Source organism: Metapseudomonas resinovorans DSM 21078 (assembly GCF_000423545.1).
Lineage (GTDB): Bacteria > Pseudomonadota > Gammaproteobacteria > Pseudomonadales > Pseudomonadaceae > Metapseudomonas > Metapseudomonas resinovorans.
The window spans coordinates 286091-343761 of record NZ_KE384030.1 but is presented as its reverse complement, the minus strand read 5'-3'; the positions used below and the strand labels follow the sequence as shown (position 1 = coordinate 343761).

Below are 57671 nucleotides of genomic sequence, written 5' to 3'. Positions count from 1 at the left end.
CAGGTGACCGGTGAGGGCCGACTGCACGGCGATCTGCGCAGTGTCGGGGTCGCGGATTTCGCCGACCATGATCTTGTCCGGGTCGTGGCGCAGGATGGAGCGCAGGCCACGGGCGAAGGTCAGGCCCTTTTTCTCGTTCACCGGAATCTGCAGCACGCCGGGGAGCTGGTACTCCACCGGGTCTTCGATGGTGATGATCTTGTCCACGCCGTGGTTGATCTCGGTGATCATCGCGTACAGCGTGGTGGTCTTGCCGCTGCCGGTGGGGCCGGTGACCAGCACCATGCCGTAGGGTTCGGCAGCCAGCCGGCGCAGGCTGCGCAGGGTGCCTTCCTCGAAGCCCAGGGCTTCCAGGCGCACGCCGTTGACCTGGTCGGCCAGGTCTTGCTTGTCCAGCACCCGCAGCACGGCGTCCTCACCGAAGATGCTCGGCATGATGGACACGCGAAAATCGATCTGCCGGCCATTGATGCCGATCTTGAAGCGGCCGTCCTGGGGCACGCGCTTCTCGCCGATATCCAGCTCGGCCATCACCTTCACCCGCGAGATCACCTGCTCGGCCAGCTCCACACCCGGCACCCGGCTGGAGCCGCCGAGCACGCCGTCGATGCGGTATTTGATGGTCAGGCCATTGCCGGTCATGCCCAGGTGGATATCGCTGGCGTGCAGCTTGAGGGCGTCGTAGAGGGTGGAGTTGACCAGCTTGACCACCACGCTGGAGTCTTCGCTGATGCGTGCCAGGGACAGGGTTTCCAGGGCTTCGCTTTCCTGCACCGCGCCAGCACCGGCCTGCAGGGATTCGACGGCGTGGAAGCTCTCCTCGTGGCGTTCGAAGAAGGCCGCCAGTTCACGGGGATGCACCAGGTACAGCGGCGCGCCCTGGCGCTGCTCTTCGATCCAGGCCAGGCGAGACTCGTCGAAGGGGTCGGCGAACACGGCAAGGGTTTCGCCTTCCAGTTCCACCAGCACGAACTCGCGCTTGAGGGCGAGCGCCAGGGGAATCCGCTCGAAGCTGGGCGTCCCCCGGCTGAGGTCCTCGAAGGCCAGCACCGGGTAATGCAGGGTGTTGCCCAGGCGCCGGGCGAATGCATCGGGAGACAGGTTGGCCAACTCGTCCAGGGCATCCACCAGGCGATGCCCCAACTCGGCCGAACGCTTGCGCGCAGCGCGCATCAGTTCGGTGTCGAAGCGCTCCAGTTCCGGTGGTGCGAGAGGTTCGCTGTCCATGGTCGTGCCTCCAGGGGCCTGGCGATCCGGCATGGCCGGAATCCGCCTTCACCTGGACATACGCACGCATCGTGCCAGCCATTTTCTGTGCTGGAGATGTTTCTAAGTCGCTGATTTGCAATGGGGGTGGTTTACCCGCCACCGGGGGTTCCCCCAAAACCGGGGGAATGGCCGATGTTGGCCAGTGGCTATCCCCAGAAGTGGGGGATGGACTTTCACGGGAGCCCTGTGGGCTCCTTGGCGAATGAATTGGCTATGTCTGCGTTAGCTGTTGCGAGAGATTGACCATCGGGCGATGCAGGTGCTTGCAACACGTCATGCAGAAATAGCCATTGATATCGCCCCCACAGAAAAAGCTGGCCCAACCGCATTGCCGGCCTACAACGCCACCAGCACTTCTACCCGACTCTTCTCGCGCAGTTTCTCCAGCGCCAGCTCGCGCCCCTGGGCCATGCGTTGGCCAGTGAGGTACTGGCGCACCAGGGCCTTGGCGCGGGCCTCATCCATCGCCGGGTCGAGCTGTGGCTTCAGGCTTTCGAAGGCCGCCTGCACCTCCGACTCGGCGGGTGGGGTTGTCTCGGCCAGTGCATCGAGCACGCGGCTGGCGACCAGCTCGTGGCGCAGGTAGTCGCGGTAGCCGGCCTCGTCGAAGCCTGCCTCTTCCAAGGCACGGGAAAAGCCCTGGGTGTCGGGGAAAGCGGCCTTCATCTCGGCGAGGCTGCCCGCGATCTCCTCGTCCGACACCGTCACGCCCAGGCGGGCGGCCTCCTGCCAGAGCAGTTCCTTGTCGATCAGTTGCTGCAACGCCTCGCGCTTGAGGCGCTTGTAGGCCTGCGGGCTGCGGATGGCGCCCACCTGGCGGCCCTGGATCTTCAGGTAGTCGGCGAAATGCCGCTCCAGGCGGAAATTGCTGATATCGGTGCCGTTGACCCTCGCGGCGATGCCGGTTTCCCCGGCCAGCGCCAGGGGCGTGAGCAGGCCGATGACCAGGCCGAGCCAGGGGTTTGCTTTCATGACCTATAGCCTCGTGTCGACTTTTACGAAACGACCCAGCGGCCGAAAGCTCTGACCGTACAGGTCCACTGTGACGATATGCGCGCCAGCCAGGCCCACCCGCTGTCCGGGGCCGAACTCCAGCGCCGGGGTCAGGCCGGTGTGAAAGCCATGCAGGCCTTCCAGGGCGCTGACCAGCTTTTCGCGGCTCGCCTCTCGCCCCGCCCGTTTGAGCCCCTCGCTGAGCAAGGCGACCGCGCAGTAGGCGCCCACTTGCAGCACGGCGTGTTGGCCACCCAAACCCTGGCTGCGACGGATCGCCAGCAGCGCCGCCTCCCCCTCCGGGGTCCAGTCGGCGGGCATGAAGGGATAGGCAAGGAACAGCCGCCCGGAAAAGCGCTGTGGAATACGCAGGGCGCTACTGGCCACCTGAGCCGAAGCCGCGAACAGATAAGGCGAGAGGTCCGCCGCCTGGAGCTGGTCGGCCAGTTGCGCGAATGCCTCCGACTGGCCGAGGAAAAACACGCCCTGGGCGCCTTTGGCCGCATGGCCGAGCGGCGCATCCGTATGCGCCGCGTCATAGCCCAGCAGACGCACACGCGCCCAGCCCTGGTCCATCAGGCGCAGGGCCAGGGCCTCGGCCAAAGCCTGCTGGCGGGCGTCATCGGGATAGGCCACGACCGCCTCCGGCTGATGCAGGCCAAGATCGCTGGTGGCGTAGCCCGCCAGGGCGAACATCTGCTCGCGCAGCCCCGGCAGGGCGTTGAACACCAGGGGGTTGGAGGTAGTTTCGTCGAACAGCGCCAGCGGCCCCACCAGCGGCACGCCGGCCTTGCCGGTCAGTTCGGCGAGGTCGCCGTCCAGCGCCGGAACCAGGGGCGCCATCAGGGCGAAAACCTGGTCGTCGCCAAGCAACTGTTCAAGCGCCCGTTTCGTGCTCTGCCGGTCCATGCCGGGGTCGCGTACCACCAGCGACAGCTGCCGGCCATGGATGCCACCGGCCTCGTTGACCTGGGCCAGGGCGCCGCGCAACACCGCCTCCACGGTATGCCCCAGTTCGGCCAGGGGCCCCTGCGTGGGCAGCAGCGTGCCAAGGCGCAGTTCGGCGTCCTGCACGCCGGGGTCGTCATCGTCCTCCAGGCGCTTGAGGTAGGCAGTGAGGTTGGCCATGTCACGCAGGGACATGACGAAACGCGGCATGGCCGGATCGAGGCGGTTCCCGGCGGGGTCGCGGCCTTCACTCACCGCGCGCGCCAGGGCGCCTTCATCGTAGGGTCCGTGGCTGCGGCCGTTGGCCTGCACCTGGCCGTAGGGCCGGGAGAGGCGCCGCCAGGTGATATCCGGCGGGCGCACGCCGCCCTCCGGACGGCCGCGGCCGTCGGCGCCGTGGCAGTTGGCGCACGGCATCACCGTCGCCGGCACCAGGGTGTCGGCGGCACCGACCCGTGCACTGATCTCGCCATTGGCCGAACCCACGCCTTCCAGGTAGATGCGTCGGCCGGCCGCTTCGCCGGGGCTCAGCTCCAGCCCGGCGGCCACGGGTGCCTGTGTGAACAACGTGACCAGCAGCAGGGCTCGCCACATGACCGTGCCCTCAGCGTCCGGCCATGGGCATGGTCATCAGTTGCAGGCGCTGGGCGATGGCATTCACGGGCGCGTCGGGGCGGATCTTGCTCCAGCGCTTGTTCGGCACGTCGCCGGCGATCAGCAGGGTGGAGTGGGCTTCCGGGCTTTCCCCCAACTGGCCGAGGCGCGACAGCACCAGGTCCATGTCGGCCTTGTCGCCGGTGAGGAAGATCCAGTTGGGCGAGTCGACCCCGTGCTTGGCGGCGAAGGCCTTGAGCACCTCGGGGGTGTCGTTCTCGGCATCACTGGAGAGGGAGATGAAATAGACCTGCTTGGCCAGTTCCTCACCCATGGACTCGCGCACCTCCTTGAGCTTGCGGGTGATCAGCGGGCAGGCGTCTGTGCAGTGGGTGAAGATCACGTTGAGCATCACCAGCCGCCCCTTCAGCACGTCGCTGTAGAAGCGCACGGCCTGGCCGTTCTGGTCGCGCAGAACGGTGTCGGTGAAGTAGGCCTGGGCGTCCGTGGTGCCACCCGCGGCCAGGGGCCGGGAGGCGGGGGCGTTGGAGGGCGCGGCACCCTGCCCTTCATGGTCCTCGTGGCCTTCGTGGGCGGCGGCGCCGGTAGCAAGGCCCAGGGCCAGGACGAGCGGGATCAGGCGCTTCATGGGCGGATCTCCTGGAGCAAGGCGGTGTGGTCATGGCCGCCGTGTGCGCGGGCGGCGCGGAGTTCTTCGACCCGGGCCATGAGCACAGCGGGGTCGGTGAAGCCATAGAAGCGTGTCCACTGCTGGCTGCGACCGTCGCCGACCATGATCAGCGGCGGGTGCTCCTCGTAGTTGGCCGTCCAGGTGCCGAGCCCCTTGAGGGTTTCGCTGACGGCTTCGTTGCTGCCGGTGAGCCAGCGCCAGCCCTCACCCGCGCCGAAACGACCGGCGTACTCGTGCAGGCGTTCCGGGGTGTCGCGCAACGGGTCGATGCTCAGGGAGATCAGTTGCACCTCGGTGCCGGCGCGCTCACCCAGCTGGTTCTGCAGCTTCTGCATGATCGCCGAGATCACCGGGCAGACCGTGGTGCAGCTGGTGTAGACGAAGCCCATGACGACGATGCGGTCGCCCACCAGGTCGTCCTTCAGGCGCAGCTCGCGCCCGTCCTGGTCCAGCAGCGGGACATCGGCGAAGGTCACCTCTGCGCCCGGCTGCGCGCTGGTGTGCCCCTGATGCCCGGCATGGGGATCGGCGGCCTGGCTGGCCATGTGCGCGGCGTGTTCTTCCGGGCTATGGGAGTGCGCGGGAAGAGCGCCCAGACCCAGCCCGAGCAGGGCAATCGCGATACCTGACTTCAGAGCTTTCATGACGTGCTCCTTTACGGGTTGGTCCGCGCCTGGACCGCAACGGCGCGCAGGCTGGCGTAGGGTTGCGAGCCGAAGGGCATGCCCAGGGACGACGCCCCCACATGCAGGTAGTAGGCGCCAGCGGTCTTCAGCTCGATCGGCGCTTCGTAGATACCCTCGCCCACTTCCACGGCGGCCACTTCGCGGGGGCGCGAGGCCGGGGCCAGGAAGTAGCGCACGCGCACATCGGCGATACCGGTTCTCGGCTGGTCGCCGCTGCCCTGGAGGATGCGGAAGCGCGCTTTGGCCGGAGCGCCTGCAGCCACCCGCGGCTGGTCGATGAGGAACTCCACGCGCGGCTTGCTGCGCTGGGCGGCCAAGGCCTTGTTCGGCTGCACTTCAGTGCGGAAGCAGTGGGCGACGTTCGGCTGGTTGATGGCCACTGCCAGGTCGAACTTGCCCGGCGCCGGCAGCTTGATACGGGTGCTGAACAGACCCGGCTCCACCTCGCGCATGCTGCGATCGATCACCCGCGCGGCACGGGAGGTGTGGCCACGGTTGAGGTAGCCGGTCATGGGGGCGTTCATGCCTTCCATGTAGAAGTAGGTGGTGTTGTCCACCGGGTTGACCACGAACACCGCGCCTTCGTCGCGGGCCTGGCTGAGGCTGTCGGCCAGCGGCAGGTCGCCGGCCAGCTTGGGCGCGGCCGGGCCGGCGTCGAAGCCCTGGACGATCATCTGCTTGCCTTTGCCCAGGGACTCCAGGTTGATCATGGTCACCTTCGGCGACGCCAGGCCGCGCACGTAGGCGTAGTTGCGGGTGAACACCAGTTGGTAGGGCTCGGCGGTAACCTCGGCGCGCTGGACGATTTCGTCACTGCCGGCATCCAGCACCAGCACCTGGTCGTCGAGGCTGTTCAGGGCCAGGCCGAAGCGGCCGTCCTGGGTGAAGCGCAGCGGCCCCAGCCCATGGCCGGCGTCGATCACCTTGCGCACCTTGAGGCTGCGGGCGTCGATCACAGTGATGGTGCCCGCCTGGCCATCGCTGACGTAGAGCGCGCCGGAAAGCGCCGACAGCGCCAGGGACAAGGGGCTTGGGCCGGTCTCGATGTCCTTTACCCGCTTCAGGCTGGCGACATCCACCACGGTCACCCGGCCGGATTCGCGGCTGCTGACGAAGGCATGGCGCGAATCGGCGCTGAAGGCGATCTCATGATGGCCGTCGCCAGTCGCCAGGGTCGCCACGCTCTTGCGGGTCTGGGTATCGATCACCGTGACGCCGCCCTTCTCTCCGCGCTGGGCATTGTTGCCAACCCAGAGGTAGCGGCCATCGGGCTGCAGGGCCACGCGCACCGGCTCAGGACCGGCGGGCAGGCTCGCCAGTACCTTGAACTCGGCGGTGTCCACCACCGCCACTTCACCGGCACTGGGCATGGAGACGTAGAGCAGGCGGTCGTCGGTGCTGGCGGCCCAGTCCATGGGCGGTCGCTTCAGCGCAACGCGGGTGAGGGTGCTGGTGATGCCGCCTACGGAGGTCACCGGGTCGATCACGGTGAGGGCTGAATCCTTGTTCATCACCACCAGGTAGTAGCTGTTCAGGTCGACCATCGCACGGGCGCTGAGCACACCCTTGAGGTAGGTGCCGATGCGCACCTTGCACTGGTCGGCCTGACCTTCCGGCAGTGCCTGGTCGAGCCAGGCCCCCGGCACCTGTCCGGCCAGCGGCTGGCCGGTGGTGGCGTCGGTGAGGCGCAGGCGAATATCGGCGAACATCCCTTCGGTCAACACACCGTCGCTGCCCAGCGGCCGGGCCTCGAACTCGATGGCCACGCCGTCGCGCACCAGGCGCTCGGAAACGCCGACGGGCACCTCGGCAGCATGGGCCTGAACGGCCAGCAGACCGGTGAACAGCAACAGGCTGGAAGCGTTGTGCAGGGCTTTCATCTGGCGTCCTTCCCCTTCGTCTGGACCTCGCCCTGATGTGGGAGCAATGCCTGTGCCAGTCGTGAAAGGTTATTGGATTCAACAGGTTGCGGCAGACGACGGGCCGGCCTGGCGAATTTTCCCCACCCGTTTCCCCTTTTTTGGGGGTGATCCGGTGGAGCCAGGAAAAAGAAAATCGCAGGCCAGACCCGGCCTGCGATGTTCAGTGTTACGGTCGGCCCCGATCGATGGGTATCGCTTCGCTCCACACCATCCTACGGATCTGCTCACCGCAGGATGGGTTGCGCCTATGCGGTCGTCCTTGCCCTCACGGCTCGTCGGTCACCCGCAGCAGTCCCCAGACCCCACCGACGTTGCCGAAGGCGGCGTAGTCCCGGTACAGGTAGTCACCCGGCACCGCGTTGGCGCCGCCCGCACTCGGGATCGACAGGCTGAAGTGCGCTGCGGGCAGCACGCTTTCCTGGGCGCCGATGTAGAGCGCCGCCGGGTTGATGCCAAAGCGCAGCGAGCCGATTCCCGCGCTCTTCAGCGGATAGCCCCAGACATCCAGCTTCTCGGACAGGAAGGGATTGAACGCCCAGACATGGCCGTCGAGCTGGAAGGTCATGCCACGACTACCCCCAGACGGCATGGTCACGTGGGTGCGGAACGGCTGGCCGGGCTTGACCTTCATGATCGGCGTCTGCGGGTCGCCCCCCACCAGTTCATTGCTGTAGGCCATGTGGGCATTGGGCACGTCCCCCCAGCCCTGGCCCTGGGCGTGGCCGAAGGGTGCATCCGGGGCCTTGGCGAAGCGGTACCACAAGGGCTCGCTCTTGTAGTTCACGGCCATGCCGGAGTTGTCCTTGGGATCGGCCGGGATGCCGAAGCCCTCGGAGGCCATGTTTTCCACCGGTCGGCCGTCGGCCCAGCGCATGTTCAGCGACTTGTGCAGCACCAGCGAGAAGTCGCGGTACGGCGTGCCGGACAGCGGGGTCACGGTGGCGGCGGAACGCATGCTGGCGTCCTCGGTCCAGGTGGCGCCCTGGGGTGCGATGCTCATGGCGCCGGCCAGGCCTTTCTGGCCTTGCTTGACCGGGTCGGCCGGCAGCAGGTTGAAGCCGCCGAATTCCACCGGGGTGGCGGTGATGTTGTCGACGCTGCGGCCGAGCTGGGTCACCGGCTTGCCTTCCCGCTCCAGGTGACCGACGTAGAACTTGTAGCTCTTCGACGGCCAGGCCCCACCTGCCGCGCTGCGCGGCGCGACGGTCTGCACCGGGTTGATGCCGACGTTGAAGCCGTCAGCCTTGGTGATGTCGTAGGCCAGCAACTGGGTGTGCAGGCCGACGTGGCTGGAGGGCCGCATCATGTTGTTGTTGAAGGTGGTGGAGCCCTGGGCGCTGTTGCGGTCGCGCTTCACCAGGCCCTGCATCACCGCATAGGTCGGCAGGTCGGGCATCACCTGCGGCAGGCGGTTTTCCAGGTTGATATTCACGCAGTCGCCAGCGGCGGCACGCAGCACCAGGGGCTCGACGGGAACGCCGGGTTTCAGCTTGCCGGTGAGCGGGTCCAGGTCAGCCTTGCGCACGTAGAGGATGGCGGTCGGGTCATGCAGCGGGCCACTCTGGCCGCCGATGGTGAACACCTCGCCGTCTTCCTCGTCCACCACCGTGGCCTGCGGGATGGTCACCGGCCGCGAGTTGAACACCAGGGTGCCGCCCTGCGGGTTCAGCGGGCCGCCGGCATGCATGCCCGCCCCGGCCGGATCGCCGATGGTCAGGCCCAGGGGGTTGTCGAGCACGTCGTTGGCCAGCACGGCGACAATCTCGTAGTTGCGCTGCACGGTGCTGCGGGTGCCGATGCCGCTCGGGTTGGGGCTGGTGCGCGGGCATACGCCATCGAACTGGGTGGTGTTGCGCGACGACACCGGGCGCGGGTTGTTGGGCAGGGCGAACAGGTCGGCGCGCGGCTGGGTGTAGTTGCGCATCACGCCCCAGATGCCGTTCCAGTAGCCCTCGATGGAGGCGTCCATGTTGTACAGGTAGTCGGCGGCTTCATAGGTGGTGTTGCCGGACATCATGGTCACCGGGGCGACGAAGCCGAACTGCTCGGAGATGCCGACCATCTGCGAGGCCTTCCAGCCGGAGTTGCCGCTGCTGCCGAAGCCGGTGCCCGAGTGCAGCCACTTCACGCCGTGCAGGGTGACGTTGTGCTCTTCCTCATGGCCGCCGGCATGCATGCGCAGCCGCACGTTATCGCCGGAGTACGCCCGCAGCAGCGGAGTGAAGGGGTCGCCCGGCAGGTCGCCGGCCACGTTGATGTGCGGCGGGAAGGCCGTGCTGGCGCCGGTGGGTCCGGTGGCCGAGCTGATGGCGCTGGGCGCCAGGTTCAGTGCCGGAATGGCCCGGTCGGTGCGGGTCTGCAGGGCATAGGCGAGGTCGCCCGCCAGGCCATCGGCCTGCATGCCCGGCTTGCCGTCCGGCGCTACCTTGTTGGGGTCGAATATCCGCAGGCCCACCGGCTCGTTGCGGTAGTTCACGACGAACATGCCAGGGTCATCCACCGAGATGGCCTGGGGGCAGGGCCGGCTCGGGCAGCCGGGAATCTGGCCACTGGCAGCCTCGTGTACCGACTCGAAGAGGTTCGGACCGGACTGGCGCACGGGTGGGTTGATGGCGTAGCGGAAGCTGTCCATGGAGGTCGGGTAGGCCCCGGCATCCGGGATGCCGTCAGGCCCGGCGCCGACATAGACCCCTGCCTCGTAGGCATGCTGGAAGTCGCTGTACTCCATGAAGAACTCACGGAAGCTGTCGTTCTTGCCGTCGCCGTCCAGGTCACCGGTGGCGATCACCGCTTGCCAGGAAGTCGGGCCGCCGTCCTGGCGGGCGCCACTGTAGAGCGGCTGGCCGGTTTCGGCGTGGTACCAGCTGGAGCCTGCCGGTTCGGTGAGCACCGTGGCGTAGAGGCCGAGTTGCTGGTGGGTGGACGGGCCGAAGTGGTCGTGGGTGAAGATATTCCCCAGGCCACGGTCGACGTTGTAGGTGTTGATCAGCGGATCGGCGAACCAGCGCTGCAGGGTCGTGCGGGCACCCAGCCAGTCGGCACGGCCGAACTGCCCGAAGTACGGGTGCTGCCGGGCCACCGGGCATTCCAGGGTGCCGTCACGGGCGTCGCCTTCGGTGCAGTGGTTGTACTCGCGGATGGCGTGGATGCGCTCGACCACACTGGCCGGCGAAAGGGTGCCGTCCTCGTAGTTCCAGCCGTTGGCCGAGCCATCGGATGAGGTCAGGTCCCACTTCGGCAGGTGGATATGCTGGCCAACGATGTCGGTGGGGGTGCGCACCTGGTAGTCGTCCAGCTCGTACACCGCCGGGATCAGGTTGGTGTGCTGGTACATGGTGCAGTCGAAGGTGTTCATGCGCATCACCAGCGGCTCCGGCGGCTGCTGCTTGTTGATCACCGGCCAGGCGTCCTCCCAGAGGGCGATGATGCGGGTCTGCGGGAAGTGGTAGCCGACCTTGTTGAACACCGCATCGAACTGGATGTTGGCGCCCTTGTAGACGCGTGGGCGGTCGGCGGTGAACGCCGAGCTACCGGTGAACGACTGGCCGTTGAGGGTGTCGCCACTGTTGTAACGGCCAACGGCGGAGGCCTGGGTCAGGCGCTTGCCGGTGTCGTCCAGGCACGGCTCGTTATAGGGAGCGCCGGCTACTGGCAGGCCACCGTTGGTGCGGAAGTCCTTCGGTTGCACAGCACCGCCTGGCAACACGGCAAAGCTCGGGTGGCTGGGTTTGGCATGGAAGGCCATGACCGATTGCTCGACGTCGGTGCCCTCTTCCGGGAGGAATACGGCCTTGGCGCGATGGACCACCTTGGAGAAGTCCAGGGCGCTGGTGACCACTTCGGCCTCGCCGCCAGCAGAGACACCATCGAGGGTATGGCGCGGCAGACCGCCGTCCCAACCGCCGGACTGGGCCGGGTCGATATTGGCCCACAGTGGATTGCCGGAATCCTTCAGGGCCTGGGCCTTGGCGGCATCCAGCATGTCGAGCGGCGGGGTCGACAGACGTTGGCCGACGGTATTCTCGATGCCGCCGATCCAGAACGGGAAGCCGGGGTTCTTCAGGGTGCCGTCGGCGTTGCGGTTGGCCTCGCTGCGGTCCACCAGGGCCACGGAGCCCACCGGTTTGAGTTCGGGTTCGTGACCGGAGTCGTCATCACCCTCTTCGTGCTCGTCGTCATCGTCGTGATCGGCGATCAGTTCGTCGCCGTACTTGGGCACCACGGCCACTTTGCCCGGCATGGGCGGCAGGGCCTTGCCCGGCAGCGGGACGACGGCGGGAATCGGCGTGCCGGCAACGATTTCGCCATCCGGCAGGGCGCGGGCGCCCTGGGCAGGCAGGCCACTGCGGAGTTCGAAGGCTTTCTTGTGGAAGCCATCGTCGCCCTCTTCGGACACCGCCAGACGGGTGCCTTCCTCGAACACATCGTGAATGCGCCACATGGCCCACATGCCCTGGGCGAAGTGCGGATAGAAGTGGCAGTGGTAGATGGCGTCGCCGGAGGTGCGGTTACGGTTGCCGGACCCGCCGTTGGCGATTTCGTAGGTGTAGCCCGAGCCCGGGCCTATGCCCTGAGCGTCGATGTAGTCGGAGTTGTCGTCATTCGGGTTGAACAGCCACTGGTGGCCATGCAGGTGGAACACGTGCTGCTCGTAGCCATTGTGGCTATTGCGGAAACGCACGGCATCGCCGATGTAGCTGTGGGCCACGTTGGACGGCTCGGAGGGGAACAGGGCCATGGTCGCCTTGACCCCGGTGGTGCCTTCCGGCGGCACCTGGCCGGGGAGGATGCTTTCCAGGCCGACGTTGGCCGGCACGTCCACCTGCATGGCGATGTCACCCACCGTCGAGGCGCTGAGGAAAAACTCTTCGTAGGCGCAGGACAGGCAGTCGTGCATGGGACCAACGCCGAGACGGTTGGCCACCACTTCGGCGCCGATACCACCGGCGCCGTAGTTGATCATGAAGGAGTCGCGGGTCGGCTCCAGCACATGGCCGAATACCGGGTCGTTCCAGTAGCCGGGAAAGGCCTGGGCGACGGCGTTCTCGTCATGGAATACCGAGGAGAAGTCGCGGAAGGGCTCCAGGCGGTTGGGCAACGCCGGGTTGCGTTTGCCGTAGCTTTCCAGCGGGTAGGTGTTCTGCGGGAAGGTGCCGTCGGGGTTGGGCCCCATGACCACGGCATCGGTGTCGCTGGAGATGATCTCGCCATTGTCCATCATGGCGATCACCGGCAGCCCGGCCTTGCCTTCCTCGCTCCAGGGATCGTCCTGCGGGTAGCGGGCTTCGTAGTCGATGATCGGCTGGCCGGCCGGAGTACGGCCGGTAGTGGCCAGGCGCATCTCTTCTTCCGTGACCACGTTGCGGTAGGTGCGCGCGCCCTTGGGCAGTACCACCACCTGGCCGAACAGACCGTTGGCGGTGTTGCCGCCCGTGCCTTCGCCGCCGAAGGTAGCGCCGTAGCTGCTGGCGGCGAAGGCGCCTTCACGCTCGGCATACAGGGTGTAGCTGCGGCTGCCGCCGGGCGGGATCAGGGTGTTCTGGTTACGGCCGGCGTTGGTGGCAATGTCACCGATGTCGTTGACCGCCTGCATACCGTTGACCTGGAAGCCGACATGGCGGTCGGCGACCTGTTCGTCCTTCTTGAACAAGGGGTCGTCCGGGTTGTTGGGGTTGGCCTGGTGGGCCAGCAGGTTCTGCAGGTTGATGGTCAGGCAATCACCGGCGGCGACGCGCAATACCAGCGGACGCGGGCGCTTGTCCGGACGCAGCGCCACTTCGCCAGGCACTGCCGAGCCCCCCTGGGTGAGCGGCGTTTCATTCTTGTCCACCACATCGCGGCGCAGGGCGAACATCATGCCGTTGACGTTCTGCGCGCCGAGGCGATTGAACATCAGCGGCTGATCGAGGGCCACGACGTTGGCCACGATATTGCGCTCGCAGCGGATCGCCGCCGCGGCGTCTTCGCCGCCAAAGGTGGCGCCCAGCAACAGCAGAACGCCGCCCAGATATAGAAATGCCCCCTGGGCACCAAAGCGGAGGGGAGTTGCACTGCTCGAAGGGTTAGTCCGGTTCATCTTGGCTGACCTCGGTATCAGGTGCATGGATGCCAAATAGAGGGCAGGACGGTTCCAGCAATGCCTGTGCCATCACAGTAAATGCATATAATTCAATTACTTATGATGCTAAACCAAGAAATGGCCAGCATTTCCCCCACCCGATTCCCACCCAATTCCCCGGTTTTTTGGGGGCGGTAAGCGAGCGGGGAACGCCGAACCCTGTAGGAGAGAATTCATGTGCGAAGGGCCGCGTAACGGGCGTATGGGGTGGTCGGCGATTGGCCGTCCACCGGGCAGCGTCCAGCCTGGGACCCATGGTGGATGAAAGGCCGTTATCCCGTTACGCAGGGGCTGCCGCTGGTGGGCTGAAGCCCACCCTACGAGCTGGGTCGCGGAGGCGTTCTTACTTGGAAAAAACGCCCCCGCATCTGGGGAAATTCCCCACTAGCGGGGGCGTTTTGCGTCGGCCTGGAGGCGCTTGTAATGCCTCAGGACGCTGGGGACATAGCGCTGGGTTTCCGGGTAGGGAGGAATGGCGCGGTTGTAGGCGAGCACCGCGCCGGGACCCGCGTTGTAGGCCGCCAGGGCCAGGGAGAGGTCGTTGCCGAACAGCTTCATCATGCGCTTGAGGTAGCGCGCGCCACCCCGGACATTCGCCGTCGGGTCGAATACGTCGTGCACGCCCAGGTCCCGCGCGGTGCCGGGCATCAGCTGCATCAGGCCAGCGGCGCCCTTGGGTGAAACAGCCGTGGGGTCGTAGTTGGATTCGGTCGTGATCACCGCGTGCAGCAGCTCCGCCGGCAGGTCGTATTCGAAGGCCGCCTGGGCCACGATCAGTGAATAGCGCGGCGCCTTGAGCGGCCCCTTGCGTACCGGTTTGACCACGCTCGGCGCCTTGGCCTGCACAGGCCTCTCGCGGGCCACGCGAACCAGTTTGCGGTCGGTTCGGTGGATGTTGGTGAGCATTATGGCGCCATTGGCGGAGACCACCTGGTAGATATCGGCACGGGCCTCGACAGCGGTGGTCGCAAAGATGCTGAACAGCACCAGGGCGGGCACTTTCATCGTTTTTCTCCCCTGTGAGGGCCAATCCCCTTCGGGTTGTACGGTGCTGTACCGTCAGCAAAGCACGTGCCGGATAATCCGACCGGCGATGTGTCGCCCCCCTCGCCCGCTCGTCGTGCACAGCTCTTGCATAGCCGTCTGCAGTGACCTGCAGCGGAGGCTCCCATGAAGACGCATCGTCGACCCGAACAGGGTTTCACCCTCCTTGAACTCCTGGTGGTGCTGGTGGTGCTCGGCTTGTTGGCCGGCATTGTGGCGCCCAAGTATTTCAATCAGTTGGGCCGCTCCGAAACCAAGGTGGCCCGTGCACAGATCGAGGGGCTGGTGAAGGCCCTGGATATCTACCGTCTTGAGGTGGGGCGCTATCCCAGCACCGAGCAGGGCCTGACGGCGCTGGTCAGCGCGCCCTCGGATGAACCGCGCTGGGCCGGCCCCTATTTGCAGAAGGAAGTCCCCGAGGACCCCTGGGGTCGCGCCTATGTCTACCGCTCCCCCGGCGAGAACGGCGATTTCGAGCTGCTCACCCTGGGCAAGGATGGCCAACCCGGCGGCGACGGCGAGAACGCCGAAGTCACCAGTTGGCAGTGACCGTCATGCGCTTTCAGATCAAGGCGGTCCGCGCCCAGGCCGGGGTGGTTGCGCTGGTGGTGGAGGCGGCGAGCCAGGATGACGCCCGCCGCCAGGCCGAAGCCCAAGGGCTGCGGGTGCTCGCCCTGCAGCCCGAGCGTGGCTGGTCGTTGCGTGGCTGGCGTCGGCGCGAAGGCTTCCCGCTGCTGCTGTTCAGTCAGGAGCTGACCACGCTGCTGAATGCCGGGCTGGCACTGATCGATGCCCTGGAAAGCCTGGCCGAGAAAGAGGCCGACCCGCAGGCGCGCAAGGTGCTGGGTGGCCTGGTGCGCCTGCTCTACGAGGGCAAATCGCTGTCCCAGGCGCTGGCGCAATTCCCCGCGATATTCCCCGCGCTCTACGTGGCGTTGGTGCAGTCCAGCGAGAAGACCGGCGCGGTGGGCGATGCCCTGGGCCGCTACGTGGCCTACCGCACGCGGATGGACGAGGTGCGGCAGAAGATCATCAGCGCGTCGGTCTACCCGGCGCTGCTGTTCATGGTCGGCTGCGGGGTGTTGCTGTTCCTGGTGGGCTACGTGGTGCCGCGTTTTAGCCTGGTGTTCGAGGGGTTGGGTTCGAACCTGCCCTGGTTGTCCCGCGTGCTGCTGCACAGCGGGCTGTTCCTGCATTCGCACCAGACGGAAGTCTTCGGCTGTGCCGCGCTGACGCTGGTGGCACTGGTCCTGCTGCTGCGCCAGGAGAGCGTGCGGCGTGCGCTGGGACGCCAGGTCGAACGCTTGCCGACGATTCGCGAGCGCATCCGGATCTATGAGCTGGCGCGCTTCTACCGGTCCCTGGGCATCCTGCTGCAGGGCGGGATTACCATCCTCACCGCCATCGCCATGGTCCGTGGGCTGCTCGGTGCCGCCTCACGCCCGAGACTGGACCAGGCCGCCACGCGAATCCGCGAAGGCCAGGCGCTCTCCCGCGCGCTGGAGGAACATGGGCTGGCGACGCCGGTGTCGCTGCGCATGCTCAGGGCCGGTGAACAGTCCGGCAACCTTGGCGAAATGATGGAGCGCACGGCCGACTTCCATGACGAGGAAACCAGCCGCTGGATCGAATGGTTCGTGCGCCTGTTCGAGCCGCTGCTGATGACCTTCATCGGCCTGATCATCGGGGTGATTGTGATCCTGATGTACATCCCGATCTTCGAGCTGGCGTCGAGCATTCAGTGAGGGGCATCCCCTCTCCCCCGTCGCGGCTACGCGACGCCGTTTCAGGCATGACCATAGGCAAGCCAGGCAAGGCCACTCATGGCCATGGCCACGGCGAAGCTGAGGGTCTGGTGTTCCAGCAAGAGTTCGAGCGAGAGCATGGGGCAGTCCTCGTGTCCGGTTGGTGATCCACAGCCCGGACACTAATCCCGCCCGACCTCGTCGGTCGATCTGTCAACTTTTCGCCCTGTAAAGAAAAAGCGCAGGTCGATGCCTGCGCTTGTTTCGATCCGGCGACGTCACGCGCCTTTCTTGGCCTGCTTCAGAGGTTCGTCGGAGCTTGCCGCGGGACGGCGGCGGTCGGAGAGCACCCAGGCGCCGTCGTAGAGTTTCAGCGGGAAATTCACCTCGCCGCCACGGCGACGATCCATCTGGGCTGGCTGCTCGGCCGACGACTCGCGCAGGGCGCCGCCAGGCAGGCCGTGGAGCACGACGTTGCCCAGCTCATGCAGGGGGAAGGGTTTGAGGAGGATGATGTCGATGTTGCGCTCGATGGCGCGGTTGCACACTTCGATGCTGGGGTGCGCGGTCATCAACACCGCTTCGCAGCTGTGCAGCGTGCGCATGGCATCGAACACGTCGAAGCCGGTCATGTCCGGCAAACGATAGTCGAGCACCAGCAGGTCAGGCTTGAAGTTCTCCACGACCTCCAGAGCGATGGCACCACTGGCGGCGGTTCGCACTTCACAACCAAGCATTTCCAGGTAGGTCTGGAAGTTCCCGGCGAGGATTTCTTCGTCGTCGACTATCAGTACTTTCTTCGACACTGCGGCTGCTCCCCTGTCAGGAGATCGGACGGCGGCCAGGCTGACCGCTGATTGCATCCCTGCACGTTCCGAGCCAAGGCTGCATCGACCCGACCGGGTCGATGATTCGTAGAGTCTAGATTGGCCAGGAAGTTTCACCAGAACTCATTCCCCCGACCTTGGTCGGCGGATGCCCCGGAATCGGGGCCTGCTCAATGATGCTGGCGGTCGGGTCGCTCCAGGCCCAACTTGTCGATGCGGTAGCGCAGCATGTCGCGGGTCAGGCCGAGCATCCGGGCGGATTTGGAAATGTTCCAGTCGGTCTTGCCGAGCACCTTGACCACAAGGTCGCGCTCGGCGTCGGACAGGCTCAGGTTTTCGTCTTCCAGCCCCAGCGGTTCTCCCATCATCGACGGCAGGGCCGCCTCGGTGACACCGGCACCGGCCAGCAGGCCGCGGCAGATGGTCAGTTGCTCGGGGCTGATGACATTGCTTGGCGCCAGCAGCACGGTCTGTTCCAGCATGTTGCGCAGCTCACGCACGTTACCGGGCCAGCTATAGCCCTTGAGCACTGACTTGGCTTCCGGGCTGAAGCGCAGCCCCGGCTTGCCGTAGCGCTTGCCGTGCTGGGCGACGAAGTGTTCCGCCAGGGTGAGGATATCGTCGCCACGGGCACGCAGCGGCGGCACCTTGATGGTGATGATGCGCAGGCGGAAGAACAGGTCGCGGCGGAACTTGCCCTCCTGGACCATCTGTTCGAGGTTGCAGTTGGTTGCGCTGATGATGCGCAGGTTGACCTTGCGTTCGCGCACCGAGCCCAGACGACGGATGGTGCGGTCTTCCAGCAGCTTGAGCAGCTTGGCCTGGAGCAGCAGGTCGATCTCGCCCACCTCGTCAAGGAACAGGGTGCCGCCATCGGCCGCTTCCACCAGGCCCACGCGGCGATCCTTGGCGTCGGTGAAGGCGCCCTTCTCGTGGCCGAACAGTTCGGCCTCCAGCAGGTGCGAGGGAATCGACGCGCAGTTGAACTCGACGAAGGGCCCCTTGCTGCGCGCGCCGTCGAAGTGCAGGGCGCGGGCCACCAGTTCCTTGCCCGTCCCGGTCTCGCCCTCGATCAACACCACCGGCAGGTCTTCACCGGCCATTCGCTCTTCGGCACCCAGCACCTGGCGGACCATGTCCTTCATGACGCGCATGGGTCCGGAGTCGCCGATCAGGCCGGTGAGCCCGGAATCCTGGGCTTCACGTTGCTGGTAAAAGGACAATCGCTGCTCCTGTCGCCTCGCTTCCAGCACCTTGTCCACTACCAGCTTGAGCTCGGCGAGGGCCACCGGTTTGGTCAGGTAGTCGCTGGCGCCGGCCTTCATGGCTTCCACCGCGCCCTGCACATTGCCGTGGCCGGTGATCATGATGACCTTCAGTTGCTCGTCCAGTGCGCGGGCGCGGCTGATGAGGTCGCACCCGCTCATGCCCGGCAGGCAGTAGTCGGTCAGCACCAGGTCAGGATGCTGCGCCTCGATGACCGCCAGGGCTTCCTCGGCCGAACTGCAGACGATGACGTCGAACTGGCGTCGCTGCAGGTAGGTGCAGAAGTTATCAGCCAGGATCTCGTCGTCTTCGACAATCAGGATGCTGTTGCCCATTTTTGTTATCCCCCTGCCGTGGCCCTGAAGGTCAGGTGCACATTGGTACCGGCGTTCTCCCGGCTTTCGATGCTGACTGCTCCACCAAATCGCTCGACTATCTTGCGCACCAGCACCAGGCCGACGCCCAGGCCACCGCGCTTGGTGGTGTGAAAGGGTTTGAAGGCCATGTCCAGCATGGCCGGCGACATGCCGCCACCGGTGTCGCTGATGGTCAAGTTAAGCAGATGGCGACGCGCATCCGGCTCCAGGCTGACCACCAGGCGACCGCCGCGCGGCATGGCTTCGATGGCATTGGAAAGCACGCTGCCCAGCAGTTGCTGCAGGAGCACCGGATGACTGACCACCTTGGGTGCCTCCCGGGTCTGCCAGTCGACCTCAATGCCGGCGTGGCGAATCTGCGGTTCGTAGGCGGCCAGGGTCTCTTCCAGGGCAATGGTGAGGTCCACCGGCTCCTGGTCACCGGAGAGCGGGCGGGCGGACAGCAGCAGCTCGCGGACCCACTTCGACATACGATCCACCTGGGTGATGATGTCGCCCAGGTTCTTGTGCAGCGGCCCCGGGTCCACTTCCAGCGCCAGCTCGGCACTGGAGCGGATAGACGCCAACGGGTTGCGCAGACTGTGGGCGACGGCGGTGGACATCTCGCCGAGCAGCGCCAGGGTTTCGTTTTCCACCAGTTGCCGCTGCTGGTCGTCCACCAGGCGCGAGGCATGGCGCACGAACCAGAACAGGCTCAGGTAGATGATCGCACCGCCCAGCGCCGTGGCGATCCAGAGCAGGACGAAGCCGCGATTCATGCGGGCGATCAGGTCCACCGGCTCCTTGTAGATCTCGATGACCGAGAGCACTTCGCCGCGGCTGTCCTGCAGCGGGATGAAGCTTTCCAGGTAAAGGCTGTGGGGCACCCGCATGAAGTAGCTTTCCGCCGGGCAGGCGTCGGGGCCGTGATGCTCGGTGGTCACCGTATCGCGACTCCGTACCGCTTCGTTCAGCTTGGACTGCTCCAGCGACCGCCCACCCACCAGTTTCGGGTTGGTCGACCAGATCACCACGCCATCGGGCGCGTAGACATTGGCCAGCAGCACGTCGGGCAGGCGCACGATGTGATCGAAGAACTCCTCGTGAGACTTCGCCAACTGTTCGTGGGAAACACCGAGGCGCGCACCATCGACACGCTTGTCGAGGAACTCGCCCAGGGTCAGGCCCGGGGAGAAGTTGCCATGGATGACTTCGACGTCGGCGATGGACTTGATGAACTGGGCGCTGAGCATGGCATCGCGGTCGATGCTTTCGCGCATGAGGAAGCGGGTCGCCGCCAGGCCGAGCAGGATGGCGACCACCAGGATGATCACCAGGCTCACCAGGGAAAACCAGCGGAACAGATTGAAGGGCTTTTTCGCCAGCGCCATCTTCATCGACTCCTCCCCTTGTGTGACCGTCGGTTCGCTCGCAAGGCGAGCGTCAAAAAAAGCGTCCGGCCGGGTCGGCAATTCCAGCTCCGACCCCGGTATTTATAGCGCAGGCCCCATCGCCCGCAGCGCTGCCGTTCAGCGGTCACCAACAGGTAGAACGGTAATTTCCCCAGTTCCCCACCCACTTTCCCCCCAGTTCTGGGGGCCCAGTCCCCAACCGCGGGCGGACGCTTCCCCGGTCTTTGAAGCGGCACTTCCCATGGCACCCGCGACGCAGAGCGCGCGGTGCAGGATGGTATGAAAATTGCGCCCTCCAGCCTCCACGAAAACACCGAACACAGGCGCCGGACGGACGGCGAAGTTCATCGACTGGAAGGGTGATACCTCGACGAGGTCCCGCGGATCTGGCACCCGCCGCCCCCGCCGGCCCAGGACGATGAGCACCGCTACGCCCGGTTCAATCCCACGCAACCGGCTGCCCGATCCCCCGAGCATTGGAAGCCCCCTTCCGTACCGCTGCCCCGCAACTTCCCAGACGCCCCCACGGATACCGCATCGGAGCGCAGTGCGTCCCTGTCCATCGGACTGCATACAACCAGGCATCGACGGGCTGGCTCCGACGCCGCCCCAAATCAAGGCAAAACTGCCCGCACGGTCAGCTTTTCCTCCCCAGAGTTGTGCATCTGGTCAGCTTCCAGCAGTCGGGAAACGCCCGTGAAATTCGCGTAACCGCTTGAAAAACGGCGCTTTCCCTCGATAATCGCGCGCCCCGCCGCTTGCCCTTGGCATCTTGGCGCCTTTCTTGCTCTCCCCGGCAGGCCTGACCAAACAGACAAGTTCTACGCAGATAGACACAGCTTAAGACCACTGGAGCCAACACCCGATGAACCGCACCCTTTCCACCCTGATGCTCGCCGGCGGCCTGCTGGCGGCCGGCAACGCCCTGGCCGACGGCCCCCTGCTGTGGCAGGACAACAGCCTGTCCTACCTGTACGGCAAGAATTTCGAGATCAACCCGGAAATCCAGCAGACCTTCACCTTCGAGCACGCCAGCGGCTGGACCTGGGGCGACCTGTTCGTCTTCGTCGACCAGATCAACTACAACGGCGAGGAAGACACCAACGCCGGCAAGAACACCTACTACGGCGAATTCTCCCCGCGCCTGTCCTTCGGCAAGGTGTTCGACCAGAAACTGGAATTCGGCCCCATCAGCGACGTGCTGCTGGCCACCACCTACGAGCGTGGCGAGAACCGCAACCAGAACTACCTGATCGGCCCGGGCTTCGACCTCAAACTCCCCGGCTTCGATTACTTCCAACTGAACTTCTACTACCGCAAGCCCGACGGCATCACCAACAACCCGTCCGGCCAGTGGCAGGTCACCCCGGTGTGGTCCTACACCATTCCAGTGGGCAATTCGGACGTCGTGATCGACGGCTTCATGGACTGGGTGTGGAACAACAAGGACGCCACCTCCGACCGTCCGAACGACCTGCATGCCAACCTGCACTTCAACCCGCAGATCAAGTACGACCTGGGCAAGGCCATGGGCTGGAGCGCGGTGAAGCACTTCTATGTCGGTATCGAGTACGACTACTGGAAGAACAAGTACGCCATCGACGACAGCAGCTTCCTCGGCGACGAGATCCTCGGCGGCACCAACCAGAACACCTTCAGCCTGCTGGCCAAGGTGCATTTCTGATGACCGCGGGGCCCGTCGCAATGACGGGCCCCTCTGTCTTGCGCCTTCCCGAAGGCGGGTGGAGAATGCGCGGCAGTCTCAGCCTGCAGTCAGACAAGGAATCGCCTATGGCCAGTGACAGCGCTACAGTTTCGCCACGCAGCCGGGGCGAAAAACTGGTCACCGGCGGCTGGATCGCCATCGCCATTGCCATCCCCATCAGTTGCATCCTCTCCAACGCAACCTTCAACTTCTCCGCCAGCCTCGCCGCGCTGTCCCTGATCGCCCTATGCGCGGCCTTCGCTTGCTGGCCGAAGCTATTCATCGCCCCCATGCTCAACTTCCGCGCCCTCTGCGACAGCGTGCCCCGCGGCAGCCAGATCGCCATGAGCCTGTTCGTCGGCCTGACCGTACTGCGCGGCTTCGTCGAGCTGGCGGCCTGAGTCTCCGGAATCCTGTGGGGGCGAATTCATTCGCCAAGGGCGGCGCAGCTGTTGCGAGAGATTTGCCATCGGGCCAAGAACTCCTACGGGCAATGCAGACAGAGCCCATGAAAAAGCCCCGCACGTGGCGGGGCTCTTTCAGACCTCGGACCCTCAGGCCGCGACAGGCTCCAGGGGTTCACGACGGCTGCGCACGAACTGCGGCAGCAGCGAACCCAGCAGCATGCCCAGGGCACTGAACAGCAGGCCGGCCAGTTGCGGCGGCCAGAAGTCGGTCTCCGCATAGGTGGCTTCCAGGTACATCCAGGACAGCAGGCCGAACGCGATGGCCAGCAGGGCACCCTGGGTGGTGGCGCGCTTCCAGAACAGGCCAGTGAACAGCGGAACCACGGCGGCGACCAGGGTCACCTTGTAGGCGTTACCGACCATCTCGTAGATGCTCGCGTCGGAATACAAGGCAAAGACCGAGGTAGCCGCGGTCATCACCACCACACTGATACGCATGGCCAGCAGGAACTGGCGGTCGGTCATGTCGGGGATGAAGCGCTTGAGGACGTTCTCGGTGAAAGTCACCGACGGCGCCAGCAGGGTGCCCGAGGCGGTGGACATGATCGCCGACAGCAGTGCGCCGAAGAACATGATCTGGGCGAACAGCGGGGTACGCTCCATGATCAGGTGCGGCAGGATCATCTGCGAGTCTTCGGCCAGCCACTTCTGCACCATGGCCGGGTCGATCATCGAAGCGGCGTAGGTGAGGAAGATCGGCAGCATGCAGAAGCTGAGGTAGAACACGGCACCTGTCATGGACGCGCGGGCAGCGATGTTCTCGGTCTTGGCCGACATCACACGGGCGTACACGTCCTGCTGCGGAATGGAGCCGAACATCATGGTCACCGCGGCAGCGATGAACGCGACGATGTCCCGTGGCTCGAAGCTGTGCATGAAGGTGAACTTGCCTTCGGACGCCGCATGGCTGATCACCACGTCGGCACCACCGGCCATGTCACCGATCAGCCAGGTCAGGTACACCAGGCCGACGACGATGATGATCATCTGCATGAAGTCGGTCAGCGCCACCGACCACATGCCGCCGAACAGGGTGTAGAGCAACACGATGGCGGTGCCGATCAGCATGCCCTGGGTGGTGGTGATGGAACCGTCGGACAGCACGTTGAACACCACGCCGAGCGCGGTCAACTGAGCGGCCACCCAGCCCAGGTAGGAACCGATGATGACCAGGCTGGTAATCAGCTCGACGTTCGGACCGAAGCGCTTCCTGAAGAAGTCGCCGATGGTCAGCAGGTTCATTCGGTAGAGCGGACGGGCGAAGACCAGGCCCACCAGCATCAGGCATCCAAACGAACCAAAGGGGTCTTCGACAATCCCGGCGAAGCCTTCCTCGATGAAGGTCGCAGGAATGCCCAGCACGGCTTCCGAGCCGAACCAGGTGGCGAACACCATCGCCGCGACCAAGGGGAAGGACATGCTCCGGCCGCCGGCCGCGAAGTCCTTGGAGTTTTTGACACGAGTGGAGGCGTAGAAACCGACACCAACTGTGATCAGCAGGTATACCGCAACAAACCAGATCAGCATTTGTTCTTGTTCCAGAGGCACGCCCGTCGGGGCCGGGAATCTGAGGGGCAGGCGCCTCGGCTGACGGAGTTTTTGTTATTGACGGCGGGGCCCGGCACGGAGCGAACCGAGCGGTTACCACGGAGGCGAAGTCTGCCAAAGACGTAAAATATGTCAAACAAATACAGCGCGCATGAGCAAAAAAATCGACAGAACGCTTCTGACCATAGCAACAACACCTGACCCAATACGCTGATTTTCAGGTCTTTTTAACGACGCCTTGCATTCCATCAGTCTTTTATTTTTTACAGGCCCCGTTGATTAAGAAAGACACCAAGCTACCGTTCGTCGCCAGTTAAACGGCATCTGCTAGCATCCAGACGTCATCGTCATGGAGCCGACCCGCATGTATGCGCTGAACCCGCAGCAGACCGAGGCCTACCTGCGCCATCTGGACACCCCCGCACCGCAGGACGCCGATCTCGCCAGCCTCGACCGACTGATCGCCGCCCACCAGCAGCGGGTGGCCTTCGAGAACGTCGACGTACTGCTCGACCGCCCCATCCACATCGACGCCGACGCCGTGTTCGCCAAAGTGGTGGAACGCCAGCGCGGCGGCTACTGCTACGAGCTGAACAACCTCTTCGCCCGCCTGCTGCTCGCCCTCGGCTATCACGTCGAAATGCTGGGTGGCCGGGTGCGTTGGGGCCTGCCACTCGACGCGCCACAGACCATGCTTTCCCACCTGATGCTGCGCGTGCAGCTCCCGGAAGGCCCACACCTGGCGGACGTCGGCTTCGGCTCCGCCACCCCTTGGCGCGCCGTTCCCCTCGAAGGCCCGATACCCGCCGACCTCCCCTATCGCCTGCGTCCGCAGAATGACGGTACCGGCGAGGTGCAACTGGAAAACTTCCGCGCCGAAACCGGCTGGGCGGCCTGCTACCGCTTCGGCCCGGAAGTGCATGCCTGGGTCGATTGCATCCCACGCAACTGGTACACCTCCACCCACCCCAACAGCGTGTTCCGCCAGATGCTGATGACCGCACGCAGCCAAGGCGAATGGCGCCTGACTCTGGCCAACGGCACCTTCAACAAGCGCCACCGCGATGGGCGCGTGGAAAGTCGCACGATCGAGGACGCCAGCGAACTGGTCGAGGTGCTCCGGAATGACTTCCTGCTGAACCTTGCAGAAGACGAGATCGAGCCACTGCGTCAACGCCTCGAAGGCTTGCTCAAAGCCTGACGTAGGGTGGATGGCGCTCTTCCATCCACCCTCGAAGCCATGGCGGACCGCCAATGGTGGACCGGTGAAGCGTGGTCCACCCTACAGGTAGCTCCAGTTACGAGGACATGCCGATGTCCACCGCCGCCCATCTCCGTGACCTGAACGAACAGGGTTTCACCCTGCTTCCAGGCGTGCTCGACGCCCCCGCCATCGCCACCCTGCGCCAGCTAATGGACCAGCTTCAGCCCATCCACTGGGACTACATCGGCCTGGTGGACGACCATTTCAAATGCGTGTTCAACCGGGGGCCGGAATGGCTGCCCTACCTCGACCTGCCCCGCGTGATCGACCTGGCTGAAGCGTCACTGGGCGAGGATTGCCACGTGATCGGCCTGACCGCCTGGCGCTGCCACCCCGGCTTTGTCGGTGCCGAGCTGCACCTGGACCACCTGGTGATGGAGCTGCCGGAAAGCCTCCTGGCCGACCCGGCTTTCCAGTTGCCGATGCAGGTGCTCACCGCTCACCTGTACCTGGACGATATCGACGCCGACCTCTGCCCCACCCTGGTCATCCCCGGCAGCCACCGCGCCGGGCGCAAGCCCCAGCCGGGCGAAAGCAGCTGGCGCGGCAAAACGGCTGATGCCGTGCTGTGCCGGGCAGGCGATGCGCTGGTGTTCCGCAGTGAGCTCTGGCACGCCGGCAGCCGCAACCGCACCACGGACCGCAGTCGCTACCTGCTGCAGGTGCACTACGGACGGCGCATGGTGGCGCAGAAGTTTTCGCCTTACCTGGACTTTCGCTTCAACCCCGACGTGCTCGCCGCCTGCACCCCACGCCAGCGCCGCCTGCTGGGCGACCACGAAGCGGCCGAATACGACTGACGACGAAAAACCAAGCAAGTGCTTCCAGCCCCTGCCCCATGGGCAATCCACGCATTTATCCCAAAGATATCCACAGAACCGCCCACAGTTTCTGTGAGCATCCCGTGCCGACATGCCACGCGCAGGGGGGCGACGAACTCGTTTGCTGGACAGATCACAGGCCTGCCTGTTGCAACCCCATGAAAACCCGGCCCACACGCCTGTACAAAAACCGACCAATCACTTGCATGCCACTATTTTCGGGCGCTTCAGGCACCCATCCCAAAGCTATCCACAGCTTGCCCCACAGATTCCGTGGGTATCCGCAACGAGCGCCCGGTAGTCTCGGTTGCACCCTTCGTGAGCATGAAACGAACAACCCGCCCTAAGCCTTCTGGCGCAGGCCATGGCGCAATCCATCCAGAAGATATCCACAGCCTGCTCCACAGAAAATGTGGGCACGCCCGCACCGGCCTGATCTTTACTCAAGGCAGGACCCCGAGCAGGAAGCCTTCCATGCGCCCCACCCGCCTCGCCGCCTTGTTACTGTCGCTGCTGCTGGCAGGTTGCGCCGGTTTCGGCACACGCGACCCGTTGCAGGTCGACCTCGCCGGCATGGAACCCATCCCCGGCGAAGGCCTGGAAATGCGCTTCAACCTCAAGCTGCGGGTACAGAACCCCAATGAAAGCGCCATCCGCTACAGCGGCGTGGCCCTGGAACTGGACCTGAACGACCTGCCCCTGGCCAGCGGCGTCAGCAGCCAGGGCGGCACGGTGGCAGGCTTTGGTGAAACGCTCATCGAAGTGCCAGTAACCATCTCGGCCTTCTCGGTGCTGCGCCAGGCTTGGGGCCTCACCGGCGTCAGCCCGGTCCAGAACGTCCCCTATGCCCTGCGCGGCAAACTGGGCGGCGGCTTCTGGGGCACCCGGCGCTTCACCGATGCCGGCGTGCTGAGGATTCCCGAGCCCATGGATACGCCGTGAGCCGCGGCCGGCGAACTATCGCTGCAGGAACAGCAACAGCCGATTCGCCACGGAAGATTCAGACAGGTAAAGAGCTCGATGCATCGTGCTTACGCAAACGCATAAGCGGCAAATCGATGGCAAAACCTTATACAATCCATGGTTTTTCGTGACACCGACGTCGAGGTAAACCGTGAGCACCCTGCCGCCCTGCCCCAAATGCAACTCCGAATACACCTACGAAGACGGCGCAATGCTGATCTGCCCGGAGTGCGCCCACGAGTGGTCCGCCGACGCCGGCGCCGAAACGGCCAGCGACGACAAAGTGATCAAGGACTCCGTTGGCAACGTCCTGCAGGACGGTGACACCATCACCGTGATCAAGGACCTCAAGGTCAAAGGCTCGTCCCTGGTGGTCAAGGTCGGCACCAAGGTGAAGAACATCCGCCTGGTGGACGGCGACCACGACATCGACTGCAAGATCGATGGCATCGGCGCGATGAAGCTGAAATCGGAGTTCGTGCGCAAGGTGTGATGCGCCTTGCTCCCCTCTCCCTTCAGGGAGAGGGGCCGGGGGAGAGGGCTACAGCCGCCCCTCACCCCTCCTGCAACACCCGCAGCGCCGCAGCCGCCAGAAAGCCCGAACGACTTTTCTGCTCCGGGTGATTCCTCACGTAGTCATCGATGCGATTGAGCAGATAGCCCGGCAGCGTAATGTTCAGTTTTTCCGCCTTGCCCATGTAGCGCGTCACGTCGATATCCACCAACGCCCAGGTGCAGCCGGCGTATTCGGGATTGGCTGCATGGAAGGTCACCTTCCGCGCCACCGGAATCGGTGCCCCCTCCTCCGCCAGAATTTCCAGATGCCCCTCGATGGCCTCGCGCGCCATGGCCATCGCGTCATCCAGATCGTCGCCCGCAGAGAAGCAGCCGGGCAGGTCCGGCACCTCCACGCCCCAGGCGTGCCCATCGTCACCGGGAAGAATCGCGATTGGGTAAAGCATGAGGTAGCTCCTCGGGAAAAGATGAAACGGACTCACTTGAGGCCCGCCTGCTTGAGAATGCTCGCCGCCGTTCGGGGCAGCAGGTCCTACTTCGGGTGGGGAATCGTCACCAGCCCCGGCTTAGTCAAGTGCTTGAAGTGGTGGTGACTGCCCCTGATCCTGACCAGAAACCATCCATCGGCCTCGATCAGCTCCATGAGTTGTCGGCTATTCACGTCCAGTCCTTGGCGCGGATTTGGTGGTCCAAACACAGAACTGCAATTCTTCGGTCGATAGATTGCCACTGACCGCCCGCTTCGCAGTATGGTCAGTCATCCACAGCACCAGGGACGAACCATGGCCATCAAACCCCAAGCCCCTCGCCAGCAGAAGCACCTCGCGGTCCTGATCGACGCCGACAACGCACCCGCCGCCATCATCGGCGGGCTGTTCGAGGAAATCGCCAAGTACGGCGTGGCCAGCGTGAAACGCATCTACGGCGACTGGACAGGCCCGCAATTAGGCAGCTGGAAGAAGGTGCTGCTCGACCATTCCATCCAGCCCATCCAGCAGTTCGCCTACACCAAGGGCAAGAATGCCACCGACAGCGCGCTGATCATCGACGCCATGGACCTGCTCTACACCCGGCGCTTCGACGGCTTCTGCCTGGTCTCCAGCGACAGCGACTTCACCCGCCTGGCCGCGCGGTTGCGGGAAGAAGGGCTCAGCGTCTACGGCTTCGGTGAAGAGAAAACGCCCAAGCCCTTCGTCGCGGCGTGCGACAAGTTCATCTACACCGAGATCCTTCGGGAAGACGCCGCCGAACCCACCAATGGCAGCAGCGACAAGGCCCAGCCCGAGCCTGCCGATACACCCACCCGAGCCGCCCGGCCCAAGGCACAGAAGGTGCCGGTGGACTTCATCGCCAAGCTCATCGACGACCTCTCCGACGAGGACGGCTGGATCCAGCTCGGTGCCCTTGGCCAGAACATCACCAAACTGCGCCCCGAGTTCGACGCCCGCCTCTTCGGCTTTCGCAAGCTCAGCGACCTGATCAAGGGCCAGAACAAGCGCTTCGAAATCCAGGTACGCGGCAGCAGCGCCAGCGGCGGCGAATCGCTCTACGTGCGCAACCGCAAAGGCGGCAAGTAGACCCGTAGGATGGCGTAGAGCGAAGCGAAAACCATCAACCCGGCAGCCAGCGGAAATTTCCGAAACCGCTTTTGAGCGCTTGTCCCCTCCCCGCCCCCTCCCTAACGTGCCCCGGTCGCGGTCAATCCCGCGGCCGGGTTTGACGACCTGAAACCACGTGCGCGTTTGCCTACGGTGCTGCCGGGAACGGACCGACATGTCCCGTGGAACCGACTATGCGTGCAGTTCCTTACACTGCACGCCCCTTATGGCAGACCGCTCGGGGAGACCCTTCGGGGTCTGCCGGCCCGTGGTCCGGTTCGTCAACCCCGCAGCGGTCTGCCACCCTTTCAATTGACGATGAAGGTGGCCGTTCCTCAACCAACCACGGGAGTTCCACCATGCATGACGCATACATCCCCACCTTCTTCACTCGTCACAACCGCCCCCTGCGCGGCGTGATGATCGACAACCAACCCTGGTTCTCCGCCTACGACTTCGCCCGCCTGCTCGGTCTGCACCACCCGCAATCCCTGCACCGCCGACTCAAGCCCCACGAAACCCGACGTGCCCCCATCCGCTACGCCAACGGCCATGAAGAAGAGCTCCAGGTCATCAACGAAGCCGGCCTCTACAAGGCCCTGATCCGCTTCGGCCACCCCGAATGCCAGCAACTGGATGAATGGCTCACCCGCGACGTCATCCCCACCCTGCGCGACCAGCATGCCGAGGACTACTACCGCCCGCGCCGCGTGATGCTGAGCTGGCAATCCCAACGCCTGACGCTGCTGGAGTGGCAAGGCGAGCTCTGGATGCCGTGGGAGCAGGTGCCGCACTACATGAAACACCCCACAAACCAATGATGGGTTTCGCTGCGCTCTACGCCATCCTACGGAGCCGGTCAGGCCACGATTCGTAGGATGGGTAGAGCTTGCGAAACCCATCAATACCCAGGCAAGGAAGCCCCCAATGACCGACTACCGCCGCGACCGCACCCCAGGCGCAACCTGGTTCTTCACCCTCAACCTGGCCGACCGTGACAGCCATCTGCTCACCGAACGCATCGACCTGCTCCGCACCAGCTTTCGCTATTGCATGACGCGCCATCCCTGGAGCATCGACGCCATTGTCATCCTTCCTGATCACCTCCATGCGCTCTGCACCTTGCCGCCGGGCGATGCGAATTACGCTCTACGCTGGCGCCAGATAAAGAGCGGCTTTTCCCGCGCAATGCCACCATGCGAAACGCTCTCTGCCAGTCGACGGAGCAAAGGCGAACGCGGAATCTGGCAACGACGTTTCTGGGAACATCGCATCCGCGATGAGGAGGATTTCGCGCGGCACGTGGATTACATCCACCACAACCCGCGCAAGCATGGCCACGTCGAACGGGTGGCCGATTGGCCGTGGTCATCGTTTCACCGCTATGTGAAGTCGGGAATCCTGCCGCGGGATTGGGCAGGGAGCGGGAATGACCTGAGCCACGGCGCCGGGGAATGGTGATGGGTTTCGCTGCGCTCTACGCCATCCTGCGCAGCGTCTGTAGGATGCGGTGGAGCGAAGCGATACCCATCAAAAAAAGCCCCGGCAATCGCCGGGGCTTTTTCATTCAACGCATCACTCAGCCGTTGCTGGGGAATGCGAACTGCGCGGCCTCGTGGCTGGCGCGCTGCGGCCAGCGCTGGGTGATGGCCTTGCGGCGGGTGTAGAAGCGCACGCCGTCCGGACCGTAGGCGTGCAGGTCGCCGAACAGGGAGCGCTTCCAGCCGCCGAAGCTGTGGTAGGCCACCGGTACCGGCAGCGGCACGTTGACGCCGACCATGCCCACTTCGATCTCGTCGCAGAACAGGCGCGCGGCTTCACCGTCGCGGGTGAAGATGCAGGTGCCGTTGCCGTACTCGTGGTCGTTGATCAGCTGCATGGCATCTTCCAGGCTGCCGACGCGGACGATGCACAGCACCGGGCCGAAGATTTCTTCCTGATAGATGCGCATGTCGGCTTTGACGTTGTCGAACAGGGTGCCGCCGACGAAGTAGCCGTCTTCATGACCGGCCACGCGGTAGCCACGGCCATCCACCACCAGTTTGGCGCCAGCGGCCACGCCGTCGTCGATGTAGCCGACCACCTTGTCGCGGGCGGCGGCGGTGACCAGCGGGCCCATGTCCAGGCCGCAGTTGGTGCCGGCGCCGATCTTCAGGGCCTTGATCTGCGGAACGATCTTGTCCACCAGGGCATCGGCGATCTGGTCGCCCACGCACACAGCCACGGAGATGGCCATGCAGCGCTCGCCGCAGGAACCGTAGGCGGCGCCCATCAGCGCGCTGACGGCGTTGTCGAGGTCGGCGTCGGGCATCAGAACGGCGTGGTTCTTGGCGCCGCCCAGGGCCTGCACGCGCTTGCCGCGCTTGGTGCCTTCGGCATAGATGTACTCGGCGATCGGCGTCGAGCCGACGAAGCTCAGAGCTTTGACTTCCGGTGCTTCGATCAGCGCGTCCACGGCTTCCTTGTCGCCGTTGACCACGTTCAGCACGCCCTTGGGCAGGCCGGCCTGGTGGAAGAGTTCGGCGATCAGCAGGGTGGAACTCGGGTCGCGCTCGGAGGGCTTGAGGATGAAGGTGTTGCCGCAGGCGATCGCCAGCGGGTACATCCACAGCGGCACCATGGCCGGGAAGTTGAACGGGGTGATGCCGGCGACCACGCCCAGCGGCTGGAAGTCGCTCCAGGCGTCGATGTTCGGGCCAACGTTCCGGGTGTATTCGCCCTTGAGGATTTCCGGGGCGGCGCAGGCGTACTCGACGTTCTCGATGCCGCGCTTCAGTTCGCCAGCGGCGTCTTCCAGGGTCTTGCCGTGCTCTTCGGCGATCAGCTTGGAGATGATGGCTTCGTTCTGTTCCAGCAGTTGCTTGAAGCGGAACAGCACCTGGGCGCGCTTGGCCGGCGGGGTGTTGCGCCAGGCCGGGAACGCGGCCTTGGCGGCGTCGATGGCTTGCTGGATGGTGGCGCGGCTGGCCAGGCCGACCTTGCGGTGGGCTTCGCCGGTGGCGGGGTTGAACACGTCTGCGGTGCGGCCTTGGTCGTCGATGCGTTCGCCGTTGATCAGGTGCGGGATGAGGCTCATGGGTGGGGTCTCTTGTAGGGCTATTGTCTGTGCGGCGCCGGATAGTCGGAGGGGCTGATACCCCCTCACCCCGGCCCTCTCCCAGAGGGAGAGGGAGTGGGTCCGTGCACTATTTCAATTCTGTTTCCACGAAGACCACTTCGTGGTCGCTGGCGTTGATCACGTTGTGCTCGACGCCAGCCTTGCGGAAGTAGCTCTGGCCGGCCACCAGGGGGGCGTGTTTGTCGCCCTCCGGGGTTTCCAGCAGCAGGGTGCCGTTGGTCATCGGTACCACGATGTAGTCGTAACCATGGCGGTGGCGACCGGTTTCGGCACCGGGGGCGAAGCGCCACTCGGTGACGATCACCTCGTCGTTATCCACCTGCACGGTGGGCACGGCCTGCGGGCGTTGACTCATCAATTCACGCCCTGCAGGGCCTGGCCGACGGCGTCGAACACGCGGTCGAGTTCTTCCGGCTTGGCGTTGAAGGTCGGGCCGAATTGCAGGGTGTCGCCACCGAAGCGCACGTAGAAACCGGCCTTCCACAGGGCCATGCCGGCCTCGAACGGACGCACGATGGCGTCGCCGTCACGCGGGGCGATCTGCAGGGCACCGGCCAGGCCGCAGTTGCGGATGTCGATGACGTGCTTGGCGCCCTTCAGGCCGTGGATGGCCTTCTCGAAGTGCGGGGCCAGTTCGGCGGATTGCTGCACCAGGTTTTCCTTCTCCAGCAGGTCCAGGGCGGCCAGGCCAGCGGCGCAGGCGACCGGGTGGGCGGAGTAGGTGTAGCCGTGGGTGAACTCGACGGCATATTCCGGCGTCGCCTGGTTCATGAAGGTCTGGTAGATCTCGCGGCTGGCGATCACCGCGCCCATGGGGATGGCGCCGTTGGTGATTTGCTTGGCCACGTTCATCAGGTCCGGGGTCACGCCGAAGTACTCGGCACCGGTCATGGTGCCCATGCGACCGAAGGCGGTGATCACTTCGTCGAAGATCAGCAGGATGTTGTGCTGGTCGCAGATTTCGCGCAGGCGCTGCAGGTAGCCCGCCGGCGGGACGATCACGCCAGCGGAACCGGACATCGGCTCGACGATCACGGCGGCGATGTTGGAGGCGTCATGCAGTTCGATCAGCTTGAGCAGCTCGTTGGCCAGCTCCACGCCGCCGGTTTCGGCAGCGCCCTTGGTGAAGGCCAGGCCCGGCTGCAGGGTGTGCGGCAGGTGGTCGACGTCCATCAGTTGGCCGAACATCTTGCGGTTGCCACCGATGCCGCCCAGCGCGGTGCCGGCGACGTTCACACCGTGGTAACCACGGGCGCGGCCGATCAGCTTGGTCTTCTGCGGCTGGCCTTTCAGGCGCCAGTAGGCACGGGCCATCTTGATGGAGGTGTCGGCGCACTCGGAGCCGGAACCGGTGAAGAACACGTGGTTCAACTCGCCCGGTGTGAGGTTGGCGATTTTCTCGGCCAGCTGGAAGGACAGCGGGTGGCCGTACTGGAAGCCTGGCGAATAGTCGAGGGTGCCGAGCTGCTTGGCCACGGCTTCCTGGATTTCCTTGCGCGAGTGACCGGCGCCGCAGGTCCACAGGCCGGACAGGCTGTCATAGATACGACGGCCCTGGTCATCGATCAGCCAGCTGCCTTCGGCCGCGACGATCAGGCGCGGGTCGCGCTGGAAGTTGCGGTTGGCGGAGAAGGGCATCCAGTGGGCGTCCAGCTTGAGCTGGCTGGCCAGGGGAAGTTGGGCGGTCTGCGGCATGTTCATGAGTGGCCTCGAGGGGGTCTTGTTCTGAGGTGCGACAAGTAACTTGATGCCGACATTGCCACGGGCATAAAGTCACGAAAATCCAACTTTTCATATCTTTAGATCAGAGGTTACTAAACCATGAGCAGCCGCCGCCCAGAGCCGTTGGCACAGGTCAGCGATTTCGATATCCGCCTGCTGCGCATCTTTCGCAGCGTGGTGGAATGCGGCGGTTTCTCCGCTGCCGAGAGCGTCCTGGGCATCGGTCGCTCGGCCATCAGCCAGCAGATGAGCGACCTGGAACAGCGCCTCGGCCTGCGCCTGTGTCAGCGCGGCCGTGCCGGTTTCGCCCTGACCGAGGAAGGCCGCGAGGTGTACCAGTCGTCCATGCAATTGCTGGCAGCGCTGGAAACCTTCCGCACCGAGGTCAACGGCCTGCACCAGCACTTGCGCGGCGAGCTGAACATCGGCCTCACCGACAACCTGGTGACCCTGCCGCACATGCGCATCACCCACGCCCTGTCGCGGTTGAAAGAGCGCGGACCGGACGTGCAGATCAACATCCGCATGACGCCCCCCAGCGAGGTCGAGCAAGGGGTGCTCGACGGTCGCCTGCATGTCGGTGTGGTGCCGCAGACCGCCGCCCTTTCGGGGCTGGAGTACCAGCCGCTGTACAGCGAGCGCTCGCTGCTCTACTGCGCCGTGGGCCATCCGCTGTTCTACGCCGACGACGCCCAGCTCAGCGACGAACGCCTGAACCAGCAGGACGCCATCGCCCCCACCTTCCGCCTGCCGGCGGAGATCCAGGCGCACTACCAGGTGCTCAATTGCAGCGCCAGCGCCTCCGACCGCGAGGGTATGGCCTTCCTGATCCTCACTGGCCGCTATATCGGCTACCTGCCGGACCACTACGCCACCTTCTGGGTGCAGCAGGGCCGGCTGCGGGCACTGAAACCGGCAAGCCGCTTCTATGACTTGTCCCTGTCCTCGGTGACGCGCAAGGGCCGCCGGCCGCACCTGGTGCTGGAGAGCTTCCTGGACGCGCTGGCCGCGACCAGCTGAAGGGCGATACCTGCACCAGCCCGGCGCAGGGGCCCTCCTTTTGGTGCGATCCCCCACTCCCGGAACACCGCCGCGTCCCGTCGCAAGCCGCGTCACGCCTGAAAAACTGTTCAACTGGTCAGCTTCTTGCAGTGCAGCCGCCACTCACTACCCGCGGGGCGCACCATGCACAGCGAAGCAACCAGCAACACCGATCTGATCTACGGCCTGGAAGACCGGCCCAACCCCCTGCAGTCCTTCTGTGCCGCGCTGCAGCATGTGTTGGCCAGCGTGGTTGGCATCATCACGCCGCCACTGGTGATCGGCGGCGCCCTGGGCCTGGGCGAGCACCTGCCCTACCTCATCAGCATGGCGCTGATGGTGTCCGGCGTCGGCACCTTCATCCAGGCGCGGCGGCCCCTGGGTATCGGCGCCGGGATGATCTGCCTGCAAGGCACCAGCTTCGCCTTCCTCGGCGCGGTGCTCGCGGCCGGCTTCCTGGTGAAGAGCCGTGGTGGTAGCCCGGAGGACATCCTGGCCATGATCTTCGGCGTGTGCTTCTTCGGCGCCTTCGTACAGGTCGTGCTGAGCCGCTTCATCGGCCAGTTGCGGCGGATCATCACGCCGCTGGTGACGGGCATCGTCATCACCCTGATCGGCGTGAGCCTGATCAAGGTGGGCATCACCGACATCGGCGGCGGCTTCAAGGCGGCGGATTTCGGCGCTCCGGGGAACCTGGCCCTGGGCGCCCTGGTGCTGCTGACCATCATCCTGCTCAACCGCTCGCGCAACCCTTGGGTGCGCCTGTCGTCGATCCTCATCGGTCTGGTCGTGGGCAGCCTGGTGGCCCTGGCCACCGGCAAGCTGGCGCCACAGCCGCTGCCGGACCTGCCGCTGATCAGCGTGCCGGTACCCTTCAAGTTCGGGTTCAGCTTCGACTGGACGGCGTTCATCCCGGTGGCGCTGATCTACCTCATCAGCACCATCGAGACCGTGGGCGACCTCACCGCCAACTGCATGCTCTCGCGCAAACCCTTCGAAGGCCCGGAGTACGAGGCGCGCCTGAAAGGCGGCGTGCTGGGTGATGGCGTCAGCTGCCTGATCGCCGCCACTTTCAGCGCCTTCCCCAATACCACCTTCGCGCAGAATAACGGGGTGATTCAGCTCACCGGCGTCGCCAGCCGTCACGTCGGCCTCTATATAGGTGCGGTCCTGCTGGTGCTCGGCCTGTTCCCGCTGATCGGCGCCCTGCTGCAGCAGATTCCCAAGCCGGTGCTGGGCGGCGCCACGCTGGTGATGTTCGGCAGCGTGGCAGCGGCCGGCATCCGCATCCTCGCGCAAGTGGATCTGGACCGCCGCAGCCTGCTGATCATCGCCGGCTCCTTCGGCGTCGGCCTGGGCGTCGCGGCCCAGCCCACCCTGCTGCACCAGATGCCGCAGATCGTGCAGAGCCTGTTCGACTCGGCCATCACCTGCGGCGGTGTGACGGCCATCCTGCTGAGCCTGCTGTTGCCATCGGAGCCGGCGCGGGAAACGGCACTGGAAAGCAGCGGAATCTGACCGCTGGCAGTGCGAAACGGCTGCATCCCGGCCCCATTCGGGTGCAGCCGTGAAATTACCTGACCGCCACTACAGTTTTGTCTTGTCGGACACGCCATCCTGGGTTATCAGTGCTGTCGCCAACCCCACTCAGAATCAGGAAACCTATGACTTCACTGGTGCCCGCCCACAGCCCGAATCCTTCCGCAAAACCCGCCGGCCGCATCCGTCAGAAGAACGAAGAGCTGATACTGGCCGCTGCGGAAGAAGAGTTCGCCCGCCACGGCTTCAAGGGCACCAGCATGAACACCATCGCCCTGCGCGCAGGGCTGCCCAAGGCCAACCTGCACTACTACTTCAGCAACAAGCTGGGCCTGTACATCGCCGTGCTGAGCAACCACCTGGAACTCTGGGACAGCACCTTCAACACCCTCACCGCCGAAGACGATCCGGCCGAGGCCCTGGCCCGCTACATTCGCGCCAAGATGGAATTCTCCCGACGCCACCCGCTGGCCTCGAAGATCTTCGCCATGGAGATCATCAGCGGCGGCGGCTGCCTCGAAGCTCATTTCGATCAGGACTACCGCACCTGGTTCAAGGGCCGTGCCGGGGTGTTCGAAGCCTGGATCGCCGCCGGCAAGATGGACCCGGTGGACCCGGTCAACCTGATCTTCCTGCTCTGGGGCAGCACCCAGCACTACGCTGACTTCAACACCCAGATCTGCCGCGTCACCGGGCGCAAACGCCTGACCAAGGAAGATTTCGAGACGGCCACGCAGAACCTTATCCAGATCATCCTCAAGGGCTGCGGCCTGACTCCCCCCGCGACCGCCTGATGCCCTTCACGCTCACCGCTCCCGCCGAGTACCGCGAGGAGATCAAGAAGAGCCGCTTCATCGCTCATGCCGCGCCGGTGGCCAGCGTAGAGGAAGCGCAGGCCTTCATCGCGCGCCTGTCCGAACCTGGCGCCTCGCACAACTGCTGGGCCTGGAAGCTGGGCAACCAGTACCGCTTCAGCGACGACGGCGAACCCGGCGGCACTGCCGGCCGCCCGATCCTCGCCGCCATCGAAGGCCAGGACTGTGACCAGGTGGCAGTGCTGGTGATCCGCTATTACGGCGGCATCCAGCTCGGCACCGGTGGCCTCGCCCGTGCCTACGGCGGCAGCGCCGCCAAATGCCTGCAAGGCGGCCAGCGCGTGGAGCTGGTGGCCCGCAGCCGAGTCAGCTGTCACCCCGCCTTTGCCGAACTGCCCGTACTGAAAGCCCGCCTGGGTGAATTCGAGGCGTTGGTGGAAAGCGAACAGTTCGACGCCGAAGGTGCGGAGCTGGTGCTGGCCCTGCCCGACGGCCGCATTGCCGACCTGGAACGGCTGCTGCGGGATATCAGCCGGGGACGGATTGGGGTGAAGCGGCTGTAGCCCCATCTGTGGAGGCGCGTACCACCCACAATTTCTGTGGAGCCGGCTGTGGATAACTCGTGGGCTGCTCGCTGGAACGCCGCTGCGGTGAGGCTTAGCAAGAATTGTTCGCTTTTTGCCCAGACTCGGGCTTATCCCCCGCCCCAAAGATAAGCAGCTGATTTGCTAAGGCATTCCTTTGCGCACCAAGGCAGCGCAAGGGGGCTGCGGGGCGCCGTGGGGGGCGGCTTTTTGTCCACGCCGGACGGGGAAAAGACTGTGGATAAGCTTGGGAATAGCCCCCACAACCCAGCGGCCACGCCACCTGCAAGAAATTGATCAAAAAACGATCAGCACCTTCGCATCGAAAACGCTCACCTCGCACCAGCAGCGGGCGTCCGCACACAACACGTGGCCGCCCGCCTGCTGACGCAGCCCTTCTGTCATGCACCCTGGCGGCTTTCCTGACCTCATGGCCAGCTTTTTGCTTCGGCCCCGGCATTGCGCATTGCCTCAGGAAAAGGCCCCATGATCAGCTCCAATTCGCCGCCACGCCTCGAACTGCGTGGCATCACCAAACGCTACCCCGGCTGCCTGGCCAACGACCACGTCGACCTGTGCATAGGACCGGGAGAAATCCATGCCTTGCTGGGCGAGAACGGCGCCGGCAAGAGCACCTTGATGAAGATCATCTACGGCGTGACCCAGCCGGACGCGGGCGAAATCCGCTGGATGGGGCAAGCCGTGCAAGTGCGCGACCCGGCCCAGGCACGCGAACTGGGCATCGGCATGGTGTTCCAGCACTTCTCGCTGTTCGAGACGCTGACCGTGGCGGAGAACATCGCCCTCGCCCTGGGTAGCGAAGCCGGCACGCCGAAGCAGCTGGAGCCGCGCATCCGCGAAGTCTCGCGGCGCTATGGCATGGCACTGGAGCCGGAACGGCTGGTGCATGGGTTGTCCATCGGCGAGCGGCAGCGGGTGGAAATCGTCCGCTGCCTGATGCAGGACATCCGCCTGCTGATCCTCGACGAACCCACCTCGGTGCTCACGCCGCAGGAGGCGGATGAGTTGTTCGTCACCCTGCGCCGGCTCGCCGACGAGGGCTGCAGCATCCTCTTCATCAGCCACAAGCTGGGCGAAGTGCGCGCTCTTTGCCAAAGCGCCACCGTGCTGCGCGGCGGCCGGGTATCCGGGCATTGCGTACCGGCTGAATGCAGTGACCTGGAACTGGCGCGACTGATGGTGGGCGATGCCGAAGGGTTGTCGGCCAGTTACCCGAAAGTCTCTGGCGGCGCGCCGTTCCTGAATCTGTCCGGGCTGTCGTGGAGCAACCCCGACCCCTTCGGTATTTCCCTGGCCGACCTGCAACTGGAAGTGCGCAGCGGCGAGATCGTCGGCATCGCCGGGGTCGCCGGCAACGGCCAGGACGAGTTGCTCGCCCTGCTCTCAGGCGAACAACGCCTCACCGGGGCCGACGCCGGCAGCGTGCGCTTCTCCGGCAGCCCGGTGGGCCAGTTGCGCCCGGATGCGCGCCGCGCCCTTGGCCTTGCCTTCGTCCCCGCCGAACGCCTGGGCCACGGTGCGGTGCCGGAATTGAGCCTGGCGGACAACGCCCTGCTCACGGCATCCGGCCAGGGCCTGGTGAGTCGTGGGTTGATCCGCCGAGGCCGGGTGCTGGCCTTCGCCGACGACATCATCCGCCGCTTCGCCGTGAAAACGCCCGATGCCCAGGCGCCTGCCCGTAGCCTGTCCGGCGGCAACCTGCAGAAATTCATCCTCGGACGGGAAATCCTCCAGCAGCCGAAACTGCTGGTGGCCGCCCACCCCACCTGGGGCGTGGACGTGGGCGCCGCAGCGGCCATCCACCGCGCGCTGATCGCCTTGCGCGACGCCGGTGCGGCCATCCTGGTGATCTCCGAAGACCTCGACGAACTGTTCCAGATCAGCGATCGCATCGGCGCCCTCTGCGCCGGACGCCTATCGCCGCTCAAAGCCTGCGCCGCCACCAGCCCGGTGGAAGTCGGCCGCTGGATGGCCGGGCAGTTCGATCAATCCCAAGCCGCCTGAACGAGACCCTTCCATGTTGCTATCCCTGGAACCCCGCCAGCAGCAGTCGCGCGCGATGCTCGCACTGTCGCCGCTGCTGGCCGGGCTGCTCACCCTGGCCAGCGGCGCGCTGCTGTTCGCCGCCCTCGGCCATGACCCGCTGGAAACCCTGCATACCCTGCTGATTGCGCCCATCAGCGACCTCTACGGGCTCTCCGAACTGCTGGTCAAAGCGCTGCCGATTCTGCTCTGCGCGCTGGGCCTGGCGGTCGCCTACCAGGCGCGGGTGTGGAACATCGGCGCCGAGGGCCAGTTGCTGATCGGCGCCCTGGCCGGCAGCGCGCTGGCCGTGCAGATCATCGACTGGGAAAGCCGCTGGGCCCTGGCGTTGGTACTGGCTGCCGGCACCCTGGCTGGCGCTGCCTGGGGCGGTCTGGCGGCGTGGCTGAGAACGCGCTTCAACGCCAACGAAATCCTCACCACCATCATGCTCAACTACATCGCCCTGAACCTGCTGCTGCATTTCGTGCATGGCCCCTTGAAGGACCCGGCCGGTTTCAACTTCCCCGAGTCGGCGATGTTCGGCGACGCCTCGCGACTGCCGCCGCTGCTGGAAGACCTGCGGGTGCATGTCGGCCTGTACTTCACCCTGCTGGCGCTGGTGGTGGTCTGGGTGCTGCTGCAGAAGAGTTTCCTCGGTTTCCAGATCAAGGTGCTGGGCCTGGACCAACGCGCCGCCGGCTTCGTCGGTTTCCGCGAGAAGCGCCTGGTCTGGCTGGTGCTGCTGATCAGTGGCGGCCTTGCAGGCCTGGCCGGCGTGGGCGAAGTCACCGGGCCTATCGGCCAACTGGTGCCCCAGGTATCGCCGGGCTATGGCTACGCGGCGATTACCGTGGCCTTCCTCGGCCGGTTGAATCCCTTCGGCATCCTCGCCGCCGGCCTGCTGATGGCCCTGCTCTACCTGGGCGGCGAGAACGCGCAGATGGCGCTGAACCTGCCGCAATCCATCACCGAACTCTTCCAGGGAATGATGCTGTTCTTCCTGCTGGCCTGTGACGTGCTGATCCTCTACCGGCCGCGCCTGACAGTGCGCTGGCGAAGAAGGGAGCAGGTCAGGGAGGCGATGGCGTGAGGCACAGTCCGGCATCCCTCACCCTAACCCTCTCCCAGAGGGAGAGGGGACTTTCCCCGAGCCTCTTCAACCTCCCCTCTCCCCTTGGGAGAGGGGCCGGGGGTGAGGGACGCAGAGCAAAACACGAAGACCAATCTTGGAGCACCCCATGGACCTCGATCTGCTGAGCAACATCCTTTTCGCCATGGTGCGCTGCGGTACGCCCCTGCTGCTGGTGGCCCTGGGCGAGCTGGTGTGCGAGAAGAGCGGCGTGCTCAACCTCGGCCAGGAGGGGATGATGCTGTTCGGCGCCGTGGTGGGTTTCATCGCCGCCCTGGCCACCGGCAACCTCTGGCTCGGCGTGCTGCTGGCGATGGCCGCCGGCGTGCTGCTGTCGGCCCTCTTCGCCCTGGTGGCGCTGGGCTGCAACGCCAACCAGGTGGCCACGGGCCTGGCCTTGACCATCTTCGGCGTGGGCTTGTCGTCCTTCGTCGGCGCGGCCTGGGTGGGCAAACCGCTCGCGGGGTTCGAGCCGGTGGCCATTCCGCTGCTGAGCGAGATTCCACTGCTGGGCCGCATGCTCTTCGCCCAGGACCTGCTGGTGTACCTCAGCTTCGCGCTATTCGCACTGGTGGCCTGGGTACTGCTGAAGAGCCGCATCGGCCTGGTGATCCAGGCGGTGGGCGAGAACCCCGACGCGGCCAGCGCCATGGGCCTGCCGGTGATGCGCGTGCGCACCCTCGCGGTGCTGTTCGGCGGCGCCATGGCGGGCATGGCCGGGGCTTACCTGTCGCTGGCCTACACGCCGATGTGGGCGGAAAACATGACCGCAGGACGTGGCTGGATCGCCCTCGCCCTGGTGGTGTTCGCCAGCTGGCGGGTATTGCGCGTGCTGCTCGGTGCTTACCTGTTCGGCCTGGCCAGCATCCTCCACCTGGTGGCCCAGGGCCTGGGGCTGGCGATCCCGGCCAACCTGCTGGCGATGCTGCCCTACGTGGCGACCATCCTGGTGCTGGTACTGCTCTCGCGAGATGCCCTGCGCACCCGCTTGTTCGCGCCGGTATCGCTGGGCCAGCCGTGGCGCGCCGGTCACTGACGCACCAGCAGAAGGCGTGCCGCACCAACTTCAGGCCCCGCCCAGTGCGGGGCCTCGACGTTTCCGGTGGGCTGAAGCCCACCCTTCGGGGTTTGCACAGTTGCTTGTCCGCTTGGTCAGCTTTTTGCAAACAAGCCTGCAGCGTAAACGCCACTACAGGACCAAAGGAGCAACACCCGTGATGCACAAGAACATCAAAAAGAACGTGCTGCGTACCCTGGCGGCCGCCATCGGCTTCAGCAGCATCCTTTCCGCCAGCGCCGCCGACCCGCTGAAGGTGGGCTTCGTCTATGTCGGCCCCATCGGCGACCACGGCTGGACCTACCAGCACGAGCAGGGCCGCAAGGCGCTGGAAGCCAGGTTCGGCGACAAGGTGCAGACCAGTTTCGTCGAGAACGTGGCCGAAGGCGCCGACGCCGAGCGGGTGATCCGCAACATGGCCAAGGGGGGCTATGACCTGGTGTTCACCACCTCCTTCGGCTACATGAACCCCACCGCCAAAGTGGCCAAGCAGTTCCCCAAGGTCACCTTCGAGCACGCCACCGGCTACAAGCAGGACAAGAACCTCGGCACCTACCTGTCGCGCTCCTATGAAGGCCGCTATGTCGGCGGTTACCTGGCGGCGAAGATGACCAAGACCCACAAGATCGGCTACATCGCCTCCTTCCCCATTCCCGAGGTGATCCGCGACATCAATGCCATCCAACTGGCGCTGAACAAGTACGACCCGCAGGCGGAGATCAAGGTGGTGTGGGTCAACACCTGGTTCGACCCGGGCAAGGAATCCGACGCGGCCAACGCGCTGATCGACCAGGGCGTGGACGTGATCTTCCAGCACACCGACAGCCCGGCACCGATCCAGGCCGCCGAACGTCGCGGCGCGTACTCGGTGGGCTACGCCTCGGACATGGCCCACTTCGGGCCGAAAGCCGTGCTCACCTCCATCGTCAACAACTGGGGCCCGCACTACATCCAGGCCACCCAGGGCGTGATGGACGGCAACTGGAAGCCACAGGACTTCTGGGGCGGCCTGAGTGAAGAAACCATCGAGCTGCCCATCAGCGACCTGGTGCCGGCCGATGCGAAGGCCGAAGCCGAGAAGCTGATTGCCAGCATCAAGAGCGGTGAATTCCACCCCTTCACCGGCCCGATCAAGGACCAGTCCGGCGCGGTGAAACTGGCTGACGGCGTGGTGGCCACCAATGCCGACCTGGCCTCGATGAACTACTACGTAGAAGGCATCAAGGCGGAACTGCCGAAGTAACCTTCCGCCAACCCTCTCCTCTCGGGAGAGGGTTGGGGAAAGAGCCAGCGCCCCACGAGGAATCCAAGGATCACCCGATGAACCAGCTCCCGATCATCGACATCGCCCCGCTCTACGCCGACGAGCCAGACGCCTGGCGCGAGGTGGCCGCGCAGATAGATGCTGCCTGCCGCGAATGGGGCTTCTTCTACATCACCGGGCACGCCATCAGCCCGGTGCGAATCAAGAGCCTGCTGGACGCCGCCAAGGCCTTCTTCGCCCTGCCGGATGCCGAGAAGCTGAAGATCGACATCACCCAGACCCGCCACCACCGTGGCTACGGCGCCATCGCCACCGAACAACTGGACCCGAGCAAGCCCAGCGACCTCAAGGAAACCTTCGACATGGGCTTCCACATGGCCGCCGACCACCCCGAGGTGCTGGCGGAAAAGCCGCTGCGCGGCCCCAATCGCCACCCGCAGCTGCCCGGTTGGGAAGCGCTGCTGGAGCATCACTACCAGGACATGCAGGCCCTGGCGCAGACCCTGCTGCGGGCCATTGCCATGGCGCTCGATATCGAGCCGGACTTCTTCGACAAGCGCTTCCATGAGCCGATCAGCGTGTTCCGCATGATCCATTACCCGCCGCGCCACACCGCCAGCTCCGCCGAGCAGCAAGGCGCCGGTGCCCACACCGACTACGGCTGCATCACCCTGCTCTACCAGGACGAGGCTGGCGGCTTGCAGGTGCGCAACCTGAAAGGCGAATGGATCGACGCGCCGCCGATCGAGGGCAGCTTCGTGGTCAACCTCGGCGACATGATGGCGCGCTGGAGCAACGACCGTTACACGTCCACGCCGCACCGGGTGATCAGCCCGCTGGGGGTGGATCGCTACTCCATGCCCTTCTTCGCCGAGCCGCACCCGGACACCGAAATCAGCTGCCTGCCGAACTGCTCCAGCGCAGCCAACCCGCCCAAATACCCACCGGTGACCAGCGCCGACTATCTGCTTTCGCGTTTTGCCGATACCTACGCCTATCGCCGCGAGGAAATCGCATAACCCTGTAGGGGCGATTTCATTGGCGATTGAAATCGCTCTGTCTGCATGACGTGTTGCAAGCAGATGCCTTGCCCGATGGTCAATCTCTCGCAACAACTAACGCAGACCTGGCGATTGAAATCGCCCCCACAAGGCGCTGGCTCAGCACATTCCCATCCAGCCGGTTAAACTTTCCGGCGGTCTAGCCTGAAAACGAGAAACCACCATGTACGACTGGCTGAATGCCCTGCCCAAGGCTGAGTTGCACCTGCACCTGGAGGGCTCCCTGGAGCCTGAACTGCTGTTCGCCCTGGCCGAACGCAACAAGGTGGCGCTGCCCTGGGCCGATGTGGAAACCCTGCGCAAGGCGTACGCCTTCAATAACCTGCAGGAATTCCTCGACCTCTATTACGCCGGTGCCGATGTGCTGCGCACCGAGCAGGATTTCTACGACCTGACCTGGGCCTACCTGGAACGCTGCAAGGCGCAGAACGTGATCCACACCGAGCCGTTCTTCGACCCGCAGACCCACACCGACCGGGGCATTCCCTTCGAGGTGGTGCTGACCGGCATTCGTCAGGCCCTGGAAGACGGCCGCGAGCAACTGGGCATCAGCTCCGGGCTGATCCTCAGCTTCCTGCGCCACCTGTCCGAGGAAGAAGCCCAGAAAACCCTCGACCAGGCCCTGCCCTTCCGCGATGCCTTCATCGCCGTGGGCCTGGACAGCTCGGAGAAAGGCCATCCGCCGAGCAAGTTCCAGCGCGTGTTCGACCGTGCCCGTGGCGAAGGCTTCCTCACCGTCGCCCATGCCGGCGAAGAAGGCCCGCCGGAGTACATCTGGGAAGCGCTGGACCTGCTCAAGATCGAGCGTATCGACCACGGCGTGCGTGCCATCGAGGACGAGCGCCTGATGCAGCGCATCATCGACGAACAGATCCCGCTCACCGTCTGCCCGCTGTCCAACATCAAGCTCTGCGTGTTCGAGCACATGCGCCAGCACAACATCCTCGAGATGCTGGAGCGCGGCGTGAAGGTGACGGTGAACTCCGACGACCCGGCCTACTTCGGCGGCTATGTCACGGAAAACTTCGCCGCCCTGCACGAGCACCTGGGCATGACCCAGGACCAGGCCAGGCGCCTGGCGCAGAACAGCCTGGATGCGCGCCTGGTGAAGTGATCGCCAGGCAGGGTGGATGGCGCCCTTGCCATCCACCTTCGACGTCATGACGGGCTTCACCTGGTGGGCAGCACATCCGCTGTCCACCCTCCTCTTTCTTCACCAATGAGTGCGCCACCCATGCCATCGGCGAGCGAGTTGTAGGAAATTTCCTAGAGCCGGGTAGTCCGGGATGGACGCCCCGCCAGACCCGCTTCCGGCGCCCCTTAAGATGCCTCCCATCGCCTTGCGAGACCGCCCGCGCAGTCTTCGCCACAAGACCAAAAACTCGATGGATACCGAGGCTCCCCCTACATGCCAACCCGAATCGTCATTGTCGATGACCACCCCATCACGTTGATCGGCATGCGCGCCCTGCTCAGCACCTGCGACAACCTCAAGGTGGTGGGCGAGGCTCACTGTGTCGACAGCCTGTTCGAGCAGCTTGATCGCCAGCCCTGCGACCTGCTGGTGACCGACCTGATGATGCCGGAGAGCGGCCAGGTCGACGGCCTGCACCTGATCCAGCGACTCCGGCGGCACTACCCGGCGCTGAAGATCATTGTCGTCACCATGCTCAACAACCCGGCGCTGATCACCTCGGTGCTGCGCCAGGGCGTGCAGGGGCTGGTGAGCAAGCGCGGATTGCTCAATGACCTGCCACGCGCCATCCGCAGCCGCTCCAGCGCGCCCTTCCTCTCCCCCGCCCTGCAACACCTGCTGGACGTCAGCGAGGCCGAACACGGCAAAGCCCTGGCAGTACCTGAGCAACTGTCTCCCCGCGAGGTGGAGGTGCTGCGCCTCTATGGCGCCGGCCTCAGTGTGGGGGAGATCGCCGCACGCCTGGTGCGCTCCAAGCAGACCATCAGCGCCCAGAAGACCAGCGCCATGCGCAAGCTCGGCCTGGATACCAACGCCGCCCTGTTCCTCTATATCCAGGAACACGGGCTCGCCTGACGCCCCGCCGGAGACCACCATGCCCAACCGCCACAGGCTCCTGGTGCGCCTGGCGCTTTGCTGCGCCTGCCTGCTGCCGATTCCGGCCATCACCCAGGCCAACGACGCCGTGCCGTCCTACGACGCAACTCACCTGCCGATGGACCCGGCCGAGGCGATGACGGCCCTCGACGACGAGGACGCCCCGCCGTCGCACCCGTTCTGGCACGCCTTTCTGCTGGTGGCCTGGATCGTGGTGCCATCACTGCTGTGGAACTGGCGCCTGCAGGGCCAGGTGAGCGAACGCCGCGCGGCACAGGACCAGTTGTGCGACCAGTTGGCCTTCCAGTTCTCCCTGCTCAACGGCCTGCCGACGCCGCTCTATGTCCGCGACCTGGAAGGACGGCTGACGACCTGCAACCGCGCCTACGAGAACTTCTTCGGTAGCTCCCTGGAGGAACTGCGCGGCACCCGTGTCCAGCAACTGCCCGATGCCCCGCCCGAGCTGGTGGAGCTGCTGGCGGCGGAGTACCGCCAACTGCTGTTGCATCGCCAGCCGCGCTACTTCGACTGCCGCATCGAAAGCGCCGGACGTACCTTCCACGTCTATCACTGGCTGGTGCCCTTCTACAGCGCCAGGGGCACTCTTCAGGGCCTGCTCGGCGGTTGGATCGACATCAGCGACCGCAAGCACCTGGAAGACCGCTTGCGCGAGGCGCAGCAGGCCGCCGTCAAGGCCAGCGCGGTCAAGAGCCGGTTCCTCGCCACCATGAGTCATGAGCTGCGCACCCCGCTCAACGCCCTGGTAGGACTGCTGGAGCTGGAGACCACCACCCGCGCAGCGCCCACTGAAAACCTGCGCATCGCCCAGCAGTCGGCCCACTCGATGATCGACCTGATCGGCAACATCCTCGACCTGGACAAGATCGAGTCCGGACAGATGCAACTGGCGCCACAGCCCACCGACCTCGACGCGCTGCTCAGGGGCAGCCTCGACCTGTTCGCCGCCCAGGCGCGGGAAAAGGGCCTGGACCTGAGTTTTCAGTGCGCGCTCCCAGCCGCCCGGCACTACCTGCTGGACCCGCTGCGCCTGCGCCAGGTGCTGCACAACCTGCTCGGCAACGCCGTGCGGTTCACTCACCAGGGCCACGTGACCCTGCAAGCCGCAGCGCTCGAACAGTCGACAGGCAAATGCCTGCTGCGAATCGAGGTCAGCGACAGCGGCATCGGCATCCCGGTGGAATTCCAGCCGCGCATCTTCGACGCCTATCGGCAGGCGCACACCGAGGTATCCAACGAGTACGGCGGTTCGGGGCTGGGCCTGAGCATCTGCCGTCACCTGACCAGTCTCATGGGCGGGCGCATCTGGCTGGAAAGCGAACTTGGCCAGGGCTGCCGGGTGCACGTCGAGCTGCCTCTGGCGTGGACCCCGGCCGATGACAGCGTGAAGTCGGCGCCTGTCGCAACGGTTGCCGGGGACCTGACAGGGCTCGAGGTGCTGATCGTCGACGATGTTTCCACCAACGGCCTGGTCCTCCAGCAACAACTGGCCAGCCTCGGTCACCGCGGGACCTTCGTCAGCGACGCGGAGTCGGCGCTGCGCGCCTGGGCGGAACGCCCCTTCGACGTCCTCATCAGCGACTGCAACATGCCCGGCATGGACGGCTATGCGCTGACCCGGGCAGTGCGTGCCCGCGAGAGCGCGCAAGGCGTCGCGCCGATACGGATCATCGGCTACACCGCCAGCGCCCTGAGCGGGGAGGAGTCGCGTTGCCGGGAGGCCGGCATGGACGAACTGATGATCAAGCCCGTGACCCTCGCCCGCCTGCGCGGTGCCCTTGGCGGTGCGCTGCCGACGATCGCCCCGGTCCCGGCGACCGCAAGCGCCGGCCAGGGTTTCGACCTGTCCCACCTCGAGGGCCTGCAGGGCATCGACCCGGCCCTGCTCGACCGGTTGCTCACCGAGCTTCGTGCCAGCCTCACCCAGGAGCGCCAACGCCTGCAGTCACCGTTGCCGGCGGACGACCCTGAAGCCGTCGGCCAGGTGGCGCACCGCCTGGCCGGCCTCGCCTGCACCATCGATGCGCCGGGTCTCATGCGGGCCTGCCACGGCCTTTCCCCAGCCCTGGCGCGAGGCGCCAACGACCTTCGCCGACAACAGGCCGAGGTCGTGGCGAGCCTCGAAACACTGTTGCGGCACGTCGAGGAACGGCTGGCTGGAGCCAGCCCGTGGCGCCCTCATTCCTGAGCGAGCACCACGCTTTCGGACTCGTCCCATGGGGCCACTCGAGCTGACCCGTCACTCTGCACTGGCCCGGAACGCCCCACGCCGTCGGTGTCCCCCATCCCCCGTCGGCCGGAAAAGCCGGGCACCCCAATGGACATTTCCAACGCTATAAAAGGTAATTCGATGAACCATTCCACTCGCCCCCTGGCAGCGCGCATGCTGCCGCTGGCAGCCGCTCTCGGCCTGGCTGCACTCGGTGCCCAGCAGGCTTCCGCCCACGGCTACGTCGATAGCCCGAAATCCCGTGCCTACATGTGCGCCGCGTCCGGTGGCAGCCTGAACAAGGACTGCGGCTCCGCAGCCTGGGAACCGCAAAGCATCGAGTACTCGCCGAGCGTCGGCCACCACTACAAGGGCCGCTACTGCGCGGACGATTTCACCAAATGCGGCCCGGCCGACGGCACCATCCCCTCTGGCGGCATCAAGGGTTTCGCCAAGCTGAACGAGCAGTCGGCGACCCGCTGGCAGAAGACCACCATCAAGCCGGGCATCAACGACTTCACCTGGCGCTATACCGCCGGCCATGCCACGGCCTACTACCAGTTCTACATCACCAAGAAGGACTGGAACCCGAACCAGCCGCTGACCCGCGAGTCCTTCGAGTCCAAGCCCCTGCTGCACGAGAACGCCAATGGCGCGCGGCCGTCGTCCGGCACCCGCACCACGCACAAGGTGAACATCCCATCCGACCGCAGCGGCTACCACGTGGTTTTGGCCACCTGGAAGATCGGTGACACCGCGGCCACCTTCTACCAGGCCATCGACGTCAACATCGATAACAAGGGCGCGCCGCCGAGCGAATGGACCACCATCGGCGCCGTCCAGCCGGAAGCCCTGAGCATCGGCGACAAGGTGACGACCCGCGTCTTCACCAAGGCCGGCGAGCAGGCCAACCGCCAGACCCTGCTGCGCATCGACAACGCCCAGCAGGCCCAGGCCAATACCTGGCCCTACCTGCTGGCGCAGAAGGCCAACCAGGCCAACGCCGGCTACCTGATGGGCCAGCTGAACGCCGACGGCAAAGTGGTACCGAACTACGGCACCAACAACATCTACACCAAGGCCGGCAGTGACGTGGTCCGCGTGGAGATCCAGAAGGAACAGCCGAGCATTCCGGCCGCGCTCAGCCTCTCCAGCCTCAAGGACAGCTACACCCTGAAGAACGGCTCCGCCGAGCTGCACTTCAACGCCATCGCCCAGGGCGGCAAGTACACCATCGACGCGACCGTGTTCAACGCCAAGGGCGAGAGCATCGCCTACCAGCAAGGCGAGGCCGGCAACAACATGCCGCACTTCAGCCTGCCGCTGAAGAACGTCCAGGCCGGTGAATACGACCTGGTGGTGCTGGCCAAGCCGGAGAAGGGCGAGCTGCTGCAGAAGACCCACCACTTCACCCTCAAGGATGAAAGCGGCAATGGCGGCGGTAACGCCAAGTACGACTACGTCTTCCCCGATGGCGTGAAGAGCTACCGTGCCGGCGTCCGCGTCCTGGCCAAGGACGGCAACATCTACGAGTGCAAGCCGTTCCCCTACGGCAGCTACTGCCCGCAGTGGAGCACCGGCGCCAACCACTTCGAGCCCGGCGTAGGCCAGTTCTGGTCGCAGGCCTGGATCCGCAAGTAACCCCTCCCGCCACCTGAACGAGCGTGGCGCCCCGGCGCCACGCTCCCGCCCGGGAACCGACATGACCTCCGAACGCTACTCCAAGCCACGCCGGCTGCTGCACTGGTGCTTCGCCGCGGTGATCATCTGGGCCACCGCCACTGGCTTTTTCAACTCGCTGACGCACCTGCCCGAATCCGTCGAGAACGCCATCGCCTTCATCAACGTCTCGCTGACCGCGCTGCTGATCCCGCTTTTCGCCCTGCGCCTGTATTACGTCCTGGCCCACCCGGCGCCCCATGGCCCCACCCATGAGAGCCGCAGCGCCCACCTGCTGGCACAGGCCGGCCACCTGGCGCTCTACGTGACCATGGCCGTGGTGCTGCTGACTGGCGTGTTGATGATGGATCGCCCCATCAGCGTGTTCGACCTGCTGGTGCTGCCGCAGCCCCTCAGCGAGCCGGTGCTGATCGAATTCTTCGACGAAATCCACCGCTACAGCTGCATCGCCCTGGCCCTGCTGGTGATCGGCCACGTCGCCGCCGTGGCCGTGCATCAGATGCGCGGGCACGGTGTGCTGCGGCGCATGGCCCTGTGATCGCCATGCTGCGCAACCTCTTCCCTTCGCTGCAGCGCGGCCTGATTCCCCTCGGCCTCGCCGCCCTGGGCACCTGGCTGGGCTGGCTCGGCCTGCAGGGCTGGCACGACTGGCAAGCGCTGGATACACCACCGGCCCAGACGACCGCGTCGATCGCCGAGTCAGCCCCGGTCCACCATCCACTGGACAAGCGTGCCATCGCCGAACTCTTCGGCGCCCTGTCGGCCACACCGCTGGAAGCCAGCTCGCACGCCGTCGACCTGACCCTGCTGGCCAGCCTCAGCGAGGGCCGCGCGGTGCTCTCCCGCGCGCTGATCCAGTCGCCCGAGGGCAGCGCCTTTTACCGCCTCGGCGATCGCCTGCCCGGTGGTGCCCGGCTAAAGGCCGTACACCCCGACCACGTGGTGATCCAGGCGGGCGGCCACGAGCAGCGCCTGTCCTTTCCCCACTCCCGCGAACGCCTGCTGGCGCCACGCACCGCGCCCTGACCAACCCGGTAGAGACAACGCCATGAACCTGACCCGACTCACGGGCGCCCTGCTGATGCTCGGCACCCTGCTCTCCCCGCTGCCGACGCTGGCCGCCAAGGGCGCCGAACGCCAGTGGACCCTGAACATGAAGGATGCGGAACTGCGCGACCTGGTCAGCGAGGTGGGCGACATCACCGGCAAAACCATGGTGCTCGACCCGAACATGAGCGGCCGCGTGACGGTGCAATCCTCCACGGCCATGGACCAGGACGGCATCTACTCGCTGTTCCTCACCGTGCTGCGCAGCCAGGGCTTCGCCGCCCTCGACCAAGGCGACCGGGTGCTGATCGTTCCCGTCGCCGACGCCAAGACCCGTGCCAGTGACACGGCCGGCGACGAGTTCGTCACCGAAGTCCTGACGCTGCACAACGCCACCTCCAGCGAAGTGGCCGCCGTGGTGCGCCCGCTGGTGGCGCCGGACGCCTATGTGGCGCCCTCGGCCAGTTCCAACGCCCTGGTGGTGACCGACAGCGCCAGCAATGTCGCACGCATCCGCCAGGTGGTGCGCGAGCTGGACGGCGCCGGCAATCCGGCCTTCAGCACCCTCGAACTCAAGCACGCCTGGGCCGTCGACGTTGCCAAGACCCTGACCGACAGCGTCACCCAGAACGGCAACGGCCCGAGCAACACCAAGGCCGTCGGCGACGCCCGCAGCAACCGGGTGATCCTCATCGGCCCGTCCCAGGCGCGCCAGCGCATGGCCGAGCTGGCCCGCTCCCTCGACGTGCCGGGCAGCGCCAACGACAGCGCCCGCGTCGTGCGCCTGCACCATAGCGACGCCAAGCAACTGGAAGAACTGCTCAATGGCATCGGCAAGCACCTGGACAATGGCCGCGGCAACGAGGGCGGCAGCGCCGCCGGCAGCGTGCTGGTCAGCGCCGACAAGAGCCAGAACGCCCTGGTGCTGATGGCCGAGCCGGCCCAGTTGGCCATGCTCGACAAGGTGATTGGCGAACTCGACCGGCCGCGCGCCCAGGTGCTGGTCGAAGCGGCCATCGTCGAAGTCAGCGGCGATATCAGCGACGCCCTCGGCGTGCAGTGGGCCGGAAGCGGGGAGCACGGGTTCGGCGCCAGCAACTTCCCCGGTACGGGCCTGGCCATCGGCACCCTCGCCAAAGCCAATCTGGACAAGCTGCCGAACCTCCCGGAGGGCGCCATCATCGGCCTGGGCAGCCGCAACTTCGGCGCGCTGGTCACCGCGCTGTCCAGCAACGCCAACAACAACCTGCTGTCCACCCCGAGCCTGCTGACCCTGGACAACGAGACGGCGGAAATCCTCGTGGGCCAGAACGTGCCCTTCCAGACCGGTTCCTACACCACCGATACCGCCGGTGCCAGCAACCCCTTCACCACCGTCGAGCGCAAGGATGTCGGCATCACCCTCAAGGTGACCCCGCACATCAACGAGGGCGCCTCGCTGCGGCTGAAGGTGGAGCAGGAAAGCTCCGAACTGGCCACCACCCCGGCCGGTGTCAGCACCAGCGACGTGGTCACCAACAAGCGCGCGGTGAAGAGCACCATCCTTGCCGACGACGGGCAGATCATCGTGCTTGGCGGCCTGATCAAGGACAACCTCAAGACCCAGGTGAGCAAGGTGCCGCTGCTGGGCGACATCCCGCTGCTCGGCCGCCTGTTCCGCAGTACCCGCGAAGTCAGCGAAAAGACCAACCTGATGGTCTTCCTGCGCCCGACCCTGCTGCGCGACAGCAGCTCAAGCGCCCAGGCCAGCGCGCGCAAGTACAACGACCTGCGCCAGTTGCGCCCGGCCAACGGAGGCGACAACCGCCTGCTGTTGCCCAAGGACAGCCGCGGCCTGTTCGACGCATCGAAGAAGGATCAGGTGCTGGACATGCGCCAGCAGGAGCCGCGTCCGTGACCGTCGTGACCAACCTGCCGTTCAGCTATGCCCGGCGCCACGGCGTGCTGCTGGAGCCTGGCGAAGGCGGCCCGCTGCTGGTGTGCCGGGCGGATACGCCACTGGAAATCCTCGCTGAAGTGCGCCGGCACGGCGCTGGCGGCGGACGCCTCCAGATACTCGATGCCGAGGACTTCGCCCAGCGTCTGGCCGAGCGTTACCGCGACGGTCGCGATGACGCCATGCAGGTGGCCGAGGGGCTCGGGGCCGAAATCGCCGGCCAGGACGACCTCGCCAGCCTCGCCGAACAACTGCCGCAGACCACCGACCTGCTGGAGCAGGAGGACGACGCGCCGATCATCCGCCTGATCAACGCCATCCTCGGCGAGGCGGTGAAGGCCAAGGCCTCGGACATCCACCTGGAAACCTTCGAGCAGCACCTTTCGGTGCGCTTGCGGGTGGACGGCCTGTTGCGCGAAGTCCTGCGCCCCCGCCGCGAGCTGGCGGGGCTGCTGGTGTCGCGGATCAAGGTGATGGCCAAGCTGGACATCGCCGAAAAGCGCATCCCCCAGGACGGCCGCATCGCCCTACGCATCGCCGGTCACGAGGTGGACGTGCGCGTCTCCACCCTGCCCTCGGCCCATGGCGAGCGGGTGGTGATGCGCCTGCTGGACAAGCAGGCCGGGCGCCTGGACCTCGGCCGCCTGGGCATGGCCGCGGACAGCCGCGAACGGCTGGAGGGCGCCCTGCACCGCCCCCACGGCATCCTGCTGGTCACCGGCCCCACCGGCTCGGGCAAGACCACCACGCTCTACGCCGGGCTGGCCAGCCTCAACAGCCTGACCCGCAACATCCTCACCATCGAAGACCCGGTGGAGTACCACCTGCCGGGCATCGGCCAGACCCAGGTCAACACCAAGGTGGACATGACCTTCGCCCGGGGTTTGCGCGCCATCCTGCGGCAGGACCCGGACGTGGTGATGGTGGGCGAGATCCGCGACCGCGAAACCGCCGAGATCGCCGTGCAGGCTTCGCTCACCGGACACCTGGTGCTCTCCACCCTGCACACCAACAGCGCCGTGGGCGCCGTCACCCGCCTGGTGGACATGGGCGTCGAACCCTTCCTGCTCAGCACCTCGCTGCTGGGCGTGCTGGCCCAGCGACTGGTGCGCGTGCTCTGCCCCACGTGCAAGACGCAGGCCCCGGCCGACGCCGCTGCCTGCGTCCACCTCGGGCTGGACCGGGCCAAGCCGCCAGCGCTGTGGCACGCGGTGGGCTGCGATGCCTGCCAGCACAGCGGCTACCGAGGCCGCCAGGGCATCTACGAACTGGTGCTGCTGGACGAAACCCTGCGCCAACTGATTCACCAGGGCGCAGGCGAAGCCGAGCTGGCCCGCCACGCCCGCCTGCACGGCGCCAGCCTGTTCGCCGATGGCCGCGCCAAGGTGCTGGAAGGCGTCACCAGCCTCGAAGAACTGCTGCGCGTAACCCGCGAGGATTGAGCATGGCCGCCTACGAATACCTCGCCATGGACCAGACCGGCCGCAAGCTGCGCGGCGTGCAGGAGGCCGACAGCGAACGCCAGGCCCGCCAATTGCTGCGCGAGCGTCACCTGGTACCGCTGCGCTTGCGCGCGGCCCGTGGCAGTCTGCGCACGGTGGGCAGCAACAATCGACGTGGCCTCGGCGCCGCCGAACTGGCCATGCTCACCCGCCAGCTCGCCACCCTGGTGCAAGCGGCGCTGCCGCTGGAAGAAGTGCTCGCCGCGGTGGCGGCCCAATGCGAGAAACGCAGCCACCAGGGCATGCTGCTGGCCATTCGCGCGCGCGTGCTCGAAGGCCACGGCCTGGCCCGCGCCATGGCCGAATTCCCCCGCGCGTTCCCGGCGCTGTACCGCGCCACGGTGGCCGCTGGCGAGCGCGCCGGGCACCTGGGCCAGGTGCTGTTGCAACTGGCCGACTACACCGAAGCGCGCCACGCCGCGCGGCAGCAGATCCAACTGGCACTGCTCTACCCGAGCATCCTGCTGCTGGCGGCTTTCGGCATCGTCGGTTTCCTGCTCGGCTTCGTGGTGCCGGACGTGGTGAAGGTGTTCATCGACAGCGGCCAGGAGCTGCCGGCACTGACCCGTGGCCTGATCGCCGCCAGCGCCGCCTTGCGCGACTACGGCCTGATCATGCTGGTGCTGCTCGCCGGTCTTGTCGGCGCGTCCCGGCTGATGCTGCACAGGCCCGCCGCGCGCCTGCGCTGGCATGCGGCGCAATTGCGTCTGCCGGTCCTGGGCAAGGTCCTGCGCGCCGGCAGTTGCAGCCGCTTCATCAGCACCCTGGCGATCCTCGGACGCAGCGGCGTGCCGCTGGTGGATGCCCTGGAGATCGCCGCCGAGGTGGTGGCCAACCAGCAGATTCGGACCGGTCTGAAAGACGTATCGCGTGCCGTGCGCGAAGGTGGCGGCCTGACCCGGGCTCTGGAGCGCAGCGGCCACTTCCCGCCGATGATGCTCTACATGATCGCCAGCGGCGAACGCTCCGGTGAGCTGGACGCCATGCTCGAACGCGCCGCGCGCCAGCAGGAAGCACACCTGGCCAACCGCATCGCCCTGCTGGTCGGTCTGTTCGAGCCGGCCATGCTGGTGTTCATGGGCGCCAGCGTGCTGCTCATCGTGCTGGCGATCCTGATGCCCATCCTCAGCCTCAACCAACTCGTTACCTGACAGATAGGCACAGTCATGCCCACGCAATCGCAACAACGGGGTTTCACCCTGATCGAAATCATGGTGGTGGTGGTCATCCTCGGGGTGCTCGCCGCCCTGGTGGTCCCGCAACTCATGAGCCGCCCCGACCAGGCCAAGGTCACCGCCGCGCAGAGCGACATCAAGGCCATCGCCATGGCCCTGGATATCTACCGGCTCGACAACCACGTCTACCCCAGCACCCAGCAGGGCCTCGACGCCTTGGTGAGCCGCCCCTCCGGCACCCCGCCGGCGCGCAACTGGAACCTCGACGGCTACCTCAAGCGCCTGCCCGTCGACCCCTGGGGCAACGCCTACCAGTACATCGCCCCCGGCAGCGACGGCAACGCCTACGACCTGTTCTCCTTCGGCGCCGATGGCCGTTCGGGCGGCGACGGGCTTAACGCCGACATCGGCAACTGGGACCTCTGACGTGCAACGCGGGAGTGCGGGCTTCACCCTGCTGGAAGTGCTGGTGGTGATCGTCGTGATCGGCCTGCTCGCCGGCCTCGCGACCCTCGTGCAGCGCGACAACGGTGGCCAGCAGGCGCTGCGCGAGGCCGAGCGGCTGCGCAGCCTGCTCGGCCTGCTGCGGGAAGAGGCGGTGCTCAGTCATCGCGACTTCGGCCTGCGCATCGACGCCGAGGGCTACTCCGTGCAACGCCTGAACCTCGACGGCCAGTGGCAGCCCGCCCCCGACTACCGTGCGCAACGCCTGCCGGCCAACCTGCGCCTGCATCTGCAACTGGACGACGAAGCCCCCGCCCCGAATCGCGGCGAGCGGCGCCAGGCGCCGCAACTGCTGGTGCTTTCCAGCGATGAGGTGTCGCCCTTCACCCTGCGCCTGGAGTACCGGCTGGTGCCCCTGCTCGCCCTGTCCAGCGACGGCCTGGAGGAGGTTCGCCTTGAACGCCTCGCGCCCTGAGCAACAGGGTTTCACCCTGCTGGAAGTAATGGTCGCCCTGGCGATCTTCGCCACCCTTTCCATTGCCCTCTACAACGCGGCGATTCACGTGGCCGGCACCAGTGCCGCGCTGACCGAACGCAGCCTGGCCCACTGGCTCGCGGACAACCGCCTGAGCGAGCTGCGCGCGCATATGCGTCCGGCCCCCAGCGGCCATGACGAGGAGCGTCTCGGCTTCGCCGGGCGCGACTGGCGGCTGGTCAGCGAGGTCGGCCCGGCGCCTGACCCGCGTTTGCTCAAGGTCAGCCTGGAGGTCCTGGTGGACGGCGCTCGCCCCGCCCGCCGCGCGCACCTGGTGGGTTTCATCGAGGCCCAGCCATGATCCAGCGCGGTTTCACCCTGCTGGAGGTGCTGATTGCCGTGGCGCTGTTCAGCCTGCTGGGTTTGGCCTGCTATCGCCTGCTGGAGCGAGTGATGCACAGCGACCAGCGCATCGCCGCGCACGAAGTCCAGTTGCGCCAGTTGCAACGCGCCCTCGGCCTGTTCGAGCGCGACCTGACCCAGGCCATCGCCTCTCCGCTGGGCGACGACCCCAGCCGGCGCCAGGCACTGATCGGCCAACCGGATAACCTGCGGCTGGTGCGCGGTGGCTGGAGCAACCCGTTGCACCAGCCACGCAGCGAAGTGCTGGAAGTTGGCCATACCTGGCGCGATGGCCAGTGGCGGCGCCAATACCGCAGCCCGCCCCGCCGCGAGCTGGAAACGCCACCCCAGCATAGCCAGCGGCTGCTCGACGGCATCAACGGGGTTCGCCTGCGCTACATCGACAGCCAGGGCGAGGGCCATGACAGCTGGCCTGTCGCCAGCGCGCCGCTGAGCCTGCCCCGTGCCCTGGAGCTGGAACTGGACGCCCCCGGCTATCCCGGCGTCCGCCGGGTCATCCTGCTACCCGGTTTCGAAGGGGACGGCGATGCCTGAGTACCGCCGTCAACGGGGCGTGGCCCTG

At 65.7% G+C, this 57671-nt stretch carries 50 protein-coding genes and 1 pseudogene (2 of these 51 running past the window's edge); 34 read left to right on the top strand and 17 right to left on the bottom strand.

Annotation, left to right across the window (positions count from 1 at the left end; all coding sequences use genetic code 11):
• The 8 genes from G559_RS0124970 to G559_RS0124935 form a co-directional block, all read right to left on the bottom strand.
• Positions 1-1227: the 5' portion of a GspE/PulE family protein gene (locus tag G559_RS0124970; protein WP_028630840.1), read on the bottom strand. It extends 462 nt beyond the left edge of the window; 1227 of the gene's 1689 nt are visible here — the first part of the coding sequence; its start codon is at positions 1225-1227; its stop codon lies beyond the left edge, outside the window.
• Between the two features lie 378 nt (positions 1228-1605).
• A complete protein-coding gene (locus tag G559_RS0124965; RefSeq protein WP_028630839.1) occupies positions 1606-2241 on the bottom strand; it encodes a SurA N-terminal domain-containing protein in 636 nt (211 codons plus the stop codon).
• 3 nt (positions 2242-2244) lie between these two features.
• The gene (locus tag G559_RS0124960) at positions 2245-3804 is read right to left on the bottom strand and encodes a cytochrome c/ABC transporter substrate-binding protein (RefSeq protein WP_028630838.1); all 1560 of its coding nucleotides are present in this window, start codon (positions 3802-3804) and stop codon (positions 2245-2247) included.
• A 10-nt stretch (positions 3805-3814) separates the two neighbouring features.
• Positions 3815-4453, bottom strand: a complete 639-nt coding sequence (locus tag G559_RS0124955) for an SCO family protein (protein ID WP_028630837.1) — start codon at positions 4451-4453, stop codon at positions 3815-3817.
• Complete coding sequence (locus tag G559_RS0124950) at positions 4450-5139, bottom strand: SCO family protein (RefSeq protein WP_028630836.1); 690 nt, start codon at positions 5137-5139, stop codon at positions 4450-4452. The genes G559_RS0124955 and G559_RS0124950 overlap by 4 nt, the downstream gene beginning before the upstream one ends.
• A gap of 11 nt (positions 5140-5150) precedes the next feature.
• Positions 5151-7061 (bottom strand): YncE family protein, encoded by a 1911-nt coding sequence (locus G559_RS0124945; protein WP_028630835.1) that lies wholly within the window; start codon positions 7059-7061, stop codon positions 5151-5153.
• A 307-nt stretch (positions 7062-7368) separates the two neighbouring features.
• Positions 7369-13179: a manganese-oxidizing multicopper oxidase MnxG gene (gene mnxG / locus G559_RS0124940; protein WP_245586539.1), complete on the bottom strand. Its 5811-nt coding sequence runs from the start codon at positions 13177-13179 to the stop codon at positions 7369-7371.
• A 426-nt stretch (positions 13180-13605) separates the two neighbouring features.
• Positions 13606-14226, bottom strand: coding sequence for a lytic transglycosylase domain-containing protein (locus G559_RS0124935; RefSeq protein ID WP_036997857.1), 621 nt, complete (start codon positions 14224-14226; stop codon positions 13606-13608).
• A 165-nt stretch (positions 14227-14391) separates the two neighbouring features.
• Between G559_RS0124935 and gspG (G559_RS0124930) the strand changes: the two genes are divergently transcribed.
• Positions 14392-14814 (top strand): type II secretion system major pseudopilin GspG, encoded by a 423-nt coding sequence (gspG, locus tag G559_RS0124930; RefSeq protein ID WP_028630832.1) that lies wholly within the window; start codon positions 14392-14394, stop codon positions 14812-14814.
• A gap of 5 nt (positions 14815-14819) precedes the next feature.
• Positions 14820-16010 carry a type II secretion system F family protein gene (locus G559_RS0124925; RefSeq protein ID WP_028630831.1) on the top strand — a complete coding sequence of 397 codons (1191 nt, stop codon included), beginning with the start codon at positions 14820-14822 and terminating at the stop codon, positions 16008-16010.
• 278 nt (positions 16011-16288) lie between these two features.
• Here G559_RS0124925 and G559_RS0124915 read toward each other — a convergent pair whose 3' ends face one another.
• The 3 genes from G559_RS0124915 to G559_RS29340 all read right to left on the bottom strand — a co-directional run bounded on the left by G559_RS0124915 (position 16289) and on the right by G559_RS29340 (position 19856).
• A complete protein-coding gene (locus tag G559_RS0124915; protein ID WP_028630830.1) occupies positions 16289-16816 on the bottom strand; it encodes a response regulator in 528 nt (175 codons plus the stop codon).
• A gap of 191 nt (positions 16817-17007) precedes the next feature.
• Positions 17008-18438 (bottom strand): sigma-54-dependent transcriptional regulator, encoded by a 1431-nt coding sequence (locus G559_RS0124910; RefSeq protein WP_028630829.1) that lies wholly within the window; start codon positions 18436-18438, stop codon positions 17008-17010.
• Between the two features lie 5 nt (positions 18439-18443).
• On the bottom strand, positions 18444-19856 hold the full coding sequence (locus tag G559_RS29340; protein ID WP_036997854.1) for an ATP-binding protein: 1413 nt from the start codon (positions 19854-19856) through the stop codon (positions 18444-18446).
• A gap of 880 nt (positions 19857-20736) precedes the next feature.
• Here G559_RS29340 and G559_RS0124900 point away from each other — a divergent pair.
• The gene (locus G559_RS0124900; protein ID WP_028630828.1) at positions 20737-21555 is read left to right on the top strand and encodes an outer membrane protein OmpK; all 819 of its coding nucleotides are present in this window, start codon (positions 20737-20739) and stop codon (positions 21553-21555) included.
• Between the two features lie 107 nt (positions 21556-21662).
• Positions 21663-21977 (top strand): hypothetical protein, encoded by a 315-nt coding sequence (locus tag G559_RS0124895; protein WP_028630827.1) that lies wholly within the window; start codon positions 21663-21665, stop codon positions 21975-21977.
• A 153-nt stretch (positions 21978-22130) separates the two neighbouring features.
• Here G559_RS0124895 and G559_RS0124890 read toward each other — a convergent pair whose 3' ends face one another.
• Entirely contained in the window at positions 22131-23570 is a 1440-nt protein-coding gene (locus G559_RS0124890) for a sodium:solute symporter family protein (RefSeq protein WP_028630826.1), read from the bottom strand.
• A gap of 385 nt (positions 23571-23955) precedes the next feature.
• Between G559_RS0124890 and G559_RS0124885 the strand changes: the two genes are divergently transcribed.
• From G559_RS0124885 to G559_RS0124870, 4 genes are all read left to right on the top strand, one after another.
• A complete protein-coding gene (locus G559_RS0124885) occupies positions 23956-24792 on the top strand; it encodes an arylamine N-acetyltransferase family protein (RefSeq protein ID WP_028630825.1) in 837 nt (278 codons plus the stop codon).
• 113 nt (positions 24793-24905) lie between these two features.
• The gene (locus G559_RS0124880) at positions 24906-25655 is read left to right on the top strand and encodes a phytanoyl-CoA dioxygenase family protein (RefSeq protein ID WP_211228807.1); all 750 of its coding nucleotides are present in this window, start codon (positions 24906-24908) and stop codon (positions 25653-25655) included.
• Between the two features lie 495 nt (positions 25656-26150).
• Positions 26151-26618 (top strand): LEA type 2 family protein, encoded by a 468-nt coding sequence (locus G559_RS0124875; RefSeq protein ID WP_028630823.1) that lies wholly within the window; start codon positions 26151-26153, stop codon positions 26616-26618.
• 172 nt (positions 26619-26790) lie between these two features.
• Positions 26791-27132: a zinc ribbon domain-containing protein YjdM gene (locus G559_RS0124870; RefSeq protein ID WP_028630822.1), complete on the top strand. Its 342-nt coding sequence runs from the start codon at positions 26791-26793 to the stop codon at positions 27130-27132.
• Between the two features lie 61 nt (positions 27133-27193).
• Here G559_RS0124870 and G559_RS0124865 read toward each other — a convergent pair whose 3' ends face one another.
• Positions 27194-27601: a type II toxin-antitoxin system HicB family antitoxin gene (locus tag G559_RS0124865; RefSeq protein ID WP_028630821.1), complete on the bottom strand. Its 408-nt coding sequence runs from the start codon at positions 27599-27601 to the stop codon at positions 27194-27196.
• Positions 27602-27690: 89 nt separating this feature from the next.
• Positions 27691-27816: pseudogene (locus G559_RS30140) on the bottom strand (type II toxin-antitoxin system HicA family toxin); the annotation flags it as partial.
• A 121-nt stretch (positions 27817-27937) separates the two neighbouring features.
• On the opposite strand from G559_RS30140, the gene G559_RS0124855 reads away from it, so the two are divergent.
• The 3 genes from G559_RS0124855 (at position 27938) to G559_RS0124845 (ending at position 30214) form a co-directional block, all read left to right on the top strand.
• Positions 27938-28732 (top strand): NYN domain-containing protein, encoded by a 795-nt coding sequence (locus G559_RS0124855; protein WP_028630820.1) that lies wholly within the window; start codon positions 27938-27940, stop codon positions 28730-28732.
• 380 nt (positions 28733-29112) lie between these two features.
• Positions 29113-29574 (top strand): BRO-N domain-containing protein, encoded by a 462-nt coding sequence (locus G559_RS0124850; RefSeq protein WP_028630819.1) that lies wholly within the window; start codon positions 29113-29115, stop codon positions 29572-29574.
• Between the two features lie 106 nt (positions 29575-29680).
• A complete protein-coding gene (locus tag G559_RS0124845) occupies positions 29681-30214 on the top strand; it encodes an REP-associated tyrosine transposase (protein WP_028630818.1) in 534 nt (177 codons plus the stop codon).
• Between the two features lie 118 nt (positions 30215-30332).
• On the opposite strand, the gene G559_RS0124840 is transcribed toward G559_RS0124845, so the two are convergent.
• The 3 genes from G559_RS0124840 to G559_RS0124830 all read right to left on the bottom strand — a co-directional run bounded on the left by G559_RS0124840 (position 30333) and on the right by G559_RS0124830 (position 33572).
• Positions 30333-31829 carry a CoA-acylating methylmalonate-semialdehyde dehydrogenase gene (locus G559_RS0124840; protein ID WP_028630817.1) on the bottom strand — a complete coding sequence of 499 codons (1497 nt, stop codon included), beginning with the start codon at positions 31827-31829 and terminating at the stop codon, positions 30333-30335.
• 109 nt (positions 31830-31938) lie between these two features.
• A complete protein-coding gene (locus tag G559_RS0124835; RefSeq protein ID WP_028630816.1) occupies positions 31939-32226 on the bottom strand; it encodes a cupin domain-containing protein in 288 nt (95 codons plus the stop codon).
• Positions 32226-33572 carry an aspartate aminotransferase family protein gene (locus G559_RS0124830; protein ID WP_028630815.1) on the bottom strand — a complete coding sequence of 449 codons (1347 nt, stop codon included), beginning with the start codon at positions 33570-33572 and terminating at the stop codon, positions 32226-32228. The genes G559_RS0124835 and G559_RS0124830 overlap by 1 nt, the downstream gene beginning before the upstream one ends.
• 120 nt (positions 33573-33692) lie before the next feature.
• Between G559_RS0124830 and G559_RS0124825 the strand changes: the two genes are divergently transcribed.
• The 23 genes from G559_RS0124825 to gspK all read left to right on the top strand — a co-directional run.
• Complete coding sequence (locus G559_RS0124825) at positions 33693-34613, top strand: LysR family transcriptional regulator (protein ID WP_028630814.1); 921 nt, start codon at positions 33693-33695, stop codon at positions 34611-34613.
• Positions 34614-34778: 165 nt separating this feature from the next.
• The gene (locus G559_RS0124820; RefSeq protein WP_028630813.1) at positions 34779-36152 is read left to right on the top strand and encodes a uracil-xanthine permease family protein; all 1374 of its coding nucleotides are present in this window, start codon (positions 34779-34781) and stop codon (positions 36150-36152) included.
• 146 nt (positions 36153-36298) lie between these two features.
• Positions 36299-36967 (top strand): TetR/AcrR family transcriptional regulator, encoded by a 669-nt coding sequence (locus tag G559_RS0124815; RefSeq protein WP_028630812.1) that lies wholly within the window; start codon positions 36299-36301, stop codon positions 36965-36967.
• The gene (locus G559_RS0124810) at positions 36967-37551 is read left to right on the top strand and encodes an IMPACT family protein (protein WP_028630811.1); all 585 of its coding nucleotides are present in this window, start codon (positions 36967-36969) and stop codon (positions 37549-37551) included. Before G559_RS0124815 ends, G559_RS0124810 begins: the two co-directional genes overlap by 1 nt.
• A gap of 507 nt (positions 37552-38058) precedes the next feature.
• Positions 38059-39597 carry an ABC transporter ATP-binding protein gene (locus G559_RS0124800; protein WP_028630810.1) on the top strand — a complete coding sequence of 513 codons (1539 nt, stop codon included), beginning with the start codon at positions 38059-38061 and terminating at the stop codon, positions 39595-39597.
• 13 nt (positions 39598-39610) lie between these two features.
• Positions 39611-40708, top strand: coding sequence for an ABC transporter permease (locus tag G559_RS0124795; protein ID WP_028630809.1), 1098 nt, complete (start codon positions 39611-39613; stop codon positions 40706-40708).
• A 148-nt stretch (positions 40709-40856) separates the two neighbouring features.
• On the top strand, positions 40857-41783 hold the full coding sequence (locus tag G559_RS0124790; RefSeq protein WP_028630808.1) for an ABC transporter permease: 927 nt from the start codon (positions 40857-40859) through the stop codon (positions 41781-41783).
• Between the two features lie 181 nt (positions 41784-41964).
• Positions 41965-43047, top strand: coding sequence for a BMP family ABC transporter substrate-binding protein (locus tag G559_RS0124785; RefSeq protein ID WP_028630807.1), 1083 nt, complete (start codon positions 41965-41967; stop codon positions 43045-43047).
• A gap of 77 nt (positions 43048-43124) precedes the next feature.
• Positions 43125-44087: a 2-oxoglutarate and iron-dependent oxygenase domain-containing protein gene (locus tag G559_RS0124780; protein ID WP_028630806.1), complete on the top strand. Its 963-nt coding sequence runs from the start codon at positions 43125-43127 to the stop codon at positions 44085-44087.
• 205 nt (positions 44088-44292) lie between these two features.
• Complete coding sequence (locus G559_RS0124775) at positions 44293-45243, top strand: adenosine deaminase (RefSeq protein ID WP_028630805.1); 951 nt, start codon at positions 44293-44295, stop codon at positions 45241-45243.
• Between the two features lie 294 nt (positions 45244-45537).
• A complete protein-coding gene (locus tag G559_RS0124770; RefSeq protein WP_028630804.1) occupies positions 45538-46179 on the top strand; it encodes a response regulator transcription factor in 642 nt (213 codons plus the stop codon).
• Positions 46180-46198: 19 nt separating this feature from the next.
• Entirely contained in the window at positions 46199-48406 is a 2208-nt protein-coding gene (locus G559_RS29330; RefSeq protein ID WP_051246890.1) for an ATP-binding protein, read from the top strand.
• 162 nt (positions 48407-48568) lie between these two features.
• The gene (gbpA, locus tag G559_RS0124760) at positions 48569-50068 is read left to right on the top strand and encodes an N-acetylglucosamine-binding protein GbpA (protein ID WP_028630803.1); all 1500 of its coding nucleotides are present in this window, start codon (positions 48569-48571) and stop codon (positions 50066-50068) included.
• A 61-nt stretch (positions 50069-50129) separates the two neighbouring features.
• The gene (locus tag G559_RS0124755; RefSeq protein WP_028630802.1) at positions 50130-50645 is read left to right on the top strand and encodes a cytochrome b; all 516 of its coding nucleotides are present in this window, start codon (positions 50130-50132) and stop codon (positions 50643-50645) included.
• Between the two features lie 5 nt (positions 50646-50650).
• Positions 50651-51133 carry a type II secretion system protein N gene (locus tag G559_RS29325; RefSeq protein ID WP_036997871.1) on the top strand — a complete coding sequence of 161 codons (483 nt, stop codon included), beginning with the start codon at positions 50651-50653 and terminating at the stop codon, positions 51131-51133.
• 22 nt (positions 51134-51155) lie between these two features.
• Positions 51156-53051, top strand: a complete 1896-nt coding sequence (gene gspD / locus G559_RS0124745) for a type II secretion system secretin GspD (protein ID WP_028630801.1) — start codon at positions 51156-51158, stop codon at positions 53049-53051.
• The gene (gene gspE / locus G559_RS0124740; RefSeq protein WP_028630800.1) at positions 53048-54532 is read left to right on the top strand and encodes a type II secretion system ATPase GspE; all 1485 of its coding nucleotides are present in this window, start codon (positions 53048-53050) and stop codon (positions 54530-54532) included. Before gspD ends, gspE begins: the two co-directional genes overlap by 4 nt.
• A 2-nt stretch (positions 54533-54534) precedes the next feature.
• Positions 54535-55743 (top strand): type II secretion system inner membrane protein GspF, encoded by a 1209-nt coding sequence (gene gspF / locus G559_RS0124735; RefSeq protein ID WP_028630799.1) that lies wholly within the window; start codon positions 54535-54537, stop codon positions 55741-55743.
• 15 nt (positions 55744-55758) lie between these two features.
• Positions 55759-56193 (top strand): type II secretion system major pseudopilin GspG, encoded by a 435-nt coding sequence (gene gspG, locus G559_RS0124730; RefSeq protein WP_028630798.1) that lies wholly within the window; start codon positions 55759-55761, stop codon positions 56191-56193.
• A gap of 1 nt (position 56194) precedes the next feature.
• Positions 56195-56686, top strand: coding sequence for a type II secretion system minor pseudopilin GspH (gspH, locus tag G559_RS0124725; protein ID WP_028630797.1), 492 nt, complete (start codon positions 56195-56197; stop codon positions 56684-56686).
• Positions 56667-57047 carry a type II secretion system minor pseudopilin GspI gene (gene gspI, locus G559_RS0124720; protein ID WP_028630796.1) on the top strand — a complete coding sequence of 127 codons (381 nt, stop codon included), beginning with the start codon at positions 56667-56669 and terminating at the stop codon, positions 57045-57047. Before gspH ends, gspI begins: the two co-directional genes overlap by 20 nt.
• The gene (gspJ, locus tag G559_RS0124715) at positions 57044-57643 is read left to right on the top strand and encodes a type II secretion system minor pseudopilin GspJ (RefSeq protein WP_028630795.1); all 600 of its coding nucleotides are present in this window, start codon (positions 57044-57046) and stop codon (positions 57641-57643) included. The genes gspI and gspJ overlap by 4 nt, the downstream gene beginning before the upstream one ends.
• Positions 57636-57671, top strand: partial view of a type II secretion system minor pseudopilin GspK gene (gspK, locus tag G559_RS0124710; RefSeq protein ID WP_028630794.1) — the beginning only. 840 nt of this gene lie beyond the right edge of the window; only the first 36 of its 876 coding nucleotides appear in the window; its start codon is at positions 57636-57638; its stop codon lies beyond the right edge, outside the window. Before gspJ ends, gspK begins: the two co-directional genes overlap by 8 nt.

Excerpts from the sequence above, each read along its gene's own strand:
- G559_RS0124910 (WP_028630829.1), bottom strand. The coding sequence starts at position 18,438 with ATGGGCAACAGCATCCTGATTGTCGAAGACGACGAGATCCTGGCTGAT.
- G559_RS0124925 (WP_028630831.1), top strand. The coding sequence starts at position 14,820 with ATGCGCTTTCAGATCAAGGCGGTCCGCGCCCAGGCCGGGGTGGTTGCG.
- G559_RS0124810 (WP_028630811.1), top strand. The coding sequence starts at position 36,967 with ATGCCCTTCACGCTCACCGCTCCCGCCGAGTACCGCGAGGAGATCAAG.
- G559_RS0124855 (WP_028630820.1), top strand. The coding sequence starts at position 27,938 with ATGGCCATCAAACCCCAAGCCCCTCGCCAGCAGAAGCACCTCGCGGTC.
- gspJ (WP_028630795.1), top strand. The coding sequence starts at position 57,044 with ATGATCCAGCGCGGTTTCACCCTGCTGGAGGTGCTGATTGCCGTGGCG.
- G559_RS0124835 (WP_028630816.1), bottom strand. The coding sequence starts at position 32,226 with ATGAGTCAACGCCCGCAGGCCGTGCCCACCGTGCAGGTGGATAACGAC.
- gbpA (WP_028630803.1), top strand. The coding sequence starts at position 48,569 with ATGAACCATTCCACTCGCCCCCTGGCAGCGCGCATGCTGCCGCTGGCA.
- G559_RS0124875 (WP_028630823.1), top strand. The coding sequence starts at position 26,151 with ATGCGCCCCACCCGCCTCGCCGCCTTGTTACTGTCGCTGCTGCTGGCA.
- G559_RS0124780 (WP_028630806.1), top strand. The coding sequence starts at position 43,125 with ATGAACCAGCTCCCGATCATCGACATCGCCCCGCTCTACGCCGACGAG.
- G559_RS0124945 (WP_028630835.1), bottom strand. The coding sequence starts at position 7,061 with ATGAAAGCCCTGCACAACGCTTCCAGCCTGTTGCTGTTCACCGGTCTG.
- G559_RS0124845 (WP_028630818.1), top strand. The coding sequence starts at position 29,681 with ATGACCGACTACCGCCGCGACCGCACCCCAGGCGCAACCTGGTTCTTC.
- G559_RS0124755 (WP_028630802.1), top strand. The coding sequence starts at position 50,130 with ATGACCTCCGAACGCTACTCCAAGCCACGCCGGCTGCTGCACTGGTGC.
- G559_RS0124840 (WP_028630817.1), bottom strand. The coding sequence starts at position 31,829 with ATGAGCCTCATCCCGCACCTGATCAACGGCGAACGCATCGACGACCAA.
- gspG (WP_028630798.1), top strand. The coding sequence starts at position 55,759 with ATGCCCACGCAATCGCAACAACGGGGTTTCACCCTGATCGAAATCATG.
- G559_RS0124950 (WP_028630836.1), bottom strand. The coding sequence starts at position 5,139 with ATGAAAGCTCTGAAGTCAGGTATCGCGATTGCCCTGCTCGGGCTGGGT.
- G559_RS0124790 (WP_028630808.1), top strand. The coding sequence starts at position 40,857 with ATGGACCTCGATCTGCTGAGCAACATCCTTTTCGCCATGGTGCGCTGC.
- G559_RS0124850 (WP_028630819.1), top strand. The coding sequence starts at position 29,113 with ATGCATGACGCATACATCCCCACCTTCTTCACTCGTCACAACCGCCCC.
- gspD (WP_028630801.1), top strand. The coding sequence starts at position 51,156 with ATGAACCTGACCCGACTCACGGGCGCCCTGCTGATGCTCGGCACCCTG.
- G559_RS0124795 (WP_028630809.1), top strand. The coding sequence starts at position 39,611 with ATGTTGCTATCCCTGGAACCCCGCCAGCAGCAGTCGCGCGCGATGCTC.
- G559_RS29340 (WP_036997854.1), bottom strand. The coding sequence starts at position 19,856 with ATGAAGATGGCGCTGGCGAAAAAGCCCTTCAATCTGTTCCGCTGGTTT.
- G559_RS0124935 (WP_036997857.1), bottom strand. The coding sequence starts at position 14,226 with ATGAAAGTGCCCGCCCTGGTGCTGTTCAGCATCTTTGCGACCACCGCT.
- G559_RS0124885 (WP_028630825.1), top strand. The coding sequence starts at position 23,956 with ATGTATGCGCTGAACCCGCAGCAGACCGAGGCCTACCTGCGCCATCTG.
- G559_RS0124880 (WP_211228807.1), top strand. The coding sequence starts at position 24,906 with ATGTCCACCGCCGCCCATCTCCGTGACCTGAACGAACAGGGTTTCACC.
- G559_RS0124815 (WP_028630812.1), top strand. The coding sequence starts at position 36,299 with ATGACTTCACTGGTGCCCGCCCACAGCCCGAATCCTTCCGCAAAACCC.
- G559_RS0124775 (WP_028630805.1), top strand. The coding sequence starts at position 44,293 with ATGTACGACTGGCTGAATGCCCTGCCCAAGGCTGAGTTGCACCTGCAC.
- G559_RS0124800 (WP_028630810.1), top strand. The coding sequence starts at position 38,059 with ATGATCAGCTCCAATTCGCCGCCACGCCTCGAACTGCGTGGCATCACC.
- gspF (WP_028630799.1), top strand. The coding sequence starts at position 54,535 with ATGGCCGCCTACGAATACCTCGCCATGGACCAGACCGGCCGCAAGCTG.
- G559_RS0124960 (WP_028630838.1), bottom strand. The coding sequence starts at position 3,804 with ATGTGGCGAGCCCTGCTGCTGGTCACGTTGTTCACACAGGCACCCGTG.
- G559_RS29330 (WP_051246890.1), top strand. The coding sequence starts at position 46,199 with ATGCCCAACCGCCACAGGCTCCTGGTGCGCCTGGCGCTTTGCTGCGCC.
- mnxG (WP_245586539.1), bottom strand. The coding sequence starts at position 13,179 with ATGAACCGGACTAACCCTTCGAGCAGTGCAACTCCCCTCCGCTTTGGT.
- G559_RS0124965 (WP_028630839.1), bottom strand. The coding sequence starts at position 2,241 with ATGAAAGCAAACCCCTGGCTCGGCCTGGTCATCGGCCTGCTCACGCCC.
- G559_RS0124895 (WP_028630827.1), top strand. The coding sequence starts at position 21,663 with ATGGCCAGTGACAGCGCTACAGTTTCGCCACGCAGCCGGGGCGAAAAA.
- G559_RS29325 (WP_036997871.1), top strand. The coding sequence starts at position 50,651 with ATGCTGCGCAACCTCTTCCCTTCGCTGCAGCGCGGCCTGATTCCCCTC.
- G559_RS0124785 (WP_028630807.1), top strand. The coding sequence starts at position 41,965 with ATGCACAAGAACATCAAAAAGAACGTGCTGCGTACCCTGGCGGCCGCC.
- G559_RS0124770 (WP_028630804.1), top strand. The coding sequence starts at position 45,538 with ATGCCAACCCGAATCGTCATTGTCGATGACCACCCCATCACGTTGATC.
- G559_RS0124955 (WP_028630837.1), bottom strand. The coding sequence starts at position 4,453 with ATGAAGCGCCTGATCCCGCTCGTCCTGGCCCTGGGCCTTGCTACCGGC.
- G559_RS0124825 (WP_028630814.1), top strand. The coding sequence starts at position 33,693 with ATGAGCAGCCGCCGCCCAGAGCCGTTGGCACAGGTCAGCGATTTCGAT.
- G559_RS0124900 (WP_028630828.1), top strand. The coding sequence starts at position 20,737 with ATGAACCGCACCCTTTCCACCCTGATGCTCGCCGGCGGCCTGCTGGCG.
- G559_RS0124820 (WP_028630813.1), top strand. The coding sequence starts at position 34,779 with ATGCACAGCGAAGCAACCAGCAACACCGATCTGATCTACGGCCTGGAA.
- gspG (WP_028630832.1), top strand. The coding sequence starts at position 14,392 with ATGAAGACGCATCGTCGACCCGAACAGGGTTTCACCCTCCTTGAACTC.
- G559_RS0124830 (WP_028630815.1), bottom strand. The coding sequence starts at position 33,572 with ATGAACATGCCGCAGACCGCCCAACTTCCCCTGGCCAGCCAGCTCAAG.
- G559_RS0124865 (WP_028630821.1), bottom strand. The coding sequence starts at position 27,601 with ATGCTTTACCCAATCGCGATTCTTCCCGGTGACGATGGGCACGCCTGG.
- G559_RS0124890 (WP_028630826.1), bottom strand. The coding sequence starts at position 23,570 with ATGCTGATCTGGTTTGTTGCGGTATACCTGCTGATCACAGTTGGTGTC.